This is a genomic window from Mesorhizobium silamurunense (assembly GCF_014843905.1).
Taxonomy (GTDB): Bacteria; Pseudomonadota; Alphaproteobacteria; order Rhizobiales; family Rhizobiaceae; genus Mesorhizobium; species Mesorhizobium silamurunense.
On record NZ_LPVS01000012.1, the window covers coordinates 1 to 56,572 of the forward strand.

The 56,572-nt window shown below is 61.0% G+C and carries 56 protein-coding genes and 2 pseudogenes (1 of these 58 cut by a window edge); 43 read left to right on the top strand and 15 right to left on the bottom strand.

Features of this window, described 5'->3' with window-relative positions; translation table 11 throughout:
* The 8 genes and pseudogenes from groEL to AU465_RS02880 all read right to left on the bottom strand — a co-directional run.
* The coding region (gene groEL / locus AU465_RS02845) for a chaperonin GroEL (protein ID WP_192243854.1) at window positions 1–651 on the bottom strand (651 nt) is incomplete at its 3' end.
* A gap of 62 nt (window positions 652–713) precedes the next feature.
* Window positions 714–1,010, bottom strand: coding sequence for a co-chaperone GroES (gene groES / locus AU465_RS02850; protein ID WP_006203049.1), 297 nt, complete (start codon window positions 1,008–1,010; stop codon window positions 714–716).
* Between the two features lie 588 nt (window positions 1,011–1,598).
* Window positions 1,599–1,700 (bottom strand): annotated as a pseudogene (locus AU465_RS02855) (IS5/IS1182 family transposase); the annotation flags it as partial.
* 517 nt (window positions 1,701–2,217) lie between these two features.
* Window positions 2,218–2,733, bottom strand: coding sequence for a hypothetical protein (locus tag AU465_RS02860; protein WP_192243856.1), 516 nt, complete (start codon window positions 2,731–2,733; stop codon window positions 2,218–2,220).
* Between the two features lie 343 nt (window positions 2,734–3,076).
* Window positions 3,077–3,316, bottom strand: coding sequence for a hypothetical protein (locus AU465_RS02865; RefSeq protein ID WP_192243858.1), 240 nt, complete (start codon window positions 3,314–3,316; stop codon window positions 3,077–3,079).
* Window positions 3,317–3,440: 124 nt separating this feature from the next.
* On the bottom strand, window positions 3,441–4,313 hold the full coding sequence (locus AU465_RS02870) for an isocitrate lyase/phosphoenolpyruvate mutase family protein (RefSeq protein ID WP_192243860.1): 873 nt from the start codon (window positions 4,311–4,313) through the stop codon (window positions 3,441–3,443).
* Window positions 4,288–5,472, bottom strand: a complete 1,185-nt coding sequence (locus tag AU465_RS02875; protein WP_192243862.1) for a pyridoxal phosphate-dependent aminotransferase — start codon at window positions 5,470–5,472, stop codon at window positions 4,288–4,290. Before AU465_RS02875 ends, AU465_RS02870 begins: the two co-directional genes overlap by 26 nt.
* A 181-nt stretch (window positions 5,473–5,653) precedes the next feature.
* The gene (locus AU465_RS02880; protein WP_192178481.1) at window positions 5,654–6,565 is read right to left on the bottom strand and encodes a LysR family transcriptional regulator; all 912 of its coding nucleotides are present in this window, start codon (window positions 6,563–6,565) and stop codon (window positions 5,654–5,656) included.
* Between the two features lie 332 nt (window positions 6,566–6,897).
* Here AU465_RS02880 and AU465_RS02885 point away from each other — a divergent pair, with 332 nt between their 5' ends.
* The 6 genes from AU465_RS02885 (at window position 6,898) to AU465_RS02910 (ending at window position 13,977) form a co-directional block, all read left to right on the top strand.
* Window positions 6,898–8,343 carry an ABC transporter substrate-binding protein gene (locus tag AU465_RS02885; protein ID WP_246505820.1) on the top strand — a complete coding sequence of 482 codons (1,446 nt, stop codon included), beginning with the start codon at window positions 6,898–6,900 and terminating at the stop codon, window positions 8,341–8,343.
* 23 nt (window positions 8,344–8,366) lie between these two features.
* Entirely contained in the window at window positions 8,367–9,416 is a 1,050-nt protein-coding gene (locus tag AU465_RS02890) for an ABC transporter ATP-binding protein (RefSeq protein WP_192243864.1), read from the top strand.
* Window positions 9,413–10,405, top strand: coding sequence for an ABC transporter ATP-binding protein (locus tag AU465_RS02895; protein ID WP_192178487.1), 993 nt, complete (start codon window positions 9,413–9,415; stop codon window positions 10,403–10,405). Before AU465_RS02890 ends, AU465_RS02895 begins: the two co-directional genes overlap by 4 nt.
* A complete protein-coding gene (locus tag AU465_RS02900; RefSeq protein ID WP_192178489.1) occupies window positions 10,405–11,334 on the top strand; it encodes an ABC transporter permease in 930 nt (309 codons plus the stop codon). The genes AU465_RS02895 and AU465_RS02900 overlap by 1 nt, the downstream gene beginning before the upstream one ends.
* 2 nt (window positions 11,335–11,336) lie before the next feature.
* Window positions 11,337–12,200 (top strand): ABC transporter permease, encoded by an 864-nt coding sequence (locus AU465_RS02905; protein ID WP_192243952.1) that lies wholly within the window; start codon window positions 11,337–11,339, stop codon window positions 12,198–12,200.
* A gap of 307 nt (window positions 12,201–12,507) precedes the next feature.
* A complete protein-coding gene (locus tag AU465_RS02910; protein ID WP_192243866.1) occupies window positions 12,508–13,977 on the top strand; it encodes an alkaline phosphatase family protein in 1,470 nt (489 codons plus the stop codon).
* 437 nt (window positions 13,978–14,414) lie between these two features.
* Here AU465_RS02910 and AU465_RS02915 read toward each other — a convergent pair whose 3' ends face one another.
* From AU465_RS02915 to AU465_RS02940, 6 genes and pseudogenes are all read right to left on the bottom strand, one after another.
* Window positions 14,415–15,515, bottom strand: a complete 1,101-nt coding sequence (locus tag AU465_RS02915; RefSeq protein WP_192178502.1) for a pyridoxal phosphate-dependent aminotransferase — start codon at window positions 15,513–15,515, stop codon at window positions 14,415–14,417.
* Between the two features lie 632 nt (window positions 15,516–16,147).
* Complete coding sequence (locus AU465_RS02920) at window positions 16,148–16,762, bottom strand: CDP-alcohol phosphatidyltransferase family protein (protein ID WP_192243868.1); 615 nt, start codon at window positions 16,760–16,762, stop codon at window positions 16,148–16,150.
* Window positions 16,763–16,778: 16 nt separating this feature from the next.
* On the bottom strand, window positions 16,779–17,579 hold the full coding sequence (locus AU465_RS02925; protein ID WP_192243870.1) for a phosphocholine cytidylyltransferase family protein: 801 nt from the start codon (window positions 17,577–17,579) through the stop codon (window positions 16,779–16,781).
* A gap of 4 nt (window positions 17,580–17,583) precedes the next feature.
* Entirely contained in the window at window positions 17,584–18,810 is a 1,227-nt protein-coding gene (locus tag AU465_RS02930) for an aminotransferase class I/II-fold pyridoxal phosphate-dependent enzyme (protein WP_192243872.1), read from the bottom strand.
* The gene (gene aepX, locus AU465_RS02935) at window positions 18,792–19,775 is read right to left on the bottom strand and encodes a phosphoenolpyruvate mutase (protein WP_246505821.1); all 984 of its coding nucleotides are present in this window, start codon (window positions 19,773–19,775) and stop codon (window positions 18,792–18,794) included. Before aepX ends, AU465_RS02930 begins: the two co-directional genes overlap by 19 nt.
* A gap of 354 nt (window positions 19,776–20,129) precedes the next feature.
* Window positions 20,130–20,393: pseudogene (locus AU465_RS02940) on the bottom strand (transposase); the annotation flags it as partial.
* Window positions 20,394–20,978: 585 nt separating this feature from the next.
* Between AU465_RS02940 and AU465_RS02945 the strand changes: the two are divergent.
* The 19 genes from AU465_RS02945 to hypF all read left to right on the top strand — a co-directional run bounded on the left by AU465_RS02945 (window position 20,979) and on the right by hypF (window position 37,717).
* The gene (locus tag AU465_RS02945; RefSeq protein WP_192243876.1) at window positions 20,979–22,082 is read left to right on the top strand and encodes a hydrogenase small subunit; all 1,104 of its coding nucleotides are present in this window, start codon (window positions 20,979–20,981) and stop codon (window positions 22,080–22,082) included.
* Window positions 22,082–23,878 (top strand): nickel-dependent hydrogenase large subunit, encoded by a 1,797-nt coding sequence (locus tag AU465_RS02950; RefSeq protein ID WP_192243878.1) that lies wholly within the window; start codon window positions 22,082–22,084, stop codon window positions 23,876–23,878. The genes AU465_RS02945 and AU465_RS02950 overlap by 1 nt, the downstream gene beginning before the upstream one ends.
* A gap of 13 nt (window positions 23,879–23,891) precedes the next feature.
* Window positions 23,892–24,410, top strand: a complete 519-nt coding sequence (locus AU465_RS02955) for a HupE/UreJ family protein (RefSeq protein ID WP_192243880.1) — start codon at window positions 23,892–23,894, stop codon at window positions 24,408–24,410.
* Window positions 24,411–24,419: 9 nt separating this feature from the next.
* Window positions 24,420–25,130 (top strand): Ni/Fe-hydrogenase, b-type cytochrome subunit, encoded by a 711-nt coding sequence (cybH, locus tag AU465_RS02960; RefSeq protein ID WP_192243882.1) that lies wholly within the window; start codon window positions 24,420–24,422, stop codon window positions 25,128–25,130.
* A 458-nt stretch (window positions 25,131–25,588) separates the two neighbouring features.
* A complete protein-coding gene (locus AU465_RS02965; RefSeq protein WP_376774806.1) occupies window positions 25,589–26,260 on the top strand; it encodes a HyaD/HybD family hydrogenase maturation endopeptidase in 672 nt (223 codons plus the stop codon).
* On the top strand, window positions 26,260–26,592 hold the full coding sequence (locus tag AU465_RS02970) for a HypC/HybG/HupF family hydrogenase formation chaperone (RefSeq protein ID WP_192243884.1): 333 nt from the start codon (window positions 26,260–26,262) through the stop codon (window positions 26,590–26,592). The genes AU465_RS02965 and AU465_RS02970 overlap by 1 nt, the downstream gene beginning before the upstream one ends.
* Window positions 26,593–26,596: 4 nt before the next feature.
* A complete protein-coding gene (locus AU465_RS02975; RefSeq protein ID WP_192243886.1) occupies window positions 26,597–27,040 on the top strand; it encodes a thioredoxin domain-containing protein in 444 nt (147 codons plus the stop codon).
* Between the two features lie 26 nt (window positions 27,041–27,066).
* A complete protein-coding gene (locus AU465_RS02980) occupies window positions 27,067–27,912 on the top strand; it encodes a hydrogenase expression/formation protein (protein WP_192243888.1) in 846 nt (281 codons plus the stop codon).
* Window positions 27,909–28,130 carry a rubredoxin gene (locus AU465_RS02985; protein ID WP_192243890.1) on the top strand — a complete coding sequence of 74 codons (222 nt, stop codon included), beginning with the start codon at window positions 27,909–27,911 and terminating at the stop codon, window positions 28,128–28,130. Before AU465_RS02980 ends, AU465_RS02985 begins: the two co-directional genes overlap by 4 nt.
* Window position 28,131: 1 nt before the next feature.
* Window positions 28,132–28,521 carry a [NiFe]-hydrogenase assembly chaperone HybE gene (gene hybE, locus AU465_RS36110; RefSeq protein ID WP_192243892.1) on the top strand — a complete coding sequence of 130 codons (390 nt, stop codon included), beginning with the start codon at window positions 28,132–28,134 and terminating at the stop codon, window positions 28,519–28,521.
* The gene (locus tag AU465_RS37625) at window positions 28,448–28,699 is read left to right on the top strand and encodes a hypothetical protein (RefSeq protein ID WP_192243894.1); all 252 of its coding nucleotides are present in this window, start codon (window positions 28,448–28,450) and stop codon (window positions 28,697–28,699) included. The genes hybE and AU465_RS37625 overlap by 74 nt, the downstream gene beginning before the upstream one ends.
* Window positions 28,696–29,844: a hypothetical protein gene (locus AU465_RS03000; protein WP_192243896.1), complete on the top strand. Its 1,149-nt coding sequence runs from the start codon at window positions 28,696–28,698 to the stop codon at window positions 29,842–29,844. The genes AU465_RS37625 and AU465_RS03000 overlap by 4 nt, the downstream gene beginning before the upstream one ends.
* Window positions 29,844–30,185, top strand: coding sequence for a hydrogenase maturation nickel metallochaperone HypA (gene hypA, locus AU465_RS03005; protein WP_192178533.1), 342 nt, complete (start codon window positions 29,844–29,846; stop codon window positions 30,183–30,185). The genes AU465_RS03000 and hypA overlap by 1 nt, the downstream gene beginning before the upstream one ends.
* The gene (hypB, locus tag AU465_RS03010) at window positions 30,185–31,069 is read left to right on the top strand and encodes a hydrogenase nickel incorporation protein HypB (protein ID WP_192243898.1); all 885 of its coding nucleotides are present in this window, start codon (window positions 30,185–30,187) and stop codon (window positions 31,067–31,069) included. Before hypA ends, hypB begins: the two co-directional genes overlap by 1 nt.
* Window positions 31,069–31,311 (top strand): HypC/HybG/HupF family hydrogenase formation chaperone, encoded by a 243-nt coding sequence (locus AU465_RS03015; protein WP_192243900.1) that lies wholly within the window; start codon window positions 31,069–31,071, stop codon window positions 31,309–31,311. Before hypB ends, AU465_RS03015 begins: the two co-directional genes overlap by 1 nt.
* On the top strand, window positions 31,308–32,453 hold the full coding sequence (gene hypD, locus AU465_RS03020) for a hydrogenase formation protein HypD (RefSeq protein ID WP_192243902.1): 1,146 nt from the start codon (window positions 31,308–31,310) through the stop codon (window positions 32,451–32,453). Before AU465_RS03015 ends, hypD begins: the two co-directional genes overlap by 4 nt.
* The gene (hypE, locus tag AU465_RS03025; RefSeq protein WP_192243904.1) at window positions 32,453–33,502 is read left to right on the top strand and encodes a hydrogenase expression/formation protein HypE; all 1,050 of its coding nucleotides are present in this window, start codon (window positions 32,453–32,455) and stop codon (window positions 33,500–33,502) included. The genes hypD and hypE overlap by 1 nt, the downstream gene beginning before the upstream one ends.
* 2 nt (window positions 33,503–33,504) lie before the next feature.
* Window positions 33,505–35,268 carry an enoyl-CoA hydratase-related protein gene (locus AU465_RS03030; RefSeq protein ID WP_192243906.1) on the top strand — a complete coding sequence of 588 codons (1,764 nt, stop codon included), beginning with the start codon at window positions 33,505–33,507 and terminating at the stop codon, window positions 35,266–35,268.
* A 112-nt stretch (window positions 35,269–35,380) separates the two neighbouring features.
* The gene (gene hypF, locus AU465_RS03035; protein ID WP_192243908.1) at window positions 35,381–37,717 is read left to right on the top strand and encodes a carbamoyltransferase HypF; all 2,337 of its coding nucleotides are present in this window, start codon (window positions 35,381–35,383) and stop codon (window positions 37,715–37,717) included.
* 221 nt (window positions 37,718–37,938) lie between these two features.
* Here the strand turns inward: hypF and AU465_RS03040 are convergent, their stop codons facing one another.
* On the bottom strand, window positions 37,939–38,190 hold the full coding sequence (locus AU465_RS03040; RefSeq protein ID WP_246505822.1) for a helix-turn-helix domain-containing protein: 252 nt from the start codon (window positions 38,188–38,190) through the stop codon (window positions 37,939–37,941).
* 788 nt (window positions 38,191–38,978) lie between these two features.
* Here AU465_RS03040 and AU465_RS03045 point away from each other — a divergent pair.
* The 18 genes from AU465_RS03045 to AU465_RS03135 form a co-directional block, all read left to right on the top strand.
* Window positions 38,979–39,797: a type IV toxin-antitoxin system AbiEi family antitoxin domain-containing protein gene (locus AU465_RS03045; RefSeq protein ID WP_192243910.1), complete on the top strand. Its 819-nt coding sequence runs from the start codon at window positions 38,979–38,981 to the stop codon at window positions 39,795–39,797.
* Window positions 39,787–40,704, top strand: coding sequence for a nucleotidyl transferase AbiEii/AbiGii toxin family protein (locus tag AU465_RS03050; RefSeq protein ID WP_192243912.1), 918 nt, complete (start codon window positions 39,787–39,789; stop codon window positions 40,702–40,704). Before AU465_RS03045 ends, AU465_RS03050 begins: the two co-directional genes overlap by 11 nt.
* A 129-nt stretch (window positions 40,705–40,833) precedes the next feature.
* Window positions 40,834–41,550, top strand: a complete 717-nt coding sequence (locus AU465_RS03055; protein ID WP_246505823.1) for a hypothetical protein — start codon at window positions 40,834–40,836, stop codon at window positions 41,548–41,550.
* A gap of 314 nt (window positions 41,551–41,864) precedes the next feature.
* Window positions 41,865–42,758, top strand: a complete 894-nt coding sequence (gene nifH / locus AU465_RS03060; RefSeq protein WP_192243914.1) for a nitrogenase iron protein — start codon at window positions 41,865–41,867, stop codon at window positions 42,756–42,758.
* A gap of 99 nt (window positions 42,759–42,857) precedes the next feature.
* A complete protein-coding gene (gene nifD / locus AU465_RS03065) occupies window positions 42,858–44,360 on the top strand; it encodes a nitrogenase molybdenum-iron protein alpha chain (protein ID WP_192243916.1) in 1,503 nt (500 codons plus the stop codon).
* 130 nt (window positions 44,361–44,490) lie between these two features.
* Window positions 44,491–46,032: a nitrogenase molybdenum-iron protein subunit beta gene (gene nifK, locus AU465_RS03070; protein WP_192243918.1), complete on the top strand. Its 1,542-nt coding sequence runs from the start codon at window positions 44,491–44,493 to the stop codon at window positions 46,030–46,032.
* 63 nt (window positions 46,033–46,095) lie between these two features.
* Window positions 46,096–47,586, top strand: coding sequence for a nitrogenase iron-molybdenum cofactor biosynthesis protein NifE (nifE, locus tag AU465_RS03075; protein WP_192243920.1), 1,491 nt, complete (start codon window positions 46,096–46,098; stop codon window positions 47,584–47,586).
* Window positions 47,587–47,595: 9 nt separating this feature from the next.
* Complete coding sequence (nifN, locus tag AU465_RS03080) at window positions 47,596–48,978, top strand: nitrogenase iron-molybdenum cofactor biosynthesis protein NifN (RefSeq protein ID WP_192243922.1); 1,383 nt, start codon at window positions 47,596–47,598, stop codon at window positions 48,976–48,978.
* The gene (nifX, locus tag AU465_RS03085) at window positions 48,944–49,441 is read left to right on the top strand and encodes a nitrogen fixation protein NifX (RefSeq protein ID WP_192243924.1); all 498 of its coding nucleotides are present in this window, start codon (window positions 48,944–48,946) and stop codon (window positions 49,439–49,441) included. Before nifN ends, nifX begins: the two co-directional genes overlap by 35 nt.
* 18 nt (window positions 49,442–49,459) lie before the next feature.
* On the top strand, window positions 49,460–49,939 hold the full coding sequence (locus AU465_RS03090) for a NifX-associated nitrogen fixation protein (RefSeq protein WP_192243926.1): 480 nt from the start codon (window positions 49,460–49,462) through the stop codon (window positions 49,937–49,939).
* A 28-nt stretch (window positions 49,940–49,967) separates the two neighbouring features.
* Entirely contained in the window at window positions 49,968–50,756 is a 789-nt protein-coding gene (locus tag AU465_RS03095; protein ID WP_192243928.1) for a winged helix-turn-helix domain-containing protein, read from the top strand.
* Between the two features lie 100 nt (window positions 50,757–50,856).
* Entirely contained in the window at window positions 50,857–51,744 is an 888-nt protein-coding gene (locus AU465_RS03100; RefSeq protein WP_192243956.1) for a universal stress protein, read from the top strand.
* Between the two features lie 1,354 nt (window positions 51,745–53,098).
* The gene (locus AU465_RS03110) at window positions 53,099–54,295 is read left to right on the top strand and encodes a TlpA disulfide reductase family protein (protein ID WP_192243932.1); all 1,197 of its coding nucleotides are present in this window, start codon (window positions 53,099–53,101) and stop codon (window positions 54,293–54,295) included.
* A gap of 340 nt (window positions 54,296–54,635) precedes the next feature.
* Window positions 54,636–55,133: a NifX-associated nitrogen fixation protein gene (locus tag AU465_RS03115; protein WP_246505824.1), complete on the top strand. Its 498-nt coding sequence runs from the start codon at window positions 54,636–54,638 to the stop codon at window positions 55,131–55,133.
* Window positions 55,121–55,324, top strand: a complete 204-nt coding sequence (locus tag AU465_RS03120; protein WP_192243934.1) for a CCE_0567 family metalloprotein — start codon at window positions 55,121–55,123, stop codon at window positions 55,322–55,324. The genes AU465_RS03115 and AU465_RS03120 overlap by 13 nt, the downstream gene beginning before the upstream one ends.
* The gene (fdxB, locus tag AU465_RS03125; protein WP_192243936.1) at window positions 55,321–55,638 is read left to right on the top strand and encodes a ferredoxin III, nif-specific; all 318 of its coding nucleotides are present in this window, start codon (window positions 55,321–55,323) and stop codon (window positions 55,636–55,638) included. Before AU465_RS03120 ends, fdxB begins: the two co-directional genes overlap by 4 nt.
* Before the next feature lie 41 nt (window positions 55,639–55,679).
* Window positions 55,680–55,895 (top strand): exopolysaccharide production repressor protein, encoded by a 216-nt coding sequence (locus AU465_RS03130; protein ID WP_246505827.1) that lies wholly within the window; start codon window positions 55,680–55,682, stop codon window positions 55,893–55,895.
* Between the two features lie 423 nt (window positions 55,896–56,318).
* Window positions 56,319–56,572: the start of a 1-aminocyclopropane-1-carboxylate deaminase gene (locus tag AU465_RS03135; protein ID WP_192243940.1), read on the top strand. 760 nt of this gene lie beyond the right edge of the window; only the first 254 of its 1,014 coding nucleotides appear in the window; it begins with the start codon at window positions 56,319–56,321; its stop codon lies beyond the right edge, outside the window.

Genomic DNA, 56,572 nt, shown 5'->3' on the forward strand with positions numbered 1-56,572 from the left:
GTCCTCGAGCTCGGCAACCATCTTGTCGGCGTTGGTGACGAAGTAGGGCGACAGGTAGCCGCGGTCGAACTGCATGCCTTCGACGACTTCGAGTTCGGTCTCGGCGGTCTTGGCTTCCTCGACGGTGATGACGCCCTCGTTGCCGACCTTCTGCATCGCTTCGGCGATCATGGCGCCGACCGACTCATCGCCATTGGCCGAGATCGTGCCGACCTGGGCGACTTCCTCGGAGGTCTTGATCTTCTTGGCGGCCTTGCCGAGCGCCACGACGACTTCGGTGACGGCGAGGTCGATGCCGCGCTTCAGGTCCATCGGGTTCATGCCGGCGGCAACCGCCTTGTGGCCTTCCTGGACGATCGACTGCGCGAGAACGGTCGCGGTCGTGGTGCCGTCGCCGGCGATGTCGTTGGTCTTCGAAGCAACTTCGCGGACCATCTGCGCGCCCATGTTCTCGAACTTGTCCTCAAGCTCGATTTCCTTGGCGACGGTGACGCCGTCCTTGGTGATGCGCGGGGCGCCGAACGACTTGTCGATGACGACGTTGCGGCCCTTGGGCCCGAGCGTGACCTTCACCGCGTCGGCGAGGATGTTGACGCCGCGCAGCATGCGCTCACGGGCGTCGCGGGAGAATTTTACTTCTTTGGCAGCCATGTTTAGCTCCTGGCAGGGGCTTTGATCGAGCCCGCAGATTTAGATGACGGTGAGGCCGATATTCAGCCGATGATGCCCATGATGTCGGATTCCTTCATGATCAGAAGGTCTTCGCCATTGAGCTTGACTTCGGTGCCCGACCACTTGCCGAACAGGATGCGGTCGCCAGCCTTGACGTCCAGGGGGACGAGCTTGCCGGCTTCGTCGCGGGCGCCGGAACCGACGGCGATGATCTCGCCTTCCTGCGGCTTTTCCTTCGCCGTATCCGGGATGATGATCCCGCCGGCGGTCTTGGATTCGGATTCAACCCGGCGAACGACCACGCGGTCATGAAGCGGGCGGAACTTCGACTTTGCCATTTTTTCTTCCTCGAATGAGAACGGTGAGAACTGTTCCTCCGTCCGGCGAAGCCGGACAAACCAAGCCCGGCAGCGCCGGACCCTTGGTTAGCACTCGCCAATGGCGAGTGCTAACGTGCCGGTGAAATAGGCCCTCGGTTGGTACTAGTCAAGACGGAAGAGGGGAGGGGCGAAGAGCAAAAGATTTTGGAATCGGCGCTGAAGCACCGGCCCCTTTAACGTGAGGAGAAAGCTCTTTCTGCATCTCTGCTGCCAGTCGCTCGTCCCCACCGGCTCAAAACATCTCCGCCAGCGGCGCCTGCCGTGTAGCCAGTCTTGACCGACACCGAAAACGGCGAAATCAAATCATCCATGAACGCAACAAGGCACCCGAGAATGACACCGGCACACTATCGGGACGTATCGGTTATTCTCGGTCACCAAGACGACCATCTGGACGCCTTGTCGCCGAATAGAAGCTGAGGAATATGCCCGCAGTTAGTCGCTCGTTAATCATGCGGGGCATAGCCAAGAAGCGTCGCTGGCCCAATCGAAATGTGACCTTAAAAACCCGGCACCCAATCCCTCCAGATTGTGCCGGTCTTTTTTGCTAGCGAGGGCAAGGGCTGAGAGGTAGTTCTGTGCATGGCGATCGTATCGTGTTGCGATGCGACGCCAATTCTTGAGCTTGCAGTACTGCGCCGTGCGGCGCGTATTATTCTGACCTGAGCCTGACACCAGATGCACGGTCATTTACCGCTTCCATCCGCAAGGAGCTGGAGCAAGAACTGTTCTCCTCGATGCCAATATTCCGCAGAATGACAAGGTTCGTTTTCTGTTGGCGGCGATAACCGGATAGCGTCCACGGTCACTGAGCAACGCTTGGGGGGGCGTCCCCAATCGCGCGGCGGACTCGGCGTGAGGGATGACCGTCGCCGTCCAGCAGATTGCTGGCGGCGGCAACAACGACACGTCTGGCTTGGCAGGGCGGCGCAGAGATCAAGATCGAGACGTCGCTGGTCGCGCGCGGAACGGTGCACCCGACCAAACTGTGAGCGACGCGGTCACCGGCAAATTCGCTTTGCCGAGATGCAGGTCCTGGCTCCTTGAGCCTCGTCGGGCTGGGAGGGTGGCTCATCCTCTCGATGTCACTATCATCTTCTGCCCTTCTGGACCCTTCCCCACGGCCGCCTCTCGTCCCGCAATCTCTTTTCTCATTTCTCCGATTTCACAAATTAGGTTTGTCCCTTCCGTTCCTGGACCGAAGCCATCCGCGAATTTCATCGGCGCCGTGAACCCACAAGGCCAGGCCTTGCCAGCCCAAAAACGGCACGATCACAAGACCGGTACTCATGGCAGAAAACGGAATGTCGGGCTTCAATGCCATTAGAACCCCGAGAGACGCCGCAAAGGGGATAAAGTAAATAGACATAATTATTAAGATGAATAAAACGACAAACAACCAAAATGTCGATACAATACTTTGAATTCCTGATGGTGGTCTGCGCGAGTCGTAAAACTTGGAAACTGTCTCTCTCTTTATTTCAGCGAAAATGATTCGAACTCCATTCTTGACGATCCGGCCGGCTTCATGAACCCTCGGATCGGTCAAAACAAACGCGGCCCCTTTTATCGCACCCTGCACTGTTATTGATAAATGGGCAATAACCGCAATAAGAAGCAGCCATTTGAGTGTTTCAGGAGATTTCTCGATCAGTTGCTCAGACAATTTCATGATTTCCATATCGGTTCCTCCTTGGATTATGTGCTAACGACCGCGTTGCTTGTAGCTGGTTGTCGTCCTCTGGTGCGGTTTTCGAACGGGGGAGCCACAGTTCGGCAGCCCACCACGTCGGGCCATTAGGCAAAGATCTGCACGCTGACTCGAGCAGTGCGTCGGGGTCTACTTTTGAATGGTCTCCTCGGGCTGACCGTCCAGCTGGAGCTTGACGATAATCGGATTGTAGCCAGGCACTATCTCGCGCAGCCGGGCATCAATGACGGCGCCGTAAGAAAGGAGGGTGAGAAAGCGATCGGAAGATTCTGGAGCAGGTATTCGCGCAAACTCCGTCGGTCGGACATGAGCGCTATGTGCTCAGGCTGGATGTCGCGAAGCTCGACTGTGGTGTAGTGATCCTCGGTGGGCCATCCTCGATATGAGCGATGGTGGTGTGCGCGCTGAGCAGGCCTATCAGCGAGCTGCGTTGAGACGCCGGATCGTTGCGATCCTTCTCGAGGTGCTCCTTCTCTTTGCGAATTCGAAGGTCTTCAGCGTAATCGTAGGCGCCCGGGCCTCCCAGCGCCTCCTCCTTTTCGGCCTCGAGCACCTCCTTTACGACAATAAAACTCTCCCCTGAAGCCGAACCCCTAGACCGCCTTACCGGGCCGCCCAGCCGCAACAATTTTCGACCACCGCCGTATCATCCGCGCTTCCCCCTTCCAAAAGTCGGCCTACCACAGGAAACGTTTCTCGTCCGCCTCGGTCCTCTCCATGCCCTGAAGCCGAAAGATTTCTTCAACCGAGACGATGTCCTTATGGACGTTCTGCACGCCACCCTCGGCGACGATGCGGCGAAAGGCATCCTGCATGGCGGTCGTGGCGGCGCGGATGCCGTAGTTGCCGTAGATCACCATGCGGATATTGCCGAGCGCATTTATTCGGGTTGCGTCGAGATCCGGATAGGCATTCGGCACTATGGTGAGCGGCACATGGCCATCCCAGGCCCGCGCGAAGCTTTTGATCTCGGACGGATCCTTTTTCTTCGAATGGATCAGGATCATGTCGGCCCCGGCCTGGACATAGGCCCTGGCGCGCTTCAGCGCCTCCTCTTCGCCGAGACCGGCGATCAGCGCTTCTGTCCGGGCGATGACGAGGAAGTTAGGGTCGGTGCGGGTGCTGATGGCCGCCTCGATCTTGCCCTGAAACTCCTCGACCCGAAGTAGTTCCTGGCGGTCGCCGGCGGCGAGGCTGGTGACCTTCGGGAAAGTCTTGTCCTCGATGACAACCGCCGAGGCGCCGGCGCGTTCATATTCGGAGATGGCATGGATAACGTTGATCGCATTGCCATAGCCGGTGTCGATATCGGCGACGATCGGCAGCGACGACCGGCCGGCGATCGCCCGCAGCATGTCGAGGTGCTGCGTCATCGAAATGAGGCTCATGTCCGGCAGACCGTAGAGGGCGGAGAGCTCGAAGCCTGAGGCCCAAATCCCGTCGAAACCGGCTTCCTCGGCCAAGACGGCCGAAAGCGGGCTATGGGCCGCCATGATGTGGACGAGGCCGCGTTCGGCCATGCGGTCACGCAGTTGCTTCGCTTTGCTCATACGTCTTCTCGCTTTCGGACAGGGCGGTGCAGGCGGCGAGAATGCGGCCGCAGGCGCGCTTCAACTCGTCCTCTGAGGCGGCATAGGAAATGCGGAAATAGGGTGAGGCCATGAAGCCGCTGCCGGGCACGACCGCCACGCCGAACTCTTCCAGCAGATGCATGGCGAAATCCATGTCGTTTTTGATCACCTTGCCCTTGCCGGTCACTTTGCCGATAACACCGGCGCAGGAAACGAAGACATAGAAGGCGCCGTCCGGCACGCGACACTTCAGGCCCTCGGCTTGATTAATCTGCTCGACGACGAGATCGCGGCGCTTGCGGAAAGCGGATACGAAATCGACGATGTGGTCCTGGTTGCCGGCAATGGCCTCGATCGCCGCATATTGCGAGATCGAACTGGTGTGCGACGACGTTTGGCCCTCGATCGTGTTCATCGCCTTGATGAGGTCTTTCGGACCGGCCCCGTAGCCAAGGCGCCAGCCCGTCATGGCGCTGGACTTGGAAACGCCGTTGACCGTCAGCACCCTTTCAACGAGGTCCGGCGCGGCCCCAGCCATCGTTGCGAAAGGCACGTCATAGACGAGCTTTTCATAGATATCGTCGGAAAGGACGTGGACATGGCTGTGTCGGCGCAGGACGTCGGCCAGAGCGGCCAGATCGGCCTTGGAATAGACCGCGCCGGTGGGATTGTTCGGCGAATTCAGCATCAGCCATTTGGTGCGCGGCGTGATAGCCGCTTCCAGGTGTTCAGGCTTCAGCTTGAAACCCGACCGCTCGTGGCAGGCGACGAGCACCGGTTGGCCGCCGGCGAGCCGCACCATGTCCGGATAAGACACCCAGCAGGGCGTGGGAACGATGACCTCGTCTCCGGCATCGAGGGTGGCGAAGAGGCCGTTGAAGACGATCTGCTTGGCGCCACAGCCGACGGTTATCTGGTCGATGTCATAATCAAGCCCGTTGTCGCGCGAGAGCTTCTCCCTGATCGCCTCGCGCAGCAGCTTGACCCCGGCGACCGGCGTATAGCGCGTCTTGCCATCGAGGATGGCGGCGATGCCGGCCTGCTGAACGGATTCTGGCGTGTCGAAGTCCGGTTCGCCCTGGCTCAGCGTGATGATATCGACGCCTTGTTCGCGCAAGGCGCTCGCCTTGGCGGTCATGGCTTTTGTCTGGGAGGGGCGGACGGCCTGCAGTCTTTTGGCGAGTAGCGGCAATGGACTTTCCTCAAAGCAGGGGAGTTAATGCCCAGAGCTAGATGAGGCGCCCTTGGCTCGCCAGTTTTGGCATCGCGGAAAGCGGCCAAAAGGATCGCGTTTTGCGATGCATCATTGCGGTCAAAAATTATTTTCCGGTGTTCTCCTCCTCGGTCTTTTTCCGGCAGAGCCTAATGAGCCAGCGGCAGAAGGCGCGGGCGAGATCCGGATTGCCGCTGCGATCGACCGCATAGGCCCGGTACTGCATGCCGCTCGGCGCGCGCGAGCTGGGCAGCACGTCCAGGAGGCCCTGCCTGATCAGATCCGCGACGATGATATTGGGTGTCACCAGCAAGGTCTGACCGGTCGTTACCGCCGACAGGGCCAGGTAGTGGTGGTCGTAGCGTGCCCCGGAGATGATGTCCGACGTCTTCAGGTCCATACCGCGAAGCCAGGTCGGCAGGATGTCCGGCCGCGACGTGACGGCAATCACCGGTGTGGTGCGCAGCGCTTCGAGCCCGCGGCCGGCGACACAGTCGGGCGCCCCGACGCAGACGAGTTGTTCGTCGTAGAAATCCCATCGATCTCCCGGTTCGCTCAGCGTCAGGTCTCGGGTCAGAAGCACGTCGAAGCTGTCGGTTGAGGCGGGGGCCGACAGGGTGCTGATGACGTCGACCGTGACGCCGCCCATTTCCTTCGAGAAGTCGCTCAAATTGGGAATCAGCAGCGTATAGGCGAACGTCGAGAGCGACGTCCTCACGACGAGCCGGTTGGCATCTTTCCCGTCACCGCGGCGCATCCGCTTTGCCGTAAAGAAAATCGTGTCGAGCGGCTCGCCAACGGCATCGGCGAATAGCCGCCCGAAATCCGTCAACTGACTCTGGCGTCCGTGCCGTTCGAGCAGCTTGGCGCCGAAATACTCTTCCAATACCGCGAGGTGGCGGCTCACCGAGCTCTGGGTGATGCCAAGGGTTTTCGAAGCCCGGGTGACGCTGTTGTCGCGTGCGACCTGCACGAAAGCCCGAACAGCATTGAGCGAAAGATCTTTACCGTCTGACATGGCCGGTTTTAGCCGCCTTCCTGGATTCATCCAAAAGAGCGTGTTTGTTATCGCATTATTCGATGATTGTCATGCTGTTGTAGCACATCAGTTGAGTAATCCCGCTCGTTCTCGCCGGGCACCGAGAAGTGCCGAAGGCCGTAAACAAAGAGATCCCACAGCCCGAAGCGACATCGTTGCTTTGCGCAGCTACACAGGAGCCAGGTACGCACATGATTTCGATAACGCGACGTAATCTATTGGTAGCCGGGGCGGCAAGCAGTCTTCTGGCAATGACTGGAGTACCTTCAGCGAAGGGCCAGGGCGCCGCTCGCCGGACACTTAGAATCGGCATGTCCGGCTTCCCGCCCGCCGTCGAGCCTGTTTTGTACGCTCACACCGCGACGCGGCGCGTAGCGCCGCAGATGTTCGACACATTGCTCGCCTTCGACCAGACGTCCGCTATGACGTTACGTCCGGCCCTTGCGGAGCGTTGGGAACGGGTGAACGCCAAGTCAGTTCGTCTTTTCTTGCGCAAGGGTGTGAAGTTCCATGATGACGGTGAGTTCACCGCTGAGGATGTCGCCTTCACTTTGAGTCCCGAGCACCTGCTTGGCCCCGACATGGCAGGCAAATCCACTGCCATGCAGACCTTGGACACGATCGACAAGGTCGAGATCGTCGACAGCCACACCGTTATCGTTCATGCCAAGGGCGACGATGCATTGCTTGAGAAGCGGCTGGCGTCGTGGGGCGCCGAGATCGTCAGCAAACGCGCTTTCGAAACTGCGGGTTCCTGGGACGCCTGGACGGCAGCGCCGGTCGGAACAGGCCCGTATCGGATCGTCAGCCAATCTCTTGATGTCGACGTCGTTCTGGCTGCGCACGATGCCTACTGGGGTGGGCTGCCGCCCTTAGAAGGGATTCGTTTCAGGATCATCCCGGAACTGGCTTCACGGGTGAACGCGCTCATCGCAGGCGAAGTGGACTTCATCACGGATCTCTCTCCAGACATGTTCTCGGAAATCGAGAAGCACCCCAAACTCGAAGTCTCCGGCGGCCCCGTTCAGAATATCCGTGCACTGAATATCGATACGACCGGTCCGATCCTCGGCAAAGTAGGTGTGCGCCGCGCCCTCAGCCTCGCGATCGACCGAGAGGCTATCGTCCAGGCGCTCTGGCAGGACAGGCTGCTCATTCCCAACGGCTACCAACTCCCCAGCTTCGGCGATGCGTATATCGAGGACTTCCCGGGTCTCGCATACGACCCCGACTTGGCGCGGAAGCTCCTCGCAGAAAGCGGCTACAAGGGTGAAACAATCACCTACCGACTGCTCAACAACTATTATCCCAACCAGGTTGCCGGCGCGCAGATCATGACCGAAATGTGGCGAGCGGTCGGCATCAATATCGAAATCCAGATGATGGAGAACTTTGCCCAGATCGAGAGCAAGCCGATCAACGCAATCTTCGACAGTTCAAACACCGCTACCTTCCCGGACCCGCTCGGCCACGCTTGGCGCGTCTTCGGATCATCTGGGGAGAACGTCAAAGAGGGTATCTGGAGCAACGAAGAATATTTCGCACTTGGCGAAAAGCTCAAGGAAACCGCCGATCCACAGGCGCGCCGGTCGATCATCCGCCGGATGCTCGAGATCGTCGACCGGGAAGATCCGCCTTGCGTGATCCTGCACGGCTCCGGTCAGTTCTATGGCAAGCGCAAGGATATAGCGTGGGTCCCGGGGCAGACACTCGACCTGAACTTCGGTCCTTCTAACGCCGCCTATACGCAAAACTGATGACCACGCGAGGAGGGACGGCGATGGCAAATCCCGCTGGCACCGCACCAGCATCCGCTTTGCCGGCGGCTTGGTCGTCGCAACCGTTGCTCATGATCGAAGGCCTCACCGTCGACTTCAGCGGCGTCCAGGTAATTCGGGGGATCGACCTCACGGTCGCACGGGGCGCGTCACTCGGTATTGTGGGCGAGTCAGGTAGCGGCAAGTCCGTCACCTGGCTTGCCGCGCTCGGGCTTCTGCCTCGCACGGCTACCGTGTCGGGAAGCATTCGGCTGGACGGGGAAGAACTGCGTGGAGCAGCAGCCACGCGGCTCGATCGGATCAGGGGCGGGCGCGTGGCGATGATCTTCCAGGATCCGTCCAGCGCACTCAATCCTGTCATCCGGATTGGGAGACAGGTTGGCGAAGTTCTCGCGCGACATCAGGGGGTGTCGGGATCAAGCATTCGAGCGCAAACGAAACGTCTTTTTGACCTCGTGGGCCTGCCGGACGCAGCACGCCGGTTCGATGCCTATCCCCATGAGCTGTCCGGCGGCCAGAACCAGCGGGTCATGATCGCCATGGCGCTCGCCGGAAAACCGGACGTCCTGGTTGCCGACGAGCCGACAACCGCGCTCGACGCCACGATCCAGGCTCAGATACTGGATCTCCTGACAACCATTCGTCGCGAGACGGGCATGGCCCTTGTCCTCATCAGCCACGATCTCGGCGTCGTTTCCGAAACCTGCGAGCGCATCATGGTCATGTATGGCGGCCGCGTCGTCGAGACGGCGCCGTCAGACTCGATCTTTGCAAACCCGCGGCACCCCTATACGCAGGGGCTTCTTGCGGCCTTGCCGCCTTTCGAAGGCGCGTTGCAACGGCTCATTCCCATCGAGGGGCAGGTGCCGGAGCCGGCGAACATGCCTCCGGGGTGCCCGTTTGCGCCCCGTTGTCCGCAACGTATGGCGGTTTGTGAAGTAGCCATTCCGCCACTCGCGCAAACCGAAGCCGGCCGCTTCTCCGCCTGTATAGCAGGGCCCGCCAAGGAGGCCCAGCAGCCCTTAAAGCTCAGCACAAAAGTGCCGGCATGACTGCAAATATTCTTGAACTCCACGGCATTTCCCGAAGCTATTCGACGCGGCAGGGCCTCTTCGCAAGAAAGATGCCTGTCCATGCCGTTGATGAAGTGTCGCTGTCGCTGCAACAGGGCCAGACGCTGGCGCTCGTCGGCGAATCCGGTTCGGGAAAATCAACGACAGGACGGATAGCGCTCGGGCTTGAACGGCCGAACGGCGGACATGTGCTCTTCCGCGGGTCTGAACTGCCGCCGGTCGACACACCAGCGTGGCGCCGTATGCGCACGCAAATGCAAATGATCTACCAGGATCCGCTCGCAGCGCTGGACCGCCGTTTGTCCATCCTCGATCAGGTCCGCGAACCACTCGACGTTCATGACATCGCTTCTGCGTCCGAGCGGAACATTAAGGCGCTGGCCATGCTTGACGCGGTCGGCTTGAATGCCAGTCATGCCTCAAGCCTGCCGCATCAGCTGTCGGGTGGGCAGCGTCAGCGTGCTGTTCTTGCCCGGGCGCTGATCATGCAACCGGCGTTGCTGGTCTGCGACGAACCGGTCTCGGCTCTGGATGTATCGATCCAGGCCCAGGTGGTGAACCTGCTCATGGACCTCCAAAAGGACCTACGTCTCAGTCTTCTCTTTATCAGTCACGATTTGAAAGTGGTTCGCCAGGTCAGTCAGCGTATGGCTGTGATGTATCTCGGCCGTATCGTCGAATATGGCGAGACAAATCTTCTGCTCTCGAACCCCACCCACCCCTACACCAGAGCCTTGGTCTCGGCAGTCCCTGTTGCCGGCCGGCGCACACGCGAGCGCATCATCCTCAAAGGCGAACCACCCAATCCCGCAGACCGTCCGACGGGCTGCGCGTTCCACCCTCGCTGTCCCGTCGTGCGGCCGGAGTGCATGAGCGTCTCCCCCACATTCTCAACTCTGCCGGACGGACGCTCCGTCGCCTGTCATGCCGTCGATGCCGCCCAACCGACCAAGGAGGTTGGAATCTGATGCTTCGGTTCGCTGCTATCCGTATCCTCCGTGCTGTTCTGACAATCGCGCTGGTGGTGACATTTGCCTTCCTCGTGCTCAGGCTTTCCGGAGATCCAGCGCGCAGCATCATGGGGGACGACGCCTCGCCCGAGGCCATGGCTGCCTTTCGCCGGGAGTGGGGTCTCGATCAGCCTCTCTGGATGCAATACCTCCACTACTTCGCAGCAATTTTTCAGGGCGAACTCGGCCGCTCGATGCGTGGCGGTGGGCCGGCGCTTGACCTTGTCCTGGGACGTATCCCGGCAACGCTCATGCTGACCCTGCCTGCGCTTCTGATGAAACTGGCGATCGGTATTCCAGCCGGTATCTATGCCGCTTTGCATCGGGACAGCGCCATTGACCGCGCCGTCATGGTCACGGCCGTTGCAGGCTATACGGTGCCAAGCTTTGTCCTCGGCCTGGTATTGGTTCAAGTCCTGGCAATCTGGTTTGCCTGGCTACCGACCGGCGGCACGGGCAGTCTACAGCATCTCATCCTGCCGATCATTACTCTCGGCGTTGGCGGTGCCGCGGTGCTCGCCCGCTTCGTTCGCAGTGCGATGCTGGAGGTGCTGGGGCAGCCGTACATTCGCACTGCGAGTGCCAAGGGAATCCCCTGGGCCGCAGTTGTGCGGGGTCACGCCCTGCCGAATGCCGCAATTCCTACCGTTACCATTGTCGGCTTCATGGTTGGCAATCTGATCGCTGGTTCGGTTGTGGTCGAGAGCGTGTTCTCCTGGCCGGGTGTCGGCAATCTGCTGGTCGTGTCGGTGACGGCGCGGGATCTGGCGGTCGTACAATGCATTCTGCTGCTGGTGGCCGTCGCAATGGTGCTTTCAAATCTCATCGTCGACTTCCTCTACGGTTTCCTCGATCCGCGTCTCTCGACCGGGGGCGCTGAGACATGAACATGATGGAAAAAGTGACCGAAACGGCGGCTGGCGAGCGAGAGAACACCAAGCACCGCCGTATCCCAATCTCCGTTTCCGTCAGCGCCCTCTGGATTGCTTTTATCGTCGTTGTAGCGCTGCTCGCGTACCAGATCGCCCCGTACCAATACACCGCGCTTGATCTGCCAAACCGGCTGGCCTCGCCATTCCACCCGCAACATCTGCTCGGAACGGACGAACTGGGACGCGATATTCTGTCGCGATTGATCGTGTCCGTTCGTATCTCGGTTCTGGTTGCTCTGGGCGCAACGCTGATTTCGGCTTGCTTTGGCACGACCATGGGCTTTGCGGCGGCCCACTTTCGTGGGCGCGTCGAGCAGTTCATCCTGATGCTCGCTGACTTCCAGGCAGCCATGCCGTTCCTCGTCCTATCGCTATCGGTACTTGCGTTTTTCGGAAACGCTTTGTCGTTGTTCATCGGGCTGATGGGGCTTTACGGCTGGGAGCGCTATGCCCGTATCGCACGCGGGCTTGCGATCTCCGCCAGTGCGCAAGGCTACGCCGGCGCCGTTCGTCAATTGGGAGCGAGCCCAAGGCGGATATATCTGCGACACATCCTCCCGAATATCGCGTCGACGCTCATTGTTTCCATGACGCTGACCTTCCCGGAGATCATCCTCATGGAAAGCAGCCTGTCGTTTCTGGGCCTTGGTGTTCAGCCCCCGATGACGAGCCTCGGAAACATGCTCGGCTATGGCCGGGAGTATATGACACGTGCGCCATGGATCATGTTTGCGCCAGCTACGTTGATCGTTACCACGACGCTCTCCATCAGCTTGTTGGGCGACTGGCTGCGCGACCGGTTGGACAAGGGACTGCAGTAACGTGGGAACGCAGCGAAGCTGCCGACTCATCAGGGACAAGATGATCAAACAGATGCAAGGTTTCACAAATGAAACGATTGTTATTGGAGCGTGGGGCAATCGGTTGCTCGAACGAAACGACGGAAATTGAGTGCTCCCATGTGAGTGGCCCTGGTATGTCTGCGGTCTCGGAGCGTTCATGCTGGAAAATCAATTCATTATCGGCGCCGACTCTTCCGAACCATCCTGGTCTTTGTCGCGTGACCTCGCGATATGCGACTGCTAGCGAAATGGCGTCCTTGTCAACGTGAACTGCGAGATACACGGTATGCGCTTCCTCATCGTCAGTTTCGACGGCCTGCGCCCTGACCTAGTCGCACCCAACCTGACGCCGAACCTCTGCCGTCTACAGGCCCAGGGCATCACTCTGTCGAACCATCGCACGGTCTATCCAAGCGAAACCCGCTCGGCCTTTCCCAGCTTGGTGACCGGTTCGACCACGAGCCGGCACGGCATGGTTGGGAACATATATGTCGACCGTTCAATCACTCCGTCCCGCTACATCGACACAGAAGACGCGGTTCTCCTGCGCAAGCTTGACCTGGAAAGCGGTGGGCGGCTGATGTCCACACAGACACTGGGGGAAATCCTCGCTTCGGCCGGTCGGAGTCTTGCCGTCTTGGCCACCAACTCGCCCGGCACGACGCGCTTTTTCCACCACAAGGCGGAGGATTTCGGGCATGTTCGGCTCTCGGGGCATTTCCGCGAGGCCTGCACGCCGGACGATCTGCTGACTGAAGCCGAAGAGCTTGTCGGGCCGTTGCCGCCGAAACCGCCCAGCACTAAGCCTGACAAGGCCGGCCAAGACTGGATCACTTCAGCATTTCTCGATGTCATTTGGCCGAAATACCGGCCGGACGTCACGGTCCTCTCCTATGGCGAGCCAGACCTCAGCTCGCACTTCCACGGCACAGGCGCTGAGGCGACTCGGGCCATCATCGCGCATTGCGACCGCCAGTTTGGCCGGGTGCTCGACTGGTGGGAAGCGGAGGGACGTGCTGAAGGCGTACAGATCATCGCGATCTCCGACCACGGACACATCACGGGTCATACCCAGGTTTCGGTCGTCGAGCGCCTGCGCGATGCGGGCTACCGACCCGGTACGGCACCCGCACCGGATGTCGATGTCGTGGTGGTGCCCGGGCAGGTCGGCGCGCTCTATCTCGCTGACCCAAGCGACGAACGGATCGCTCGGATCGTGGCCACGATCACCGGCGAGCCGTGGTGCGGGCCGGTCTTTACCCGCGCTAAGAATGATATCGAGGGCATCGCCCTCGGCAGTCTCGGCAGCCACCTTATTTTCATCGATCATGTCCGCGCGCCGGACGTGTCCTTTTGCTTCCGCGCGAATGACAGTGTCGATCCATTCGGCCTTGTCGGCGGCACGTTCTACGAAAACAACCGCCGTGCAGGCCTCGGCGTTCATGGTGGTCTTCATCCTAGGGAACTGGTCGCCCTCGGTGTTGTTGCCGGTTCGGCTTTCCCCGGGCAGGGGTCCGTTTCCGTGGTCCCATCTGGGATCTGCGATTTCGCACCGACCATTCTGCACCTCTTGGAGATAGCGCAGCCGGAAAGCATGACCGGCCGGATTCTGACCGAAGTTGTGGAGCCAGGACAGAAGGCCGCTCCCGAAAGTCGCAGTGAAGCTTTTGATACGGGGCTTGGCCGTTTCAGGCAGGTTCTTCGGCGTGTCCAGGTCGGAGCCTCGACCTACATCGAGGGCGGAACGGCGGAATGATAGGACCGCATGTTTGCGCAGAGGCAAGCCTTCGACGAAAGAAAAGGCGACCATGAACGTGATGCGCCGATGCTTGATGCGCCTTTCCAACGCGACCTCCACTCGTATGCCATGTTCCAGCTCGGCTTGGACGCATGCGCGCTGAGGCCAATGGGCATGGTCCAGACCAACCCACTCCACCCAGATATCGTCGAAAGCTTCTCTTTGAGGTCGCTGAGATAGATTGAGATGGAAAGGAGATTCTGCTTGCCAGTCCCTTGTTCCTGCAACAATCGATCCAGCTCTGTTTGCTCGGCGATATTGTAGACGCCGGCGATCGCGACCAACCATGTCAGCGGACCAAAAGCCGATCCCGTGCTTCTCCCCGGGGGCCACACCTGGGACACGCTGGATTTTCCATTGGTTTGCCATTTTTCTTTCTCCGTTTCGTACCGACACTACGTTTCGGCGACCTCCTGAAGGCGCTCTACAAGAAGCCTGTTTTCGTCGAACGTCCGCGCAGCAATACGCAGGTACCGAGTTCCCTTGCTGAGCGTTTTAGCCCCGCTGTGGCGAATCAGGACTCGATGGTGCGCAAGGAGCTTTTCCGCGAGCGCGGCTCCATCTGGCCAATCATCTGGAAGGCGGCAGAAGACGAAGTTTGCATCCGGCCGAAGTACATGCATATCAGGGATCTTCGCGAGTTCTGAATAGAGCTGGTCGCGATCCCGACGCACCTGAGTCCAGCTTTCCTCCGCTTCGCGCTGGTAGCTCGGCAGAGCGTGGAGGAAAAACTCTCCTAATGTACTTACATTCCAAGCCGGCAAATTTCTTCGCACGGCAGATATCAGCTTTTGATCGCTTGCGAGCATGTAACCGAGACGTAGCCCGCAAACGCCGAATATCTTCCCCAGGCTTTTGAATATCACCAGGTTTGGATATTCTTGGATTCTGTCCTCGATACTTCCGGAAGCACCCTCTGGGGTGAATTCGACGAACGATTCATCGACGATGATTCGAATATTTCGCGCTAAAAGTATTTTTGTGAGGTGGAGAAGCTCCTGCCGCAAAACTCCCCTAGAGGTTGGATTGTTCGGCGAAATGACAACGACCGCGTCGGCGTTATGCGCTATCGCATGCCAGGCGAACTTCTCGACATCGAGCTCGAAGTCCGGAGCAGGTAAAGGAAACCGCGCCAGCCGTTCGGGCGACACCACCTGCTCGTATGGATTGAAGGTCGGTGTCGGAACGGCTAAGCGCCAGTTTAGCGCTTGGATGCTCGCATGAATCAGTTCCGCAACGCCATTGCCAACAGCGAGGTTCAGCGGATCTTGGGAAATCAAGCTGCCCAACTGCTCAGCAAGATGTGGCTGCGGTGACGGATAGCAACTGATGAGCTCGGGAAGCCGCTCGCCAAGCGCGGTATAGAAACCATGGGGCGGAAAGTATAGATTTACCAGCAGAACATGATCGGTGACACCATAGCGCCAATATCCGCCGGGAAAATCATGAACGAGTGAACGACTAAGGGGCTCGCTAGGCAAAGGTGTAGGTTGCATAATCTAGGCCTTCATCAATTTTGGTTCGGTCCAGATTGACCGACCCGTCCATGCATGAGTGTGGTGGAGTGTGATGACGTTGGTTTTCCCAGCTACGCGATCCAGCACAGGTTTTAAGATCTCGCCCCAGCGTTCGGAGCCGATTTGGCTCGGGACATCGTGGTATGTCCAAGTAGGTGGGTGCCGTCATCGCCTCATAATGCGGCATGGCAATCGAAAGCACTTGCCGAATCCGCCCGGTTTGATGTGCACCATCTCGATTTGGCCAAATAATTTGTAGACGTTGTTTCGAACCCGTCTGTCCAATGGGATGCGGTTCCCATGCAGACCCAGTCACAGATGCGTCCGGGGGTCCGGTTTCCTCCGCTGAACCACCGTCCATTCGAACCGTTCGACGGCCGGTCCGAATGCGGGTCGCTGATCCGACATTCCCTAGCTTGGTGCGTAACCATGCAAACCCCGTTGGGCCAACATGCCGGTGAGCTTCCCGCCTCGACATCTGCAGCTGCCGCCGCAGAAAGAGGGCAGCTAACATAGTGTTCGGCGACAGCGCCTAGATCGCCCCATTTGATCGGACTATTCATTTGCGAGCTGCTTTACCGCGAGGTGAGAGACGGACTGGCTTCGGCTGGCTACCCCGCCGAAAAGCCGCGATAAGCTAGGAATATTGATGCCACGACCGCGAAGACGGTGACCGCTGCATACATTGTGCGATTCATACTTGGCACGGCGATTGGCAGCACGTGCAGAACCGCAAGCAACAAGAAGAGTCCGCATGTAGCAGTGTTCCACAGTGGGACAGGAATCCACGCTGCGATAAGCAGAAGAACTGCCATAAGCGGAACGTCGTAGGAAAGCGGAACGCCGGTGAAATACCCTTTTGCGGACATCCCGAAATTGCTGAAATAACTCAATCGCAAAGCACCAGCGAGTATTAGAGCGAGCCCCGTTACAAACGGTAAGACACCGCCTGTTCCGATTTGCATTAGTACCGCAGCCGGAATGACGGCGCCGTACAGGAGGTCAGCAAATCCATCCAGACTCTTCCCCATATTGGCCGTCTCTACCGACCGGTTTTTCGTTCGCTTCGCGACCACTCCGTCGAAATGGTCTGCTAAGACCGCCCAGAGCGCTGCCGCGATGGCAAGCTCCGGTTTGCCCGATTGCGCAAAATAGAGCGCGGTTCCTGATGCCAGGAGGCCAAGCATCGTGATCTGGTTCGCGCGGTCTGAGAGATAGATGATCATTGGAAGCCCTCCGATCCTATCTCGACACGATTTGATGCCGGAAAAGGGGATCCGCATAAGGTGAAAATATGTTTTCTGCAGTTCTTAGATCGGCCTCGCTGTCTATCTCGTACCATCGCAGCTCATCGCAGCGGGCAGCCGCAAGCCGGAGGCCGCGGCTTTCGATGAGATGAGCAAGAAGCTCCTCCATGTAAGCCTTGATCGCACCGGAACCGATGAGATCATCAAGGGCAGGCACGATTATCGTGCGCAGCGTGGCGTCGGAGAAGCGAATGAGATTCATTGTCTTGAAGAGAGCCGGGCCGCCGGAAACTAGGTCCACAGCTGTTTGTTTAAGCCGAACCTCGGAAATAAATCCGCCTTCGGACAAGATTACTGCAGAACCCTCCATCGACGGAAGGAAAGGCGCTACTGCGGCTGAATTCGCCGCGTCATCTATCGTCAAGCGCCGAAGCGCGTCCTCCTCAAAGAAGACGTCGCCCTCGAGAAGATAGCAGTCTCCCGATAGTAACGCGTCGCGTGCCAGCCAGAGCGAATAGGCGCTGCCCGTGCGGTCGAAGACCGTCGACTCGACATAATTGATATCGAGCCCACCGAAGCGTCGGCCGCAGGAATATTGGATCGCGTCTTTGCGATAGCCGACGACGATCGTCACCTCCCGCACGCCGACTGCCTCGAGGTTCTGCAAGGCGTTGTGAAGGATCGGCGTGCCATTGACTTCGACCAGCGGCTTCGGCCTCAGATCGGTGAGCGGACGCAGGCGCGAGCCAAACCCGGCGGCAAGAATCACCGCCTTTCTCGGAGCAATTGCAGTCATGGGTCTAAGCCCCTCTTTTTTGGTTGCTGCGACGATTCCTTCGGTTCCAGGCGTTAAGGACGCTGACCACACGCTCAAGGCCCGGCTCGAGTTGCTCCGGCGGAATGCCATAGGAGAGCCTGAGCCCCATGGGATCGCCGAAGGCAGTGCCTGACACGCCGGCCACGCCGGCCTGCGCGAGCAGTGCGGCCACGATGTCGTCGGCCGTCCTGGCGCGACCATTGGCGAGCGTCGGCCGCAACAGGCCGGACAGATCGAGATAGAAATAGAACCCGCCCTGTGCTTCAGGTATCGGCACGCGCTGCAGCTCGGAGAGGGCGGTAAGCCCAGCCTGCCGCGCCGCCGTCAATTGACCCTTGAGCCGGGCTTCAAAGGCGCCATCTCCCTCACGCAGGTGGTGCAGCACGGCGTGCTGGGCAACGACATTAGGGTTCGATGTCGTGTGCGACTGAAGCGCCTTGACAGCCGAGATCAGTTCCTTCGGCGCAGCGAGATACCCGATGCGCCAGCCGGTGAGGGCCAGGCTTTTGGAGAAGGCATTGACGATCACCGTCCGGGCCCGGACCTCCGGGGCCAGTGACACGACCGGATGATGCCGATGGCCATCATGGGTGAAGGGGCCGTAACATTCATCGAAGATGATCCAGAGGTCCCGCTCGATCGCCAGCTGGGCGATGCCCGAAAGAGTCTCCGCGTCGTAGACGGCGCCGCTGGGGTTGGCGGGCGTGTTGACGACGATGGCCCGGGTCATCGGCGTGATGACGCGTTGGATGTCGTCGATCCGTGGAACGTAGCCGTTTCCTCGCGTGTCGATATGGACTGGGGTGCCGCCGGCGATCTGGACCTGCGCTGGGAATGTCGTCCAGTAGGGTGCGGGAATGATGACCTGGTCGCCGGGATTGATCAGCGTCATCGCCACGTTGAAAAGAGCCTGCTTAGCGCCGTTCGTCACGGCAAGCTCGTCGGCCCGCCAGAGCTGCCCCGTCTCGACCGATACCTTCCGTGCCAGCGCCTCGCGCAACTCCATCAAGCCGATAGTGTCAGTGTAGCGGTTCAGGCCTTGTCGAATCGCCTCGATCGCTCCGTCCCGGATCGTCGGTGCCAGATCGCTCCAGATCTCGCCGGCCGTAAGATCAACAATCTCCATCCCGGCATCAGCGGCCGCGTTTGCTGCAGCGCGCGCTGCTGCCGTGCCGCTTGAGTCGAACAAGCTCATCCGTCGTGCAAGCATGTGCACCCTCCACAACCAAGTTTGGTTGGTTCTTTCAATGCCTGGGGCTGTGTGATCTGCTTCGGCAGATACCGCCCTTCCGCCTGAGCCAGTTCGTCGTAGCCGATCAGGCTGAACAGCTCGTCGAGGCCGGCAACCTGGTCCTCGATCCCGGCGATGCTTTCTTCCGACCAGATGCGGACGCAGATGTCACGCATGCCAGCGATCGCCGCCCGCATCGAATGGTTGGCCCAGATCACGGCCGAAATGCCGGCTCTACGATAGACCGAAGCCGGTGTTTTGTAGTATTTGGTGGGGACGATGACGACCGGCAGCTTGTTGTTCCATTCCTTTGCGAAGGTCAGGATTTCGTCTGCGACGGCCTCGCGGGAGTGGATGAGAATTGCGTCGGCGCCGGCTTCTGCATAAGCGTCGGCCCGGGACAGCGCCTCATCGAGACCGTGACCGGCGATCAGCGCCTCGATCCGCGCGACGACGACGAAATCCGGTCCCGTCGTGTCTTTCACGGCCTTGAGCCGGCCGCAGAATTCGTCAATGTCAGCAAGCGGATGCCGATCGCCGACGAAGGAGTTTATTTTCGGGAACCCCTTGTCTTCAAGGCAGACGCCGCTAGCGCCGCGTTGCTCAAGCTTCCGCGCGACCAAGCGAGCATTGTTGAAATTTCCGAAGCCGCTGTCACCGTCGACAAGAACAGGGATGTTCGTCGCATCGACTATGCGCTCGACGACGTCGACGACTTGCGTCCAGCTCGCTTCGTTGGCGTCCCGATAGCCAAGCGCCGAGGCGATGGAAAGACCAGAGGCCCAGAGCCCGCGAAAGCCGGCGCGCTTAGCAATCGCTGCCGAAAGCCCATCATGCGCTTCCATCAAAAATGTCAGGTCGTTGGAAAGAATGAGCTCGCGAAGGGTCGTCGATGACGCCGTCACCGGCAAGACTTCCGCCCCGAACGAAATCGCCTTGCTCATTGTATGACCTCCTCCATAAACTCAGGTCCAATGAACTCGGTGAAACGGGACGATTACTCATCGTCGCCCTGACCTCGCTGCAGAAAAGTCCTTTGGCCTACATATGCGCAATGGTCGTGAGATCCGCTGGAAGCGGCTCTGTGCCGGAGCGCACGTTACAGTTCAAGGGCAAGAGCCATGCCAGCTAAAAAGCCGTTGTTATTGCAATAGGTTGGCTTTGCGCGGCTGGTTCCGTTTGTTAGCGACGATACAATTCTGTCGAGATCGCGACAGTGGACAAGCTATATCACGGTGCGAGGTTGGCAGGTCGCCCACTAATCGTGATGTCCTTGGCCACGCTAGGGCGCGTCCTGTTTAATCCGGTTCATATCTTGCAGCCTTGAATTGGTTTTGCGCACTCGACGGGGATGAATTGGCCGAGGACCGAGCCCACGGCGCGTCCCACAGGGCCTTGATGGTCCCGCTCGGCCTTGGCGCGCAGCAGCGCCTTGAGCTTGGAAAAGGCGTTCTCGATCAGATTGTAGTCGCGACTGTAGGGTGGCAGGAACAGGAGAGTCGCCTCGGCTGCCTGTTCGATCGCCTCGCGCACGCCGGCGCCTTGTGCGTCGGCAGATTGCGGACGGCCTCGCCCTTGCCGACATTGAGATCAACACCATGCAGCACGGGCACGCCGCCGAACGCCGCCGCCACCCCGGCAAGCCGGATGGCTGGGCGGCATGAGCGCCACTGGCTTCGGAGAACCGCGCGTGGTCCGCGCCGTTCTGAGCGCTTAGGCTACCGGGTCAGATAGCGTTTTCGGGCCGAGATACGTTTGCGGTAAGGGGCTAGGCCGCCATGCGATATCCGCCTTCTGGCCATAGAGGAACGGCATGGAATGCAGCGGCGTGATGCAGGTCCTCGATCTCGACGATGTCCTGCATGCGTTTAAAGGCGGCCCTGCGCTTTGCGAGATCAGTCTTTGTTTAAAGTCATGGGCGCGGTCGGTCGGAGGCCCGCCGAAATCCCGTCGGCCCGTCGCCAGGCCTCCTCGCGCGTCGCCGCATCGCTGAAGCTTTCTCTGCAATCTGCCAGCCCGGTTGCCACTCCATTGCTGGCGACCGGAACAAGGCAACGCCTTCGAAAAGCATCTGAGTATTTAATTTGTTCGACTTTTCAAGTCTGGCACCGGACTTGCTTCGCCTTCGCATATCCCGGCAACAAGAGATGCCGCCGCCTGTGGAGGAAGTCCTGACGCCAGAAACATTCTACGAGGTCATGCGCCGGCAGGGGATCACTCGCCGAAGTTTCCTGAAATTCTGCAGCCTGACGGCGGCTTCCCTCGGCCTTGGACCAACCTTCGCGCCGAAAATAGCTTACGCGATGGAGTCCAAGCCGCGCATTCCGGTGCTGTGGCTGCACGGGCTGGAATGCACCTGCTGCTCCGAAAGCTTCATCCGCTCGGCGCACCCGCTCGCCAAGGACGTCGTGCTGTCGATGCTTTCACTCGATTATGACGACACGCTCATGGCGGCCGCCGGCCACCAGGCCGAGGCGATCGTCAACGAGGTCGTCGAACAGTACAAGGGCAACTACATCCTCGCGGTCGAAGGCAATCCGCCGCTCAACGAGGACGGCATGTTCTGCATCATCGGCGGCAAGCCCTTCGTCGAACAGCTCAAGCATGCCGCCTCCAACGCCAAGGCGATCATCTCCTGGGGCTCCTGCGCCTCCTGGGGCTGCGTGCAGGCCGCGCGGCCGAACCCGACGCGGGCCACGCCCGTCCATAAGGTCCCCGGCCTGCCGGACAAGCCGATCATCAAGGTGCCCGGTTGCCCGCCGATCGCAGAAGTGATGACGGCCGTCATCACTTATATCCTGACCTTCGAGAAACTCCCCGAACTCGACCGGCAAGGCCGGCCGAAGATGTTCTACAGCCAGCGCATCCACGACAAATGCTATCGGCGCCCGCATTTCGACGCCGGCCAGTTCGTCGAGTCCTTCGATGACGAGGGCGCGCGCAAGGGCTATTGCCTCTACAAGGTCGGCTGCAAGGGACCGACCACCTACAATGCTTGCTCGACGGTGGGTTGGAACGGCGGCCTCTCCTTCCCCATCCAGGCCGGCCATCCCTGCATCGGCTGCTCCGAGGACGGCTTCTGGGACAAGGGCGATTTCTACAGCCGCCTGACCCGCGTCCACGGCTTCGGCATCGAGGCCGACGCCGACAGGATCGGCGCGACGGCCGCGACCGTGGTCGGCGCCGCCGCGGCTGCGCATGCGGCAGCAAGCGTGGTCAAGCGGATGCGCGAAAAGGGAGGGAACAACTGATGGGCATCCAGACGCCGAACGGCTTCAATCTCGACACCTCCGGCCAGCGCGTTGTCGTCGATCCGGTCACGCGGATCGAAGGCCACATGCGCTGCGAGGTCAACATCGACGAGAACAACATCATCCGCAACGCGGTCTCGACCGGCACCATGTGGCGCGGGCTCGAGGTCATCCTCAAGGGCCGCGACCCGCGCGACGCCTGGGCCTTCACCCAGCGCATCTGCGGGGTGTGCACCGGCACGCACGCGCTCACCTCGGTGCGTGCGGTCGAGGACGCGCTGGGCATCATAATCCCGGAGAATGCCAATTCGATCCGCAACATCATGCAGCTCTCGCTGCAGGTGCACGACCATCTGGTCCACTTCTACCACCTGCACGCGCTCGACTGGGTCAACCCGGTCAACGCATTGAGAGCCGACCCGAAGGCGACGTCGGAGCTGCAGCAGGCGGTTTCACCGAGCCACCCGATGTCCTCGCCGGGCTATTTCCGTGACATTCAGAACCGGCTGAAGAAGTTCGTGGAGAGCGGCCAACTCGGGCCATTCAAGAACGGCTACTGGACCAACCCGGCCTATCTGCTGCCGCCGGAAGCTGACCTGATGGCGGTGACGCACTATCTGGAAGCGCTTGACTTCCAGAAGGAGATCATGACCACGCGCACGATCTTCGGCGGCAAGGACATCCATCCCAACTGGCTGGTGGGGGGCGTGCCCTGTGCGATCAACATCTACGGTGAGATGGCGGCCGGCGCGCCGATCAACATGGAGCGGCTGAACTACGTCCGCAGCGTCATCGAGCGCACCATCGCCTTCGTCGACAACGTCTACATCCCCGACATCATCGCGATCGGCAATCTCTACAAGGACTGGCTCTACGGTGGCGGGCTGTCGGGCAAGAGCGTGCTCGCCTATGGCGATATCCCCGACAAGGCCAACGACTATTCTGCCGCTAACCTGATGATGCCGCAGGGTGCCATCATCAACGGCAATCTCAAAGAGGTGCTGCCGGTCGACGTACGCGATCCCGAGCAGATCCAGGAATTCGTGCCGCACTCCTGGTACAAATATCCGGACGAGGCCAAGGGCCTGCACCCCTGGGACGGCATCACCGAGCCGCAGTACGAACTGGGGCCTAATGCCAAGGGCACACGCACCAACATCATCGAGCTGGACGAGTCGGCAAAATATTCCTGGATCAAGGCACCGCGATGGCGCGGCCACGCCATGGAGGTCGGCCCGCTCGCCCGCTATGTCGTCGGCTATGCTCAGGGCCACGAGGAAATCAAGGAACAAGTCGATTCCACGCTGCACGTGCTCGGCGCGCCGCTCAACGCGCTCTTTTCCACGCTCGGCCGCACCGCTGCGCGCGCTCTAGAAGCGCAGTGGGCGGCCCGCAAGCAGGCCTACTTCCTGGACAAGCTGATCGCCAACATCAAGGCCGGCGACTCCTCCACGGCCAACACCGAGAAGTGGGACCCGAAGACCTGGCCGGCCGAGATCAAGGGTGTCGGCTTCACGGAGGCGCCGCGTGGCGCACTAGGTCACTGGGTCCGGATCAAGAACGGCCGCATCGAGAACTACCAGTGCGTCGTGCCGACCACCTGGAACGGCTCTCCCCGCGACAATGCCGGCAATATCGGCGCCTTCGAGGCCTCGTTGATGGACACCAAGGTCGAGCGCGCCGAGGAGCCGGTCGAAATCCTGCGAACCATACACAGCTTCGATCCGTGCCTTGCCTGCTCAACCCACGTGATGGGGCCGGACGGCCGGGAGCTGGCCAATGTCAAAGTGCGGTAGGGAGGGATTTTAGATGAGACGCACTGTCGTGAAACTCGGCGCAGGCCCGGCCTGTGCCCATGTCGGCGCAGGCTATGCGGACGGCGTTGCCGAGGGCCTCGCGCATCCGCTGCTCGGTCTCGACCAGCTGCTCGCCATGCCGTTGCGGGCCTGGACCGCACCGGCCGTCTTCCTCGCGGCCATGAGCGGCGCCGTCGCGCTCGCCTTTGTCGGCGTCGCCCTGCCAGCGATGGAAGGCATGCTCGCGCTGTCGGCGCTGGCGCTCGGGCGGATGATCGTTTTCGGTGCAGGTTTGCCGGGTATCGCCGGCATAGGCCCTGCCGGGCTATTAGCGCTGTTGCGCGGCCATGCGCACGCCAGCGAGGCCGCAGGAGCAACATTTGCCTATGTTGGCGGTTTCACGCTGTCCAACGCAGCACTCCACCAATTCGGCGTCGGCGTCGGCCTCAAGGTCGCGTCATCGCCCTGGCTGCCAACCGGCCTCGGCATGATGGTCGCCCGCTCGGGTGCCGCGCTTGTCTTCCGCGGATAGGAGGCGGCCATGACCGTGAACCACACATCTCACAACGAAGAGGCGGTCTATGTCTACGAGACGCCGCTGCGCCTCTGGCACTGGGTCAACGCCTTCGCGATCCTTGCGCTGGCCGGAACCGGCTACCTCATCGGTTCGCCGCCGCCATCGGTCAGCGGCGAAGCCAGCGCCAGCTTCGTCTTCGGCTGGATACGATACCTGCATTTCGCGGCCGGCTATGTCCTGATTGCTGGCTTCGCCTTCCGCATCTACTGGGCCTTCGCCGGCAACGAGCATGCCCGGCAGATATTCCTGCCGCCTGTCTGGCGCGGCCGCTTCTGGCGGGAAGTCTGGCATGAGATGCTCTGGTATGCCCTGCTGGTCAGGGAGCCGACTAAGTATTCGGGGCACAACCCGCTCGCCACGATCGCCATGCACATCCTGTTCGTCTGGTTCACCATCTTCATGATCGTGACCGGTCTCGCACTCTACGGCGAAGGGACCGGAATGGGCTCCTGGCAGCACACGCTATTCTCGAGCCCGGTGATCCCGCTGTTCGGTCAGAGCCAGGACGTCCACACCTGGCACCATCTCGGCATGTGGGTGATCATCTGCTTCGTCATCATCCACATCTATGTCGCGGTGCGCGAGGACATCATGTCGAGACAGACGATCATTTCCTCGATGTTCTCAGGCTGGCGGACTTTTCGGGGCAACGGTACCCCGCGTGATTCCGACTAGGACTTTCGTGACCTCGCCTGCTGGCGCGGGCGTTTGCCCCGCGCCGGCTTTTTTTCTTCAAGAGGGGTTGCGTTCAAGTCGACCCACATTTCGTCTCGGCTTCGCCTCTGCGTCCGTTCGACGGGGAGAAGAAGTGCCAACCGCAACGCCCGGCACCCTTCTTCTATCCTTTTCAGGGGCAAAGGTGCGGAGCGAGGCAGAGTGGGGTGGGCGAGTGAACGCAAACTTTTCAACGGCCTCGAATTTCGGTTGCCAGTCCGGCCGATGCCGCACCCGTCAATGGAAGGATACTTTCCGTCTGTGCGGCAAAATCGTAATCGCACCTTCCGCGTCGTTCGCTATCTAGAGATCACCCCTTAATTCGCAACCATTTGCCGGACCCCGGCCAATTGGCCCGCCTCTTGCTGCTGGAAAGAAAAAGGTACGGAGGAGGCTTCCCAATGAACGGCGCGCCACGGGTGCTCGTGCTCGGCATCGGAAATCTGCTATGGGCCGATGAGGGCTTCGGCGTCCGCGTGGTGGAGGAGTTCCACCGGCTCTGCGAAACAGCGGACAACGTCCGGGCCATGGATGGCGGCACGCAGGGCATCTACCTCGTCCAACATGTCCGCGAGGCCGACATCCTCGTCGTGTTCGACGCGGTCGACTACGGCCTGGCGCCCGGCACGCTGAAGCTCGTCGAAGGTGGCGAGGTGCCGGCCTTCCTCGGTGTGAAGAAGATTTCGCTCCACCAGACTGGCTTTCAGGAAGTTCTCGCCATGGCCGAGATGATGGGTGACTATCCCGCCCATCTCCTTCTCGTCGGCGTGCAACCGGTCGAGCTGGACGACTACGGCGGCAGTCTCCGGCCCGCGGTGAAGGCTCAGATCGAGCCTGCAATCGTGATCGCCATCGAGTGGCTCGCCCGGCACGGCGCGACGATCGCCAGGCGCACCGAACCGCTGGCCGAAGAAGAGACGCTCGCCTCGCGCGAAATGCGCATCGGCATCTACGAGAGCGGTCGACCCCGGCCGGAAGAGGCCTGTCGTCAAGGCGACGCGCGGCTTCTCGCGAATAGTGCCTTCGCCGGCCCGGCGAATTTCGAGCGCGAGGTCGACGCGCTTTTGCAATCGTCCGGAGGGCATGGCTGATGTGTGTCGGCGTTCCCTTCCAAGTGGTTGAATGTAGCGGCGGCATTGCCCTGTGCACCGGTCGCAGCGGCACGCGGCGCCTCGACATGACGCTGGTGGGCGACCAGCCGGCGGGTACGTGGATACTCGCCTTCCTCGACACCGCGCGCGAGACTGTCACAGCCGAGATGGCGCGCCTGATCGCCGACGCCATCGAAGCGACGGAGCGTGCGCTCGCCGGCGACGCCGACCTCGACCACCTCTTCGCCGACCTGGTCGGCCGCGAGCCGCAACTGCCGGAACATCTGCGGCCGGCGCAAGTCCTTTCACCGCAAGGCACGGAGGACGCCTGAGTCCATGTTTTCACCCGTTCTCACCATGATGATGGAGCGCCACCGCATCCCGGTGGTTGACGAGGCGAACATCGACGCATTCGCCGAGGCCCACGACTTCACCGCGCTGTTTTTCCCCGGTGACTGGCTGCGGCTCGCCGAGAGCAACGATGTGGCGGTGATCCTGCCGGAGCTGGTGCAGGCGTTCCAAGGCGTGTTCAAGCCGGCCGTGGTATCGCGGGAGAGCGAGCGCAAGCTGCAAAGCCGCTATCGCTTCAACGCCTTTCCGGCGCTCGTCTTCCTGAGGAACGGCGAATATCTCGGCGCCATAAAGCGCGTGCTCGACTGGGAAGACTACCTCACCGAGATCGCCGGCATACTGACACGCGAGCCGAGCGCGCCGCCGCCTTTCGAGCTTCCTGAAGCCTGCGCGACGCATGACCGTCGCGACCACGATCATTTTCACTGAGCGAAAGCGGCCGGGGAGGGCGCGCCATGACAGCATCACTATTCGGCGCCATCGGGCCGGGTTCACAGCCGGGCGAAGAGGACGGCGGCGACTTGCAGTACATGGAAATGCCGAAGGGCATGGCGACCTCTGCGGCACCCGTGTTGCCGGAGAAGGAAAATGTCGCCGGGCTCGAAGCTGCTTTGGCGGTGCTCTCCGCGCTGGCCGAAAGCCTCGGCCGGTCCTCGCCGGATTGCGAAAACGCGGTGCATGATCTTTCCGGCCTCGACCGCGCCAATCGTGCGCTGATCGACCAGGCGCTGGGCGAGGGCGAGGTCTCGATCATCTGCGGTGACGACCTGCAGACTCAGGAGTCGGTGCTCGCCGGTATCTGGCGCGTGCGCCAGACCGGACCAGATGGCAGGTTCGTGCGCGATTTCGTCGAGGTCGGCGCCTTTCCCTCGGCCGTGCTGGAGAGGGCCTTCGCCGGCTGCCGCAATACGCTCGCTGCGCCGGCGACCTATCCGATAAGCGCCTTCAACGCGCCGCCGCTGATTTCGGAGCTCAATGACCGCATCCCGCTCGTCGGGCCCGGCGTCGGGCCCCACGTCATAAACCTGTCGCTGCTGCCGCACACTGAAGAGGACTTGATCTTCCTCGACGGCCTGCTTGGCCACGGGCCGGTGGTCGTGCTGTCGCGTGGCTACGGCAACTGCCGCGTGACCACGACGGCGACGCGCGGCGTCTGGTGGGTGCGCTTCTTCAATTCGACCGACGATCTCATCCTCAACACGATCGAGGTCACGGCCTTGCCGGAGGTGGTCCGCGCCGCGCCCGAGGATATTGCCGACAGCCGCCAGCGACTCCTCGAAATCCTGGAGGTCTACCAGTGAACGACTCCTTCTTTGCCGGTTCCTATGGCGGCGACAACGCCAAGATCGACCCGATGTCGCGGCTCGAATGCAGGATTTGCTGGCATGTCTACGACCCGGCCGAGGGCTGCGACTACTGGCAGATCTCGCCCGGCACGCCGTTCGCCGAACTGCCGGCGCACTGGAGCTGCCCTACCTGCGACGGCTCCAAGCAGGGCTTCATGGTCGTGAGCGATTGACATGGATCATTCGCAAGCCGTCGCTGCCCGTCTAGAGTTCGTGTTTCAGCGGATCGAACGGACGGCCATGGCAGGAATTCCGATCCTCAACCCGGCGCTTTGCTTCAGCGCGGTGGGCGTGCAGCAGTGGCAGGGCGAATGGCTCGCGGTTCTCGTCACAGCCTGGTTCATGAACCTCGTGCTTCTCTGGCGACGGCAAGCGCGCCCGCGCGTGCCTACCGGCACGAAGGAGCATGTCTCATTCCCGGCGTTCCGGTTCGAGTTCATCCAGGCCTATGAAGAGGAGCTCGGCTGCTACCGCATGTGCTCGCTCGCCGATGTTCGAATTCGCCGACCAGGAGAGTGCGCAAGAGGCCGGGCGGCAGATGCTTGCGGAACTGTTCAATCTTGAGGCGGAAGAAGACGAAGACGGCGACATGGTCCGTGTCTGGGAAGACCGGCTACCTGAGGAAGACGCAAGCGCGTTGGACGAGGTTGAGACAGCCGGAACACACGCGAGCTCTCAGCCGGTGGGACTGACCCGCCGCTGGCTGTTCGGTTTGGACGACAAGGAGGAGACCGCCGCATGAGCGTTGATGGCCGCGTCTCCATCGATCTCGTCTGCGATGGCGGTCGCGTTGTGGAAGCCATCGTTATGCCGCCGCGCCCGATTGCGCTTGGTCCGGTCGTGCGAGGCCGGCCGGCGAGGGAGGTCGTCTCGGTGATCGGCTCGCTGTTCAGTGTCTGTGGTATTGCGCAGTCGGCGGCGAGCGTCGAGGCAGCCGAAGCGGCCCTGGAGATCGGGACGGACCGGCGCACGAAACAAGCGCGGCGGCTTCTTGTCTTTGCCGAGACGCTGCGCGAGCATCTGCTGCGCGTTGGCTTGGATACTGCCAGTCTCGCGGGCGAGCCTGCGGACGGTAAATCTGCGCACGGTAAAACCCTGCGCCGGGCTATGGCCCTGCCGCAGCGCCTCAAGCAGGCGCTTTTTCCAGGCGGGAATGCGTTCGTTCCTGGCGTATGCGTGGGGATGCCGGGTGCGGAAGCCGCCGAAACGGCCGCCGAAGCGAGCTATCTAACGCAGTCCGTGGTCTACGAGGGCGAAAAGCCGCTTGGCGAGATGGATCGCGATGCCTTCGCGGGGTGGGCTATGGAGCGCAGCACGGTTGCGGCCCGCCTCATCGCGCCGGTCCTGGCAAGGGGCTGGGCCATGATAGGCCACCCCGAAACGACAAATGGGGGAAACGGACATTTTCTGAAGGAAGCGTCGGCCGACACGAGCTGCCTCGCCAGGCAGGCCGGTGCGCCGCTCGTTCGCGCTTTCCTTTCCGAAAACGGTGGAGCCGGGCTGGCCGCACGGCTGGCCGCACGCTTGGTCGAGGCATCGAAGCTGCCGGGGCAGATCGCCGGAGAGCTCGCGGCCCTGCGGGATGTCGCGGACGGGTCCGAAGTGCCTACGTGCGAAGTCTTTCGCGACGAGAACGGGGGCCGCTTTGCTACCGCCTCCGCCGAGGCAGCACGCGGCCGGCTGGAACATCGGATTGTTTTGAACGACGACCGTATCGCCGACTACGCTATCACGGCTCCGACCAGCATTCATTTCGCCGAGAGCGGCATTGCCGCGCGCTCGCTTTCGGCGCTCGCTGCATCCAGGCGTGAAGATCTGGCGGTCCAGGCCGATCTCCTGGTCCGGGCCATCGACCCCTGCGTCGGCTACGATGTGAGGTTCCGCTGATGCACGAGATGGCGATATGCGAGAGCATCCGTGGCATCCTCGAGGAAGAGGCCGCCAGACAGGATTTTCGGAAGGTGGGCCGCGTCTGCCTGGAAATCGGGCGGCTATCCGATGTCGAGGTCGAGGCGCTGAAGTTCGGCTTCGATGTCGTCATGCGTGGCTCTCTGGCGGAAGACGCAAGACTGGAAATCGTCGAGACGGAAGGCAGGGCCTGGTGCATGCCTTGCGGCCAGAGCGTGCCGATCGCGGCCCGCTTCGATCCATGCCCCGACTGCGGAAGCCATCAGTTGCAGGTGACCGGCGGCGGGGAAATGAAGATCAGGGAATTGGAGGTGAGCTGATGTGCACTGTTTGCGGATGTGGCGAGGGCGAGGTCCGGATCGAGGGCAAGGCGCATGGCCGTCACCATCACGGCCACGAAGGCCATGATCACCACCACGATCATGATCATGGCCCCCATCATCATCACGATCATGTGCACGATTGTGGCTCGGGCCCGGCTGGCGACCATGCGCCGGGCATGAGCCAGGCGCGGATGGTCAAGCTGGAAAAGGATATCCTTTCCAAGAACAACGAGTATGCCGATGCGAACAGAAAAATGTTCGCCGAGCGCGGCGTGCTTGCGCTCAACCTCGTCTCCAGCCCCGGCTCTGGCAAAACGACGTTGCTTTGCCGCACGATCGACGCACTGAGGGGCAAGTTGCCGATCGCCGTGATTGAGGGCGACCAGCAGACTTCCAACGATGCCGACCGCATCCGCGCCACCGGTGCGCCCGCGATCCAGGTCAACACCGGCAAGGGCTGCCACCTCGACGCGCATATGGTCGGCCATGCCGCAGATCACCTCGACCTTGCCGAAGGAGGCCTTCTCCTCGTCGAAAACGTGGGAAACCTCGTCTGTCCGGCGGGCTTCGATCTCGGTGAGGCGCACAAGGTGGTGGTGCTCTCAGTCACCGAGGGCGAGGACAAGCCATTGAAATATCCCGACATGTTCGCCGCCGCCGATCTCATGCTCCTCAACAAGACCGACCTGTTGCCGCATCTCGACTTTGACGTGGAGGCCTGCATCGCCAACGCCCGAAAGGTGAATCCGCGGATCAAGGTGCTGAGGGTTTCCGCGCGCACGGGCGAGGGGATGTCGGACTGGACGGCCTGGATCGGGGCGGCCCGCGCCATGGCGCTAACCGGCCATCCGCTGGCGGCCGAGCTCAAGGGCGCAGCCTGATGTGCCTGGCCATTCCCGCCCGCGTCGTTGAACTGCTCGATGACGACATGGCGGTGGTCGCGTTCGACACGGTCAGGAAGCGCATCTCATTGGCCTTGGTGGCAGACGTTTCGCTTGACGATTTCGTGCTCGTCCATGTCGGTTATGCGCTCCACAAGGTGAGCCCCGAGGAGGCCGAACGCACGCTGCGGCTAATGGCCGAAGCGGGCGTGGAGGAGGAGCTGGAGGAGATTTCGGCGTGAAATATGTCGACGAATATCGCGACCAGGAGCTTGCGAAGACCATCGCCGGCGCCATCGCGGCCGAGGCGGATCTGGAAAAGAGCTATCATTTCATGGAGTTCTGCGGTGGGCACACACATGCGATCTTTCGCTACGGTTTGCAGGACCTGATGCCGCAGAACGTGCGTTTCGTGCACGGACCCGGATGCCCCGTTTGCGTGCTTCCCATCTCTCGCCTCGACGATGCGGTGGAACTCGCCGAGCGGCACGGGGTCATCCTTTGCACCTATGGCGACATGATGCGCGTGCCGGGCGCCAAGCAACGTAGCCTGATCCGCGCCAAGGCGGACGGAGCGGATGTCCGCATGGTCTATTCAACGCTCGATGCCTTGAAGATCGCGCGTGAAAATCCCGAGCGGCAAGTCGTCTTCTTCGCTATCGGCTTCGAAACCACGACGCCGCCGACGGCCGTCGCGATCAAGACGGCGCAAGCCGAGGGGTTCAAGAATTTCAGCGTGTTCTGCAACCATGTGCCGACGCCGGCCGCGATCTCTCACATTCTTGAATCGCCGGAAGTGCGGGAGCTGGGCATTGTCAAGATCGACGGGTTCCTGGGACCTTCGCACGTCTCCTCCGTGATCGGCTCGCAGCCATATGAATTCTTTGCTGAGGAATTCCAGAAGCCGGTTGTCATCGCCGGCTTTGAGCCGCTGGACGTCATGCAGTCCGTTCTGATGCTGATCCGGCAGGTCAATGAAGACCGGCACGAGGTCGAGAACGAATATACCCGCGTCGTGACCGAGGAGGGCAACCTCAAGGCGCAGGCACTGGTGAGCGAGGTCTTCGAACTGCGCAAGACCTTTGACTGGCGCGGCCTCGGCACCGTGCCCTACAGCGCCCTGCGCATCCGCGACGCTTATGCCGATTTCGACGCCGAGAAGCGCTTCGAGCTGTCGGTCAAGGCTTCGCGCGAGGTGACGTCCTGCGAATGCCCGTCGATCCTGCGCGGGGTGAAGAAGCCGACCGACTGCAAACTGTTCGGCACCGTGTGCACGCCGCAGAACCCGATTGGCTCATGCATGGTCTCCTCCGAGGGCGCCTGCGCGGCCTACTGGACCTATGGCCGTTTCCGCGAGCAGAAGCCGTTGGAGGCGGCGGAATAATGAGCGCGAACGATCCCAGGCTAGCCGTCACCACCTCGTCGGTCCGCGGCGTGGTGGACATGACGCATGGCGCGGGCGGCCGCGCGATGGCCAAGCTGATTCGGGATATTTTTCAAAGGCACCTGGCCAACGAGTTCCTGGCCCAGGGCAACGACGCGGCCCTGCTCGGCACCGTCTGCGGACGCCTGGTGATGGCAACGGACGCGCATGTCATCTCGCCTCTGTTCTTTCCGGGCGGGGATATCGGCGCGTTGGCGGTCCACGGCACGATCAACGACGTCGCCATGATGGGCGCGCGGCCGCTCTGGCTGTCCGCGTCCTTCATCCTGGAGGAAGGTTTTCCGTTGGCCGAACTGGAAAGAATAGTTGTTTCAATGGCTTTTGCCGCCCGGGAAGCGGGAGTGCCCGTGGTTACGGGCGACACCAAGGTGGTGGAGAAGGGCAAAGGCGACGGCGTTTTCATCTCCACGACCGGTGTTGGCGTGCTGGCGAACGGCACTTACGTCTCCGGAAGCAATGCCCGGCCGGGCGATGCAATCCTTGTCTCCGGCAGCATGGGCGACCACGGAGTCGCTATCCTGTCGAAGCGCGAACACCTTGATTTTGAAACGGAAATCACCTCCGATAGCCAGCCGCTGCACGATCTGGTGGCGGCGATGCTGGCTACCATTCCCGGTATCCTGGTGCTGCGTGACCCCACGCGCGGCGGACTGTCAGCGACGCTGAACGAAATCGCGCAGCAGTCCAACGTCGGAATGGTAATCCGGGAAGCGGCGGTCCCGGTGAAGCCGGAGGTCGCGGCGGCGTGCGAACTGCTCGGCCTCGACCCGCTGAATGTTGCCAACGAAGGCAAGCTGATCGCCATCTGCACGGCGCAAGACGCGGAGACTTTGCTCGCCGCGATACGCACTCATCCCAAGGGCCAGGATGCCGCAATCATTGGCGAAGTCGTCGCGGACCAGCATACGCTGGTGCGGATGAAAACGAGACTTGGCGGTATGCGCGTGGTCGACTGGATCGCCGGGGAACAGCTTCCGAGGATCTGCTGAAGATGCGCATTCTGCTTCTCGTCACCGCCTTCAACGCCTTGAGTCAGAGGATTTTCGTGGAGCTTGGTGAGCACGCACACGAGGTCTCGGTCGAGATGGACGTCAACGACGAGCGGACCATCGAGGCGGTAGATTTGTTTCGGCCGGACCTCGTCATCGCCCCCTTCCTGAAGCGCGCAATCCCGAAAAAAGTCTATGAGAATCAATGCTGTATGATCATTCACCCAGGCATCGTCGGCGACCGCGGCCCCTCCGCGCTGGACTGGGCGATGATGGACGGGGCGACGCAGTGGGGTGTCACGGTGCTGGAAGCGGCGGCCGAAATGGATGCCGGGCCGGTCTGGGCGAGCGCCACCTTCGCGATGCGAAAGGCGACGAAATCGAGCCTCTATCGTAACGAGGTGACCGACGCGGCGGTGACGGCGGTGCTCGAAGCGATCGCGCGGTTCGAGCAGGGCGAAAAGCCAATTGCCCCGGAAGAACTATCTGTTGCGCCCCTGGGCCGGTGGCGGGACGCGATCAAACAGGCGAACCGGCGGATCGATTGGGCTGCCGACACGACCGAAACGGTGCTGAAGAATATCGCAGCAGCGGACGGCGCGCCCGGCGTCCGGGACAATTTTTTCGGCGAAACGGTCTTCCTATTCGACGCGCGAGAGGCACGTGAACCAAGGGGTGACGTGCCTCTCTCGCGGGGTGAACGGGGCAAGATATCGCTCCCGGAGCCGGGAGCGGTCGTTGCCAGAAGCGGGCCGGCGATCGCCCTCGTCACCGTCGACGGCGCGTTGTGGATCGGCCATGTCCGGCACCCCAATTCCTCACACCCGTACAAGCTGCCGGCGACCATGGTCTTCGCGAAGGAAGTTGCAGGCCTGCCGGAGATCCCGCCCAATTCACCGGGCGGGTATCAGGACATCATCTACGAAGAAGACGGTGCGGTCGGCTATCTGCACTTCCCCTTCTATAACGGCGCGATGGGAAAGGACGCCTGTCGAAGACTTTTGGACGTTTATACAAAAGCGACGGAGCGTCCGACCAGGGCGATCGTGCTGTGTGGAGGACCGCAGTTCTGGTCCAACGGGCTCGACCTCAACCGGATCGAGGCGGTCGACAGCCCGGCCGACGAGTCCTGGGTCAACATCAATGCCATCGACGACCTCGCCGAGGCGATCATCCGCACGACAAGCCACATCACCGTAGCAGCGCTTGCCGGAAACGCGGGAGCGGGCGGCGTGTTTCTCGCCCGCGGCACCGACCAGGTCTGGATGCGCTCGAGCGTCATCCTCAACCCGCATTACAAGGACATGGGCAATCTCTACGGCTCGGAGTTCTGGACCTATCTCCTGCCGAGCTGCTGCGGGCCTGAGAATGCCCGCCGGATCGCGGCGGCGCGCCTGCCGATGGGCGCGAAGCAGGCGCTAAGTCTGAATCTGGCCAACCGGGTGTTCGCGGGGGCAAGCGAGCTGTTTATGGCGCAAGTGAGGGCGTCGGCTGCCGCGCTGGCCGGGAGCGCAGAGTTTCCGCGGTTGCTCGCCAAAAAACAAGCGCAGCGCGCAGCCGACGAGGCGGCCAAGCCGCTTTCGGCCTATCGCAAGGAGGAGCTTTCGCGGATGCGCCGCAATTTCTACGGCTTCGATCCGAGCTACCACGTCGCGCGGCATAATTTCGTGCACAAGGTGCCGAAGTCGCGCACCCCAGTGACGATCGCCCGCCACCGCGATGTCGCCTGGCAGGCCGGCCGGGAGGGGAGGAGGAAGGCATCGTGAGCGACCTGCTGGGCATATTGATCGTCGACGACGAAATCCGCTCGCTGGAGGCGCTGCGGCGCATCCTGAGCGAGGATTTCGACGTCCCGTGCATGGTATGCACGGTGCACTGATGGGCGCGCTTCGCGGCGAGCCAGCAGTGGAGGGATGCCTGGTCCGGGTGACGGGGCTGGTGCAAGGCGTCGGCTTCCGGCCGACAGTGTGGCGCATCGCAACAGCTATGGGGCTATCGGGCCATGTCCGCAACGATGCTGCAGGCGTGGAGATCGCGCTGTGGTGCAGCGATGCCGAGTTCGAGACCTTCGCGGACAGGCTAAAGGCGCAATGCCCGCCGCTGGCGCGGATCGACGGGATCGAGGCGGCGATGCTTGAAGGGCCGCGGCCGGCGGGCGGCTTCGCTATTGCGGCGAGTGCGGGCGGGCAGGTGAAGACCGGCATCGTTGCCGACGCCGCCTGCTGCCCGCAATGTCTTGCGGAAGTGCTCGACCCCAAGGACCGGCGCTATTTCTACCCTTTCGCCAATTGCACGCATTGCGGGCCGCGGCTGTCGATCGTCAACGCTATCCCCTATGACCGCCGCTCGACCGCTATGGCACGATTTTCGATATGCGAGGAATGCCGGGCCGAGTACGAAAATCCGGCCGACCGCCGCTTTCACGCCCAGCCGATCGCCTGCCCGGCCTGCGGCCCGCGCGTCTGGTTGGAAGATCCGGACCGCGTCGTGGTCGGCGGCGGCCCGCAGGCAGTGATCCGGGAAGCGGCGGCGCTGATCGAAGAAGGGCGGATCGTCGCGATCAAGGGCATCGGCGGGTTCCACCTCGCCTGCGATGCGACGGACGAAGCGGCTGTGGCGCAGCTGCGCGCCCGCAAGAAACGCGACGGCAAGCCGCTCGCGCTGATGGCGCGCGACTTGGAGCAGCTTGCCGAATTCGCGGAGCTGTCGGGCGAGGAGCGCGCGGCGCTTGCCGCCCGAGCGGCGCCGATCGTGCTGGTGAAGCGCCGTGACAGCTGCGGCGTTGCGGCGGGCGTGGCGCCGGAGCACGAGCGGCTCGGTTTCATGCTGCCCTACACGCCGCTGCATCATCTCTTGCTGCGGGCGCTGGACGGTCCGGTGGTGATGACCTCCGGCAATCGCTCGGGCGAGCCGCAATGCACGGACAACGACGAGGCGCGGCAGGAGCTTGCCGGGATCGCCGACTTCTGGCTGATGCACGACCGCGAGATTGTCAACCGGCTCGACGACAGCGTGGTGCGCCGCGACGGCCACGGCATTTCGGTGTTGCGGCGCGCGCGTGGTTTCGCGCCGGAGCCGCTGGCGCTGCCGGCGGGCTTCCATGGCCCGGTCAGGGCGCTGGCTGCGGGCGGCGACCTAAAGGCCGCGTTCTGCCTGGCGGGCGACGGCAAGGCGCTGCTGTCGCAGCATCTTGGCGACCTCGACGAGCTGAAGAACCAGGACGCGTGGGGGCAGGCGTTGGGACTGTATCGAAGCCTGTTCGACACGAAGCCGGACCTCATTGTGGCCGACCGGCATCCGGGCTACCGTTCGACCCGGCTTGCCATGGAGCTTGCCCGTGAGACCGCGGCGAGGTTTGTGCAGGTCCAGCACCATCACGCGCATCTCGCCTCGTGCCTTGCCCAGCACGGCCGCGCAATCGACGCACCGCCGGTGCTCGGCATTATCCTCGACGGTCTCGGATACGGCGATGACGGCACGATCTGGGGCGGCGAGTTCCTGCTCGGCGGCTATCGAGGGTTCCGGAGGCTGGCATACTTCGAGCCGGTCGCCATGCCCGGCGGCGACAAGGCCAGCGTCGAGCCGTGGCGCAATGCCTATGCGCATCTGCGGGCGGCTTTCGGTCCGGATTTCCTGGCCAAGCTTCCTGCCGATCGGCCCTTCGTCCGCGCCTTGGCCGAAAAGCCGCTTGGCGTGCTGGACCGGATGATCGAGAGGGGCGTCAATGCTCCGCTTGCTTCCTCGGCGGGGCGCCTTTTCGATGCCTGCGCGGCAGTCCTCGGCATCTGTTTCGAGTACCAGAGCTACGAGGGGCAAGCCGGCATGGAGATGGAGGCGCTCGCCAGCCCGTTCATGGATGCGGCCGAGGCTTGGCCAGAAACCTCGCCGAAGGGGCCGGCTATCTCTTGGAAAGGTCTTTGGGAAGGGCTTCTTCGCGATCAGGCTTCGGGCGTCAAAACCGGGCTGATTGCCGCGCGCTTCCACAGGACGCTGATAGAGATCATCTCGCGGAAGGCCATCGGACTCACTAAGGAAAACGGCGTCGGCACGGTCGCACTGTCCGGCGGCGCTTTCCAGAATCGACTGCTGCTCAAAGGCGTACTCGCCGAGCTCACAGTTGCAGGATTGGAGGGGCTGGCGCACGCAAGCGTTCCCGCAAACGACGGCGGTCTGGCGCTCGGCCAGGCAACGATCGGCCTAGCCCTTTCGCATTGAGACCAATCGTTGAAGAAAAAATATCAGCATCGTCTATATGAGGCGGTGCGCATTGTGACGAGCGGCGGCCAGCTTGGCGCATTTCGTCCGGGCTATGAGTGGCTCATCTGCACGTATCGCCGGATAAAAGGACTAGCCGGGAATGATGCTCCGAAAAGGAATCGTCGAGGACAGGTACCTCTAAGCCGCGCAGCCAAGTAGCGTTTCTCCAATGGCTCTTTTTAGGCCGCCGACAATGCGCGTTCCACGGCTTCGGGTTCTTTCTCAATGACAGTGAGAAGGATGCGAGACGGCGCGTCGATATTCGAGCGGCCCTGTTCCCAATCACGAACACGACCGAAGGAAAAACCGTAGCGGGCTGCGAATTCCGTCTGCGACAATCCCAATTTCCGGCGGATGGGACGCACATCGACCGTTGCAGGGATATGAATGCCATATTCTTCAGTTTGGGCGTCGCCCCTGGCATATGCCAAGAGCTTCCCGAGCGCCCTGCAAAATCCTCGATCCTGCCTTGCTCATTTTCGACTCCTGATCTTCTTCACCTGCGCTCTGGCGCTTCAAGAACTGCGCTGATGATCGGGCCGTCACCAAGCCCAACCGCGCTCGCTCGGGCTGCGCAACCCTGACCAGCTTCGCCCGGCGAGCGCTCACCGTCCCGGATCAATGAAGGGGGCCCCTTTGCGCGCCGATCCAGGGTCCCCATTCCGGGCCGATTGACAGTCGGTCAAGGAGACTAGCAGGAACGGTCTCCGGTCGCCTGGTGAGATGGCGTTTCGCCTCCGTTGGCGACAGATGCCGATCTTTTCCAGGACCGCCATGGCCAAGCTGCGGTGCAGCGATCCCATGGCGGTGATGTGTGACTGCGTGCCCCAGCGCCAGAGGCTGTTGCGGCATGTATTTTCAATGCTCCGTTACGCGCATGAACCACCCCCGACAAAGAATGCCTCCCGGCGACCTTTGGACTTCTATTCGCTGAAATTCAGAATCATGGTTCAGCATAGTGGATTTCGATGAGCGACATGATTTCAAAATCAATGAAAGGCGTCCGCAAATTACTATGGGAAATCTTATACTTCTCACACGAGGGCGGCCATCGTTCTGCTGCGATCTAACGACAGGCATTACACAGGCATCTTTCGGTTTGGAATGGCGAGCGGCGTCTCTTTGATATCCATCAATTTGGTGTTCTATAGGTACCCATAATCAGGTTCATTTAAAGGGGGCTTGGCAGGCGCTTTAACTATTGGCTATAATGTGTACCATGAGTGCACCGCGCGAAGATAAGCTAAAGAACGTTCTGAAGGCCGTCCCGGCTGGCTTTATCGTGGATGCGCACTGGCTGGAGGCCCAAGGCGTCAGCCGTTTCCTGACGCGCAAATATATAGAAAGCGGCTGGCTGCAGCGCCTCGCGCGCGGTGTTTTCCGCCGCCCGGCACCGCAGCCGGTTCCGCTCGACTGGCCGACCTGTCTGCTCTCTCTCCAGCACATCATGAACTACAAGGTGCACGCTGGCGGCACCACGGCCCTCGGCCTACAGGGCTACCGCCATTATCTTCCGCTCGGCAGCCCCGCCCCGGTCTGGCTCTACGGCAACGACATACCCACCTGGCTGCAGCGCCTTCAACTGGACGCGCCGCTCACAACACGCAATCTCTCACTGTTCAGCGAATCGGCCCTCGGCCTTGCCGACAACAAATCCGCCAGCACTGCAACGCTGCCCTGGGGCTGGGCGCTCCGCCTGTCCTCGCCCGAACGCGCGATCCTGGAAGCGCTCGAAGAACTACCTGCCAACGAAAGCTTCCACAATCTCGATATGGTGTTTGAGGGACTCACCACGCTGAGTCCCCGCCGCCTCGCCGCCTTGCTGCAGAGCTGCAGCAGCATCAAGGTGAAACGCCTGTTCTTCGTGTTCGCCGACCGCCACAAACATGCCTGGCGCGAGCGTCTCAATGCTGACGATTTCAATTTGGGAACAGGGGACCGCGCCCTTGTGAAAGGGGGAAGGATACATCCCCGCTATCGCATCATGGTCCCACCGGAGTTTGCCGAAACGCCAAAAGGAGCTGCCGATGGCCCGTGACGCCTATGCCGCGCAAGTTGCTCTGCTGGTGCGCCTGCTTCCCTTCATCGCAGATGAGGAAGTCTTTGCGCTGAAGGGCGGGACCGCTATCAATCTCTTCTACCGCGACATGCCGCGCCTCTCGGTCGATATCGATCTGACATACCTGCCGGTGCGGGATCGCGCGGAAAGTCTGGCGGACATTGACGAAACCCTCGACCGGATTGTCGCCGCCGCCAGCCGCGGCATCCCGCGACTCGATGCCCGCCGGATAGAGGGCGGCGGCGGCGGCGCCACGCGTATCAAGGCACGGCTCGACGGCGCCGAAGTCAAGATCGAGACCTCGCCTGTCACGCGCGGGGTTGTGCATGATCCAGAACGCCGCGAAGTGTCAGCGGCCGTAGAAGATGAATTCGGATATGCATCCATCCAGGTCGTATCGTTTGAGGACCTGTTCGGCGGCAAGCTTCATGCTGCCGTCGATCGCCAGCATCCGCGCGATCTGTTTGACGTAAAACTACTTTACGAGAACGAGGGCTTCACCGACGCGCTGTTCCGGACGTTTCTGGTCTATGTAGCCAGCTCCCCACGACCAGCGCACGAGCTGCTTTCACCGGGCCTGAGCAAACTGGATGAACCGTTTGCTCGTGAGTTCGTCGGCATGACGACGGTACCGGTCACTCTCGAAGAGCTCGCTGAGACAAGACACCGGCTGTTCGCAGACTTACGGAAGCGGATGGATGCCGATACGCGCAGGTTTCTGACCAGCCTGCATGAGGGGGAGCCGGATTTCGAGGCGATCGGTCTACCGCAGGCAGCATCCCTCCCGGCGGTACGCTGGAAGCTGCTGAACCTGAACAAACTCAGCGTTGAGAATCCTGAGAAGCATAAGGCTCACAGGGGAGAGCTCGAAAAGCTATTCAGCTGAAGGAGAAACGAACAAATGAAAATGAAGGCTTCCTGGCGCTTCGACACACCCGGTCCTATGCCGCCGGAAGCGGTGCGTGAGTTCGACACTCTCATCGGCAAAGTCGTGGCCTAAGGAAACCGCTGGCGTATGCTCGAACATTTCAAGGGATATTTCGGGGCATCGGGCAGCAGCTCTTCTGAGAGCTGGGCAGAATCCGACCTGAACACTTTCATGTGGCAGACAGCAGAGAATGCGCCGCTATTCATCGAAGCCTCTTACGAGGGGTGTGAGGCGCTGCGCAGCGACGACATTGCGGTCCCTGATGTCGGCCGCATGAACCGCATTCTAAGTGAGCACGGCATCGGATACGAGATCAGACCGCCAGAACTGATCGCCGTCGGCCTTCATCAACCAATCGCTGTACCCGAGCGCTATCAGTCGCTCGATGAACAGGCGCAGGACATTGTGCAACAATCTCTCCGGCCATCCGAGAGGCTGCTCGCCGAAGGGCATTCCCGGCAGGCCGTCCAGGAAATTCTGTGGCTGATGGAATCGGTTGTAACGGCTTTCAAAAGCCTTAGCACCGGCAGTACCACGATCGAAGAAAAGTACTTCAACAAGATCGCGCAGGAACTCCGGACCAAGAAGAAGGGACAAACGATCGAGCAGGTTCTTGCCTGGCTCACTACACTACACGGCTATCTTTCGTCACCGACAGGCGGCGGGGTCAGGCATGGCGTTGACCTTAAGAGCGGCATCACGATCAATGTCGATGAAGGGCGCCTCTATTGTAACCTGATCCGCAGCTACGTGACATTCCTGATGGCTGAGCATTATCGGATGAGCCGGCGCGTCCAAGAATAACCGCGAAGTCTTGTCGCGAAGGGTCGTCAAATCGCCTCTGCTCCAACAGGCCCCCAGCTCTCCGACTCAGTGTCTCAAGGATCGCCAACCGACACTTTCTGTCGCCTTTGTCGGGTCCGCTACACGGTTTGTTCCGACAATCGCTTGTTTGGCCTCAAGCTAAATCGCTGAAAAGCAACCACGAAATTTTTCTACGACCCGATTGGCCAAGTTGGCACGAGTCTTGAAACCCTTTGGTACGAGGCGGCGAGAGCTGCCGACCGGCATTCATGTCGCGGGCAGCCGCGATGACGGAACGAAGGAAGGAAAGCTACATGTCAGGTCTGCGTCAGATCGCCTTTTACGGCAAGGGCGGCATCGGCAAGTCCACCACCTCCCAGAATACCCTCGCCGCCCTTGTCGACCTCGGGCAGAGGATCCTCATCGTCGGCTGCGATCCCAAAGCCGACTCCACCCGCCTGATCCTGAACTCGAAAGCGCAGGATACCGTCCTGCACCTCGCGGCACAGGAAGGTTCGGTCGAAGACCTCGAACTCCAGGACGTGCTCAAGGTCGGCTATAAAGGCATCAAGTGCGTGGAATCCGGCGGCCCCGAGCCGGGTGTCGGCTGCGCCGGCCGCGGCGTCATCACTTCGATCAACTTCCTCGAGGAGAACGGCGCTTATGACGATGTCGATTATGTCTCCTACGACGTGCTCGGGGACGTGGTGTGTGGCGGCTTCGCGATGCCGATCCGCGAGGGCAAGGCCCAGGAAATCTACATTGTCATGTCCGGGGAGATGATGGCGCTCTATGCCGCCAACAACATCGCCAAGGGCATCCTGAAATATGCTCATTCGGGTGGCGTGCGGCTCGGCGGCCTGATCTGCAACGAGCGCCAAACCGACCGCGAGCTCGACCTCGCCGAAGCATTGGCTGCCAAGCTCAATTCCAAACTCATCCACTTCGTGCCGCGCGACAACATCGTCCAGCACGCCGAACTGAGGAAGATGTCAGTGATCCAGTATGCGCCGGACTCCAAGCAGGCGGGGGAATACCGGGCGCTGGCCGAGAAGATCCATGCCAATTCGGGCCAGGGCACCATCCCGACCCCGATCACCATGGAGGAGCTCGAGGACATGCTGCTCGACTTCGGCATCATGAAGACCGACGAGCAGATGCTTGCCGAGCTTCAGGCCAAGGAAGCGGCGAAGGCGGCCGCACAGTAACGACCGCTGCCGACATGAGGCGCGGCCTTGACCTGGCGCGCCTTTCAAAGAACGGCGCCTCGTCGGTGAGGCGTCATCCCGAACCTTGAAAGGGGTCCCATGAGCCTGGAATACGAGAATGACGGTGCTCTCCATGCGAAGCTTATCGAGGAGGTGCTGTCGCAATATCCCGACAAGGCGGCGAAGCGCCGCAAAAAGCACCTCAGCGTCGCAAAGAGCGGGAACGAGGCTGGCGAGGAAGGCGAGGTCCTTTCCGAATGCGACGTCAAATCGAACATCAAGTCCATTCCGGGCGTGATGACGATTCGCGGCTGCGCCTATGCCGGCTCAAAAGGCGTGGTGTGGGGTCCAGTCAAGGATATGGTCCATATCTCGCACGGCCCGGTTGGCTGCGGGCAATATTCCTGGTCGCAGCGCCGAAACTACTACGTCGGTACGACGGGCATCGACACGTTCGGGACAATGCAGTTCACCTCCGATTTCCAGGAGAAGGACATTGTTTTCGGCGGCGACAAGAAGCTGGAACAGATCATCGACGAGATTGAGGAACTGTTTCCGCTGAACAATGGCATCACCGTGCAATCCGAATGCCCGATCGGCCTGATTGGCGACGACACCGAAGCAGTTTCCCGTAACAAGGCCAAGGAGCACGAAAAAACGATCGTGCCGGTGCGCTGCGAGGGTTTCCGTGGCGTCTCGCAATCACTCGGCCATCACATCGCCAATGACTCGATCCGCGACTGGGTCTTCGAGAAGAAGGACGTGGAGTTCGAGGCCGGCCCGTACGACGTCAACGTGATCGGCGACTACAATATCGGCGGCGACGCCTGGGCCTCGCGCATCCTGCTCGAGGAGATAGGGCTGCGCGTGGTCGGCAACTGGTCGGGCGACGCGACACTCGCCGAGATAGAGCGCGCGCCGAAGGCCAAGCTCAATCTCATCCATTGCTACAGGTCGATGAACTACATCTGCCGGCACATGGAGGAAAAGTATGGCGTCGCCTGGATGGAGTACAATTTCTTCGGCCCCTCCCAGATCGAAGCCTCTCTGCGCAAGATAGCCAAGCATTTTGGGCCCGAAATCGAGGAGAAGACTGAGAAGGTCATCGCAAAGTACAGACCGCTCGTTGATGCAGTCATTACCAAGTATCGGCCGCGCCTCGAAGGCAATACCGTGATGCTCTATGTCGGCGGCCTGCGCCCCCGTCACGTCATCACCGCCTACGAGGATCTCGGCATGGTGATCGTCGGCACCGGTTATGAGTTTGCCCACAATGACGACTATCAGCGCACCGGCCATTACGTGAAGAATGGCACGCTGATCTATGATGACGTGACCGGTTACGAGTTGGAGAAGTTCATCGAGGGGGTTCGCCCTAATCTCGTCGGCTCGGGCATCAAGGAAAAATACCCGGTGCAGAAGATGGGCATACCGTTCCGTCAGATGCACTCCTGGGATTATTCAGGACCGTATCACGGCTATGACGGCTTTGCCATTTTCGCCCGCGACGTGGACCTTGCCATCAACAATCCGGTCTGGGGCCTATACCAGGCCCCCTGGAAAACAAGCCCGAGCCGTGGGCGAGCGATGGCTGCCGAGTAAACACCTGACTTTAGCCTAGTCTCCCCAGGGAGACGACGAACGCCCGTGGCCGCGTGATCCGCGGGAGACCTGAAACGTCTCGACGTCCCTCAGCTGCCGTATGGCGCCCAGATGAAAGAGGTAACCACCCATGCCGCAGTCGGCTGACAAAGTTCTCGACCACGCCCCCCTGTTCCGTGAGCCGGAATACAGGCAGATGCTTGCCGAGAAGAAGCTGAATTTCGAATGTCCGCACCCGGATCAGGTCGTTACCGACCAACGCGAATTCACCAAAACGTGGCAATACCGCGAAAAGAACCTCGCCCGCGAAGCGCTCGTCGTGAACCCTGCCAAGGCCTGCCAGCCTCTCGGCGCGGTCTTTGCTGCCGCGGGCTTCGAGCGAACCATGTCCTTCGTCCACGGCAGCCAGGGCTGCGTGGCCTATTACCGCTCGCACCTATCGCGCCATTTCAAGGAGCCTGCTTCGGCGGTTTCCTCCTCGATGACCGAGGATGCGGCAGTATTTGGCGGCCTGAAGAACATGGTCGATGGGCTCGCCAACACGTACCAACTCTACGACCCGAAGATGATTGCTGTCTCGACCACCTGTATGGCGGAGGTCATTGGCGACGACCTGCACAGCTTCATCGAGAACGCCAAGGACGAAAATTCGGTCCCGCGCGACTTCGACGTGCCCTTTGCCCACACGCCGGCCTTCGTCGGCAGCCATGTCGACGGCTATGACGGCATGGTCAAAGGAATTTTGGAGCACTTCTGGAAAGGCCAGGAGCGCACGGAAGCCGGGGGAACCATCAACATCATTCCGGGTTTCGACGGCTTCTGCGTTGGCAACAACCGGGAACTCAAACGCCTGCTCGATCTGATGAGCGTGTCCTACACCTTCATCCAGGATGCCTCTGACCAGTTCGACACGCCGTCGGACGGCGAATACCGCATGTATGACGGCGGCACGAAGATCGAAGACGTGAAGAAGGCACTCAATGCCGAGGCGACACTTTCGCTCCAGCATTACAACACCCGAAAAACGCTGGAATATTGCGACCAAGTCGGGCAGGCGACGGCCTCGTTCCATTACCCGCTCGGCGTCCAGGCGACCGACGAATTCCTGATGAAGGTCTCGGCGATCTCCGGCAAGGAAATCCCCGAGACAATCCGCCTGGAGCGCGGCCGACTGATTGACGCCATGGCGGACAGCCAGTCCTGGCTGCATGGCAAGAAATACGCGATCTATGGGGATCCGGACTTCGTCTACGCCATGGCCCGCTTCGTCATGGAGACCGGCGGCGAGCCGACCCATTGCCTCGCCACCAACGGCAGCTCGGCATGGGAAACTCAGATGAAGGAACTGCTTGCATCCTCGCCCTTCGGAAAGGATGCTCAGGTCTGGGCGGGCAAGGACCTGTGGGCGATGCGCTCGCTGCTCTTCACCGAGCCGGTGGACCTGCTGATCGGCAATTCCTATGGCAAGTATCTGGAGCGCGACACCGGCACGCCGCTGATCCGGCTGATGTTTCCGATCTTCGACCGGCACCATCACCATCGCTTTGCGCTCATGGGCTACCAAGGCGGGCTGCGCGTGCTGACGACGATCCTCGACAAGATCTTCGACAAGCTCGATCGCGAGACAAGCCAGACGGGCGTGACGGACTATTCTTATGACCTCACCCGCTAAAAGACACAGCCGGCTTTTAGCCCAGGCTGTTCATTGCCCGAATGGACTTTGGAGACTGACGCAATGACCTCGCTCAGTGCCAAGATCCAGGACGTTTTCGACGAGCCTGCCTGCGACAAGAACCGCGGCAAGGATGCCAAGGCGCGCAAAGAGGGCTGTTCGAAGCCGCTGACGCCGGGGGCGGCGGCCGGCGGCTGCGCCTTTGACGGCGCCAAGATCGTGCTGCAGCCGATCACCGACGTCGCGCACCTGGTCCATGCGCCGCTCGCCTGCGAGGGCAATTCCTGGGACAACCGCGGCGCGGCTTCGTCCGGGGCAACGCTGTGGCGCACAAGCTTCACCACCGATCTCACCGAACTCGACGTGGTGATGGGGCAGGGCGAGCGGAAGCTTTTCAAGGCGATCCGCGAGATCAAGGAAGCATATGCGCCGCCAGCGATCTTCGTCTATTCGACCTGCGTGACGGCGCTGATCGGCGACGACATCGAGGCAGTCTGCAAGCGCGCGGCCGAAAAATTCGGCTTGGCCGTGGTGCCGGTCAATTCGCCTGGCTTGGCCGGCTCCAAGAACCTCGGCAACAAGCTCGCCGCCGAGGCGTTGCTCGACCATGTCATCGGCACGGTGGAACCCGACGACGCCGGGCCGTACGACATCAACATCCTTGGCGAATTCAACCTCTCCGGCGAGTTCTGGCTGGTGAAGCCGCTCCTTGACCGGCTCGGGATCCGGGTGCGCGCCTGCATCCCGGGCGACGCGCGCTACCTCGACGTTGCTTCCGCGCACCGCTCCCGGGCGGCTATGATCGTGTGCTCGACCGCGCTTATCAATCTGGCCCGCAAGATGGAGGAGCGCTGGGACATCCCGTTCTTCGAGGGCTCCTTCTACGGCATCACCGACACCTCGGAAGCCCTCCGCAGAATTGCTCAGCTGCTGGTGAGGAAGGGCGCCGATCCGGACATCCTCGGCCGCACAGAGACGCTGATCGCACAGGAGGAGGCGATTGCGTGGAAGAAGCTCGAGTCCTACCGGCGGCGGCTTCAAGGCAAGCGCGTGCTGCTCAACACAGGCGGTGTCAAGTCATGGTCGGTCGTCCATGCGCTGATGGAGATCGGCATGCAGATCGTCGGTACCTCGGTGAAGAAATCCACAGTCGAAGACAAGGAGCGCGTCAAACAGCTCCTCAAGGACGACAACCACATGTTCGAGCAGATGGCACCGCGCGAGCTTTACGCCATGCTCTCAGAACACAAGGCCGACATCATGCTGTCGGGCGGGCGCACGCAATTCATCGCGCTGAAGGCCAAGACACCCTGGCTCGACATCAACCAGGAACGCCAACACCCTTATGCCGGCTATGACGGCATGGTGGAACTCGTGCGCCAAATCGACCTCGCCATTCATAACCCGATCTGGCGCCAGGTGCGGGAGCCGGCACCGTGGGATTGCCAGCCTGATCTGAAGGACGAACTGCCGAGCACACCGAGCAAGACGGCAACCGTGCACGCTTTGAAGAAATTCGCCGGCATGACGGCCGACGACTTCGGCGAGTGTTGAGGAAAGCCGATGGCGCGCATCCTTCCCCAGACCAAATCATCGGCGGTCAATCCGCTGAAATCCTCGCAACCGCTGGGCGCTGCCTTCGCCTTTCTTGGGGTCGACGGTGCGATGCCGCTGTTCCACGGCAGCCAAGGCTGCACCAGCTTCGCGCTCGTGCTCTTCGTGCGGCATTTCAAGGAAGCGATCCCCCTGCAGACAACGGCGATGGACGAGGTTGCGACGATCCTCGGCGGGGCCGACAATCTGGAAGAGGCGATCCTCAACCTCAAGACCCGCACAAAGCCAAAGCTGATCGGGGTCTGCACGACGGCGCTGGTGGAAACCCGCGGCGAAGATTGCGCAGGAGACATCGCCGACATCAGGCTGAAGCGCGCGGAAGAAATCGCGGGTACGGAGGTCGTGCTGGCCAACACGCCGGATTTCGACGGCGCGATCGAAGACGGTTGGGCCAAAGCTGTCACCGCGATGATCGAAGGCATTACACGGCCCGGCGAACAGGCGCGGCAGCCGAAGAAGATCGCAATCCTGCCCGGCTGGAACCTCACTGTGGCTGACATCGAGCATTTGCGTGAGATGGTTGAAAGCTTTGGGCTCAAGCCGGTGATTTTGCCGGACGTCTCCGGCTCGCTCGACGGTACGGTGCCCGATCGCTGGGTCACGACCACCTATGGCGGCACCAGCGTCGAGGATATCCGCGAGCTTGGCACGGCCGAACAATGCATCGTCATCGGCGAGCATATGCGCTGCCCGGCCGAGGTGCTGCACAAGGTGACCGGCGTGCCTTACGTCCTGTTCCGGTCGCTGACCGGATTGAAGAGCGCCGATCGGTTCGTCTCGCTGCTGTCCGCGATTTCGGGTGCGTCGGTGCCGGCCGGGGTGCGCCGTCGCAGGGCGCAATTGCAGGATGCGTTGCTCGACGGACATTTTCATTTCGGAGGCAAGAAAATTGCGATTGCTGCTGAACCAGACCAACTCTACCAACTCGCGACGTTCTTCGTCGGCATGGGCTCCGAAATCGCGGCGGCCGTCGCCACGACCGATATGTCGAAAATTCTGGAAAAAGTACCGGCGGAGTCGGTTCAGATCGGTGATCTCGGCGATCTGGAGACTCTTGCGGCGAGCGCCGATCTTCTCGTCACTCATTCCCACGGCCGCCAAGCGGCGCAGCGCCTTGGCATTCCGCTCATGCGCGTCGGCTTCCCGATCTTCGACCGGCTTGGCAGCCAGCACAAGCTCACAATCCTCTATCAGGGCACCCGCGACCTGGTCTTCGAGGTTGCCAACATTTTCCAGGCTTACCGGCAGGCACCGACACCTGAAGAACTTGATCCCCTCCGCAAGCGAGAAACGCCAGATGGGCCCCGTTCGTCGCCTCTCACTCGTCACTGACGAGGTTCACGCACCGATGCCAGAACGACGAGCAGGCGCATTGCGCGTAGCCATCGCCACGCAAGATATGAAGGACCTCAACGCCCATTTCGGGTCGGCCAAGCGCTTTGCTGTCTACGACGTGACGCGCGAGGAGTGGCATCTCGTGGAAGCCGTGGCCTTCGATGACGTTTCCGATGAGAGCGGGAAGCATCGGACCGAGGGCGATGACCGCATCACGCCGAAGGTGGAGGCGCTGAAGGGCTGCCATCTGCTGTTTTGTCTGGCGATCGGCGGACCTTCGGCGGCCAAGGTTGTTTCGGCGAAAATCCATCCGATCAAGGTGCCGCAGCCCCAAAGCATCCAAGAGGTGCTGTTGCGCACGCAGATGATGCTCAGGACGTGTCCTCCCCCTTGGCTGCGCAAGGTGCTGGCGGAGGCAGGCGTCGCCGAGAAGAAACCGTCCTTCGAGGACGAGGACTGAAATTGAGGAGAAGGCGAAATGTCAGATGCCGCGGCTAGCACTGTTGTCGCCGAGGACGAGGCGGCCCTTGCCACCCCGTTCGTCAAATGCCTCGTGCGGCTGATCCGTGCTCAGGATTCCTACGGGTCATGGGAAGGCAAAGCTGCCGCCGAGCTGCTGGCCGACTTCATCATCACCAAAGAACAGCGCCGTGCAATCCCGATCATCGGCGATCCCGATCCGGACGTGCTGTGGAGGCTCGACATGTTTTACACTGCCGTCGGGCTTGCGATCGAGGAGCGCTCCAGCCTCATGGCATCGCCGATGATGGAGATGAGCCATGAGGGCTTCGGGCGGGTACTGTTCACGTCCGGGCGGTTGGTGGTTCTGTCGAAGACCCTGCGCGATGTCCACCGGTTCGGCTTCGAGACATACCGGAAACTCGCCGAGGCCGGTACGAGACTGGTCGACGATGCGCTCGCAGCCATCGAAGCCTACCCCGACATGGCACGGGCGTGATGAAGCGGATCTTCGAGCAAGGGGGGCCATGACAATCTTGAGCGAGCGCGATAGCCAGCCCACGGAAGCCGAGGCGGGCCAGGTCGATGAGGGGGCTCTTGGGGTAGCGCCGATGAAGCCACTCGTCCTGATCTGTTCGCAAGATGCGGAGTTCTATCTGAATTATAGCCACATTCTGGAGGCGGACCGCTTCGCGAGTGAGCAGGCAGGCTGCGCGAAGGAAGCATTTGTATTGGCCGAACAACGGGAGTTCCACGCCGTCGTGCTGGACTGCGTGCCAGCAAGCATAACCGGGTCCGAAATCTGCGCGGAGCTCAAGGAGGAGCCGCGGACGGCCGACCTGCCCGTTATTGCCCTGATCGCGCGCGGCGCCGAGGACCAGCACCTCGATCTCCTGAAAGCTGGCATTGACGAGATCTTTGTGCGGCCGATCGACCCGGCCAAGCTGCTCGACTGTCTACGGGCGAGGCTGGCGCTGCCGAAGCGGGGCGCAAATGGTCTTGAAAACGGCGGCTGGCTCACCTGTGGCGGCCTCGAGATGAAGGTGGATGCCCGCCGGATTCGCGGCAATGGCCACGACATTCACCTCGGACTCATCGAGTTCAACGTGCTGCGGCTTATGATTGAAGCTCCCGGCAAGGTCTTCAGCCGGGAGGAGCTTATCGGCAGGGCCTGGGGGGACAACATCCATGTCGAACCACGCACCGTCGATGTCCATATCAGCCGGATCAGAAAAGCCCTGAAAACGGCTTCGCCCGGCAGCGTCATTCGCACCGTCCGGTCGGCCGGCTACTCGCTCGAGAAGCCGGACGGCTGAATCAAGTGCCGGGTGTGGTGCCACTCCCTTTCCGTCGCGCTGTGAGCCGGTCTTGCGGCTTGAAACGCCCCTAACGAAGACTCAGGAAGAAGCAGGCAAAATGGGTTTTAAAAGCGTACTTTGTGTGACCGGCGCTGACCATTCCGATCAGGATGTCAGAACTGCTGCCGGCCTGTGTGCCGAAGTCGGCGCGCACCTTTCCGTACTGATTGTACCGCCTCCGATGCTGGTTATGTCGCCTCTGCCGATCGGAGATGGTGTCCCCGAGTGGCCTGTAGGACGTGGACAGGCAATTGCCAGATTGAACAATCGGTTTCGGCAAATCGATAGGTTTTCACAGGAGGTGGCCAGACAGGAAAAACGCTCCAAGAATATCCAAAAGCTGCTGAGAGCCATGTGCCTTTCCTATGACGTCGATACCGATTATTGCGATGCGACCGATGTGGGTGAGGTGGTGCGACAGCGGGCGCTTTGCGCCGACCTGACAATTGTTGGCCCCGCACTTCTCAACGACAGTATTCTCGGACCTCTTGCTATAAACGGCAGCTTATTCGATACGGGAAAGCCGGTGCTTATTGTGCCGAACGGCGCTGAGGCGACCCTGTGGCCACGGCGCGTCCTGGTTGGTTGGGATTCACGACTCGAGGCGTGCCGTGCGGTTCGGGAAGCGCTGGGTCTCCTATGCGCTGCTCAGGAAGTGTGTGTCGTCCTGGTCGATCCGAAGGCGAACTACAAAGGGAACGGCGCGGAGCCGGGAGCCGACATCGCTGCCTATCTCACTCGGCATGGTGCTCGGGTATCGGTCGGCCGGCTACCGAGCGCGGGCAAACCAGCAGCCGCGGTGCTTGCGCAGCATGCAATTGACACGTCTGCCGACATGATAGTCATGGGCGCTTATGGCAGCCGCCGGCTGCGTGAGCGGCTGTTTGGGGGCGTGACGAGATGGATCGTTGAGAAGCCGAGATTGCCGCTGTTTTTGGCTCGCTGACTGGATCCAGGGGAGCACCGAGCTGTTCGAAGCTCTACTCCCCTGGCTCACCGATCCTAATGCCAATTCCAAGAAAGGTCGCGGCGAACGCGGGAAATTTCGCGAAGCTCCTCGCAGCCAATCGGCGCGTGCCCGAGATCATCCCGGACCTCTCTAGCGCGCTGTCGGGGGTTCCGCTCGGTCCGAGATGATTCCGCAACGCGGAGACCGGCCGCGCAGAGGTACAGGCGCTCTTCAATGCAGTCAAAAAACCAGGGTTTCGCAGGGCGGCGCCAGGCCGAGAAGGAGAGTCGTTTCGGCGCGGCAGCTCGAGTTCGGACCTGTAGCGGCATTCGCATGCGCGCGATCAGATCTCTTGCTCACGGCAGCTGGTGCTGAACAACGCAATGACCTTGCCGTGGCCGGGGCCCTCAACGAAGAGTCGGGACGGTCTTGCTCTTGGCCGTAGTCGGCCGGAATCGATGGCATCCATCACGTTATCATCGCCTGGGACGGTAGCAGTAGCGGCGAAGGACAGCAGCATCCTCAGCGTTTTCAGTCGGCCCGGCCGAGCCGCGTGGCGACCGGGCGGGCGGTCTTTGGGCTGGTCAATTCCGACACCGCTCACATTCGCACCAGGCGTCCCTGTAGCGCCTGAGCACAGGGGACACAGAAGATAACGACACAAAGCAGTAAGTGCGGAGAGTTCCCCGGGCGGCAGATGCCGGCACTCTTCCTGGCCTTTTTCGTCATTATCATCGTCAATCTGACGATGGCGGCATTCGCGAGCCGCAGCTGGCCCGGCTTCGTCGAAGCACTCCTATGTCGCCAGCAAAATTCAACGGCCCGTAAGAGGGCAGGGCACAGGCTCGGATGGAGCGGCCCCTCGCAATCGCAAATGGTGAGATCCTCTGCCGCCTCAGGGACCAGAACGGCAAGAAACTCACGACAGGTGGCGTCAAGCGGACATCGATGACGAGCCTGGCGGTACAACGCGGTCATAATGTCCATCTGCTCGTCCCTCAGCCCGAATACATGTTTAGTCGTCCGTGGCCACGCTTTTTTTGGCGACGGGAGGCGCGTGATGCATGTCCAAAACCTGACAGAGGTAGAAAACATGTCGGGTTCAATACAACCGACCATCTCGAGCACATGGCGGTTTTTCAAAGCCTAATCATGCACTTACTGCACGCTTGGCCTCTGGCACGGCCTTTGCGAATTGAGATGCGACAACACTGAGTGAAGGCTGATTGCATGCAGACGCGCGAGACGAGCGATGTTCTCCTTTCCTTGAACCCGTGTGCCCCTCTCTTAGGGGGAAAACAAGCTCGCGCATAAGGTCGCGCAACCTTTGGCAATAGCTTTGGAGAGCAACATGGTATTGCAGATGGAGTCCCCGGCTCCTTCGATTAAAGTCGAGGACTGGCTGCGTGGCGAGCCCCTCGCAAACTTCCAGCCTGGCAAAGTGTACATCGTCGAATTTTGGGCAACTTGGTGCGGACCATGTGTGACGGCGATGCCCCATCTGGTGCAGCTGCAGGAGCAATACAGGGAGAGCGGGGTTGAGATCGTCGGAGTCGCGGCTTCTGAAGACGCTCCAACGGCCGATGAGGCCCGAACCAAATTGGACGCGTGGGTGAGCGAAAAGTGCTCGAATCTGAACTATCGGATCGCGTTCGACCACACTGGCGAAATGAACAAGCTTTGGATGGAACCCAGCTTTTCTGTCGGGATTCCGGCCTCCTTCGTGGTCGACCGAGACGGCCACATCGCCTTTATCGGTCACCCGATGAAACTCGATGAGGTCTTGCCGAAAGTGCTTAACGGCAGCTGGCGCGCCAGCGATGAAGCGAAAGCCGCCGATACCGAGCGGATCGCCAGGAACGAACCCATAGCGCGCGAACAAGCGTTGAAGAAGCCGATCAATGACAGATTTCGCGCGGCTGTCGAGAAAGAGGATTGGAAGACGGCGCTCTCGGCGATCGAAGAGGGCATCGCCTTGCTGCCGGACAACCTCAATTTCCGCCAGGCTCATGCGCATCTGGTGCTTCACAAAATGCGCGACATGCAGGCCGGCTTGCCCGTCATGCGCCAATTCGCTCGCGACGCGATCGACAGAAACTCCGAGCATTGGATGATTGCAGCGCTAGACCAACTCTTCCATCCGAACCTTGACCATTCGCGCTTTCCTCCTGTTGAGCGCTTTGCGATGGGCAAGGAGCTCTCCGAACAGATCCTGGCCCTGAATCCCCCGCAAGGCGACGGCCGTAAGTTCCAGTCTTATCCGGCGGTCGCTCGGTACTATCACCAGAGCGGCAGCAAAGATCGCGCGATCGAGTTGGTCGAGCTGGCACTGAAGTCGCTGGACGGTCCGGAGCCTGTCCCGGACGAACTGAAACAGCACCTTCTGCCGGATTTGCTGCAGGCCCTGGCCAACTACAAGGGTGAGAAGGTTTGTTACGGCGCCCTCTGTGCGGCTCCGCAAAACAATTTCCCGAAGGTGCCGAAGGTGCCAAAGCGCGGCCGGACGAGGAAAAACATAAAACCGAGGAGAAAACATAAAAAGGAGTGATGGTCGGAATGTTTACTGGCCAATTCGTCCACTTCTCCGGCGTGGCCGCTGCAACCAGGGTCTATGCAGCACCTGGTGGATCTTTTGCAGCGGCTGCGAGGCTCGAATTTTGCGATGACCTCCGGCCGCATCGCGGCGGCAGTGGGTTTCGACGCGAATTCGCACCGCAGTGGAAGACCTCGCAGTCGAGGACGTGTTCAAGGTCGGCCACAGAGACATCAATTGCGTGGACTCAGCCGCCACAAGCCGGACGTCGGCTGCGCAAATGTGCCCGAAGCAGGCGTCCCCGAAAACAGAAATCATCCTTCGAGGAAGAGGACTGAAGTGAGGAATAGGCGAAATGTCTGACGCCGCGGTTAGCCCTGCTGTCGCGGAGGACGAGGCGGCCCTTGCCACCCCGTTCGTCAAATGCCTCGTGCGGCTGATCCGTGCTCAGGACTCCTACGGCTCATGGGAAGGCAGATCGGACGCCGAGCTTCTGGCCGACTTCATCGTCACCACGGAACAGCGCCGTGCGATCCCTGTCATCGACGATCCCGATCCTGACGTGCTGTGGAGGCTTGATATGTTTTACACCGCTGTGGGGCTTGCGATCGAGGAGCGCTCCGGCCTGATGACATCGCCAGTGAAACCCATGAGGGCTTCGGGCGCATGCTTTTCGCGGTCCGGCGGTTGGTCGTTCTGTCGAGACGTCCACCGGTTCGGCTTCGAGACGTACCGGAAACTCGCGGAGGCCGGTACGAAACTGGTCGACGATGCGACTGCAGCCTTGCGGCCTATCCTGACGTGGCACGGGCGTGAAGAAACCGATTCGAGGAAGGATTTATGTCAAACCTAGATGAGATGGGGAAGAAAGTCCGAAAGCTTCAGCTGCGCGCGGCAGCTGCCAAGATGAAATTGCGCGACCTTGCAGAGGATCTTCCCGTAAAATGGACTGAGATAGAGGAAGTTGCCGAGAAAACGTACGCCGTTTTTGCCGAGTTGGATGATGCCAAGAGAGAGCTCGCTGCAATGAAGAACTTACGATGAGGAGCACATTCACCACCCGCGACGGCTCCGGATGGATGCCGGAGTATCTCACCGCTATAGACGGCACGACCTGCATCGGCTGCGGCCGCTGTTTCAAGGTCTGCTCGCACGAGGTCATGCATCTTTACGGCGTCGATGACGCGGGTGAAATCCTCGGCGCCTGCGGCGGCGAGGACGACGACTTCGATGGCGAGCTCAATCGCATGATCATGGTCGTCGACCATGCCGGCCGCTGCATTGGCTGCGGAGCCTGCGCCCGCGTCTGCCCGAAGAACTGCCAGACGCATGTTGCGGCCGACAAGGTCGCTGCATGATCTGACGAGACAAAACAAGGAGAACGGCCTTGCCCTTTAGAATGTTTTGTCGCGTCCTGTGGCTGGCCCTGTGCAGCAACGCTTTGACTGTCTACTTCGCCTCGCATTCCATCCGCCTAGCAGTCTTCACGACGCTGGCCTGTTCGCTGCTCCTCCAAGTGGCGTATTTCGCAAGCGTGCTCTTTCTGATCTGGCGGTCGAGCAGAGCGGGCGAAAGGGCTGAGCATTTCGGCAGCTACAAGGAAGTTGGATCCTAGGCGCCAGACTATGATGAGGCGAGGAATGAATCTGCAGATGTGCTCCAGGTCGATCAAACGCTAGCCATATCGCTGCTGCTGCCTTGAGACGCCATGACAAGGTCAGTGCTAACGCCACTTTGGATCAACCACGAACATTGAGCGGCTCGGTCAAGGGGCGCTTTGCTCGATATGGGCAGAGGCGACCGCAATCCGGTCATTCTAGTTAATCCGGGAGATGCAGGTTTCGGTTCCACAGGCAATGGCAGCCTATCGCAGCACGCCGGCATGCGGGTTGCTTGGTCTCGATGACAAGGTGGCTGGAACTAATGAAGGGCCTTTTGTGGAACGTCGGAGGATGCAGCTAAGACTCAAATCAAACACGCCTCCTTAGAATGACCCGTGCAAGCTAATTTCAGCTCATCACGTGTTGCCGGAGAGAACATGCTGGAAAAGTTCGAACGCTATCCGCTCACCTTTGGACCCACGCCCATCGAGAAGCTCGACCGCCTCGGCAAGCATCTAGGAGGAAAGGTGGAAATCTACGCCAAACGCGAGGACTGCAACTCCGGTCTTGCATTCGGCGGAAACAAGCTGCGCAAGCTCGAATACATCATCCCCGACGCGATCGCCTCAAATGCCGATACGCTCGTCACCGTCGGCGGCGTGCAGTCCAACCACACCCGGATGGTCGCCGC

Bases quoted from the DNA above. Each gene is read 5' to 3' on its own strand.
- AU465_RS02920 (WP_192243868.1), bottom strand. From the start codon at position 16,762: ATGATCATCTATCTCTCAGACCGCGCGAACCAGATCACGATGCTTGGC.
- AU465_RS02945 (WP_192243876.1), top strand. From the start codon at position 20,979: ATGCCGCCGCCTGTGGAGGAAGTCCTGACGCCAGAAACATTCTACGAG.
- AU465_RS02875 (WP_192243862.1), bottom strand. From the start codon at position 5,472: ATGACCGCCAAGGCGAGCGCCTTGCGCGAACAAGGCGTCGATATCATC.
- AU465_RS03100 (WP_192243956.1), top strand. From the start codon at position 50,857: ATGGGTTTTAAAAGCGTACTTTGTGTGACCGGCGCTGACCATTCCGAT.
- hypB (WP_192243898.1), top strand. From the start codon at position 30,185: ATGTGCACTGTTTGCGGATGTGGCGAGGGCGAGGTCCGGATCGAGGGC.
- AU465_RS03120 (WP_192243934.1), top strand. From the start codon at position 55,121: ATGTCAAACCTAGATGAGATGGGGAAGAAAGTCCGAAAGCTTCAGCTG.
- AU465_RS02890 (WP_192243864.1), top strand. From the start codon at position 8,367: ATGGCAAATCCCGCTGGCACCGCACCAGCATCCGCTTTGCCGGCGGCT.
- AU465_RS02905 (WP_192243952.1), top strand. From the start codon at position 11,337: ATGATGGAAAAAGTGACCGAAACGGCGGCTGGCGAGCGAGAGAACACC.
- AU465_RS02970 (WP_192243884.1), top strand. From the start codon at position 26,260: ATGTGTGTCGGCGTTCCCTTCCAAGTGGTTGAATGTAGCGGCGGCATT.
- hybE (WP_192243892.1), top strand. From the start codon at position 28,132: ATGGATCATTCGCAAGCCGTCGCTGCCCGTCTAGAGTTCGTGTTTCAG.
- AU465_RS37625 (WP_192243894.1), top strand. From the start codon at position 28,448: ATGTTCGAATTCGCCGACCAGGAGAGTGCGCAAGAGGCCGGGCGGCAG.
- AU465_RS02975 (WP_192243886.1), top strand. From the start codon at position 26,597: ATGTTTTCACCCGTTCTCACCATGATGATGGAGCGCCACCGCATCCCG.
- nifH (WP_192243914.1), top strand. From the start codon at position 41,865: ATGTCAGGTCTGCGTCAGATCGCCTTTTACGGCAAGGGCGGCATCGGC.
- AU465_RS02885 (WP_246505820.1), top strand. From the start codon at position 6,898: ATGTCCGGCTTCCCGCCCGCCGTCGAGCCTGTTTTGTACGCTCACACC.
- AU465_RS03110 (WP_192243932.1), top strand. From the start codon at position 53,099: ATGGTATTGCAGATGGAGTCCCCGGCTCCTTCGATTAAAGTCGAGGAC.
- AU465_RS02955 (WP_192243880.1), top strand. From the start codon at position 23,892: ATGAGACGCACTGTCGTGAAACTCGGCGCAGGCCCGGCCTGTGCCCAT.
- AU465_RS02930 (WP_192243872.1), bottom strand. From the start codon at position 18,810: ATGCTTGCACGACGGATGAGCTTGTTCGACTCAAGCGGCACGGCAGCA.
- hypF (WP_192243908.1), top strand. From the start codon at position 35,381: ATGGGCGCGCTTCGCGGCGAGCCAGCAGTGGAGGGATGCCTGGTCCGG.
- AU465_RS03015 (WP_192243900.1), top strand. From the start codon at position 31,069: ATGTGCCTGGCCATTCCCGCCCGCGTCGTTGAACTGCTCGATGACGAC.
- fdxB (WP_192243936.1), top strand. From the start codon at position 55,321: ATGAGGAGCACATTCACCACCCGCGACGGCTCCGGATGGATGCCGGAG.
- nifD (WP_192243916.1), top strand. From the start codon at position 42,858: ATGAGCCTGGAATACGAGAATGACGGTGCTCTCCATGCGAAGCTTATC.
- AU465_RS02880 (WP_192178481.1), bottom strand. From the start codon at position 6,565: ATGTCAGACGGTAAAGATCTTTCGCTCAATGCTGTTCGGGCTTTCGTG.
- AU465_RS02915 (WP_192178502.1), bottom strand. From the start codon at position 15,515: ATGCAACCTACACCTTTGCCTAGCGAGCCCCTTAGTCGTTCACTCGTT.
- AU465_RS02980 (WP_192243888.1), top strand. From the start codon at position 27,067: ATGACAGCATCACTATTCGGCGCCATCGGGCCGGGTTCACAGCCGGGC.
- hypA (WP_192178533.1), top strand. From the start codon at position 29,844: ATGCACGAGATGGCGATATGCGAGAGCATCCGTGGCATCCTCGAGGAA.
- AU465_RS03045 (WP_192243910.1), top strand. From the start codon at position 38,979: ATGAGTGCACCGCGCGAAGATAAGCTAAAGAACGTTCTGAAGGCCGTC.
- nifN (WP_192243922.1), top strand. From the start codon at position 47,596: ATGGCGCGCATCCTTCCCCAGACCAAATCATCGGCGGTCAATCCGCTG.
- AU465_RS03055 (WP_246505823.1), top strand. From the start codon at position 40,834: ATGCTCGAACATTTCAAGGGATATTTCGGGGCATCGGGCAGCAGCTCT.
- AU465_RS03030 (WP_192243906.1), top strand. From the start codon at position 33,505: ATGCGCATTCTGCTTCTCGTCACCGCCTTCAACGCCTTGAGTCAGAGG.
- AU465_RS02860 (WP_192243856.1), bottom strand. From the start codon at position 2,733: ATGGAAATCATGAAATTGTCTGAGCAACTGATCGAGAAATCTCCTGAA.
- nifX (WP_192243924.1), top strand. From the start codon at position 48,944: ATGGGCCCCGTTCGTCGCCTCTCACTCGTCACTGACGAGGTTCACGCA.
- AU465_RS02950 (WP_192243878.1), top strand. From the start codon at position 22,082: ATGGGCATCCAGACGCCGAACGGCTTCAATCTCGACACCTCCGGCCAG.
- groES (WP_006203049.1), bottom strand. From the start codon at position 1,010: ATGGCAAAGTCGAAGTTCCGCCCGCTTCATGACCGCGTGGTCGTTCGC.
- AU465_RS02925 (WP_192243870.1), bottom strand. From the start codon at position 17,579: ATGACTGCAATTGCTCCGAGAAAGGCGGTGATTCTTGCCGCCGGGTTT.
- AU465_RS03095 (WP_192243928.1), top strand. From the start codon at position 49,968: ATGACAATCTTGAGCGAGCGCGATAGCCAGCCCACGGAAGCCGAGGCG.
- AU465_RS02910 (WP_192243866.1), top strand. From the start codon at position 12,508: ATGCGCTTCCTCATCGTCAGTTTCGACGGCCTGCGCCCTGACCTAGTC.
- nifE (WP_192243920.1), top strand. From the start codon at position 46,096: ATGACCTCGCTCAGTGCCAAGATCCAGGACGTTTTCGACGAGCCTGCC.
- nifK (WP_192243918.1), top strand. From the start codon at position 44,491: ATGCCGCAGTCGGCTGACAAAGTTCTCGACCACGCCCCCCTGTTCCGT.
- AU465_RS03050 (WP_192243912.1), top strand. From the start codon at position 39,787: ATGGCCCGTGACGCCTATGCCGCGCAAGTTGCTCTGCTGGTGCGCCTG.
- aepX (WP_246505821.1), bottom strand. From the start codon at position 19,775: ATGAGCAAGGCGATTTCGTTCGGGGCGGAAGTCTTGCCGGTGACGGCG.
- cybH (WP_192243882.1), top strand. From the start codon at position 24,420: ATGACCGTGAACCACACATCTCACAACGAAGAGGCGGTCTATGTCTAC.
- AU465_RS02900 (WP_192178489.1), top strand. From the start codon at position 10,405: ATGCTTCGGTTCGCTGCTATCCGTATCCTCCGTGCTGTTCTGACAATC.
- AU465_RS02895 (WP_192178487.1), top strand. From the start codon at position 9,413: ATGACTGCAAATATTCTTGAACTCCACGGCATTTCCCGAAGCTATTCG.
- AU465_RS03000 (WP_192243896.1), top strand. From the start codon at position 28,696: ATGAGCGTTGATGGCCGCGTCTCCATCGATCTCGTCTGCGATGGCGGT.
- hypE (WP_192243904.1), top strand. From the start codon at position 32,453: ATGAGCGCGAACGATCCCAGGCTAGCCGTCACCACCTCGTCGGTCCGC.
- AU465_RS03130 (WP_246505827.1), top strand. From the start codon at position 55,680: ATGTTTTGTCGCGTCCTGTGGCTGGCCCTGTGCAGCAACGCTTTGACT.
- AU465_RS02870 (WP_192243860.1), bottom strand. From the start codon at position 4,313: ATGAGCAAAGCGAAGCAACTGCGTGACCGCATGGCCGAACGCGGCCTC.
- AU465_RS03115 (WP_246505824.1), top strand. From the start codon at position 54,636: ATGTCTGACGCCGCGGTTAGCCCTGCTGTCGCGGAGGACGAGGCGGCC.
- AU465_RS03090 (WP_192243926.1), top strand. From the start codon at position 49,460: ATGTCAGATGCCGCGGCTAGCACTGTTGTCGCCGAGGACGAGGCGGCC.